Annotated in this window: 48 protein-coding genes and 1 pseudogene (1 of these 49 only partly in view); 35 read left to right on the top strand and 14 right to left on the bottom strand. The window is 36.6% G+C overall.

Annotated elements, in window-relative coordinates; all coding sequences use genetic code 11:
- The 11 genes and pseudogenes from J2Y40_RS22770 to J2Y40_RS22720 form a co-directional block, all read left to right on the top strand.
- A pseudogene (locus tag J2Y40_RS22770) lies at nt 1-804 on the top strand (hypothetical protein); the annotation flags it as partial.
- 5 nt (nt 805-809) lie between these two features.
- Nucleotides 810-4,328, top strand: coding sequence for a DUF6443 domain-containing protein (locus J2Y40_RS22765; RefSeq protein ID WP_310001585.1), 3,519 nt, complete (start codon nt 810-812; stop codon nt 4,326-4,328).
- A gap of 8 nt (nt 4,329-4,336) precedes the next feature.
- Nucleotides 4,337-5,044, top strand: a complete 708-nt coding sequence (locus J2Y40_RS22760) for a hypothetical protein (RefSeq protein ID WP_310001583.1) — start codon at nt 4,337-4,339, stop codon at nt 5,042-5,044.
- Between the two features lie 428 nt (nt 5,045-5,472).
- Nucleotides 5,473-5,784 carry a hypothetical protein gene (locus tag J2Y40_RS22755; protein WP_310001581.1) on the top strand — a complete coding sequence of 104 codons (312 nt, stop codon included), beginning with the start codon at nt 5,473-5,475 and terminating at the stop codon, nt 5,782-5,784.
- Between the two features lie 323 nt (nt 5,785-6,107).
- Nucleotides 6,108-6,266 (top strand): hypothetical protein, encoded by a 159-nt coding sequence (locus J2Y40_RS22750; protein ID WP_310001579.1) that lies wholly within the window; start codon nt 6,108-6,110, stop codon nt 6,264-6,266.
- A gap of 4 nt (nt 6,267-6,270) precedes the next feature.
- The gene (locus tag J2Y40_RS22745; protein WP_310001577.1) at nt 6,271-6,921 is read left to right on the top strand and encodes a hypothetical protein; all 651 of its coding nucleotides are present in this window, start codon (nt 6,271-6,273) and stop codon (nt 6,919-6,921) included.
- Nucleotides 6,922-7,448: 527 nt separating this feature from the next.
- Nucleotides 7,449-7,616, top strand: coding sequence for a hypothetical protein (locus J2Y40_RS22740; RefSeq protein WP_310001575.1), 168 nt, complete (start codon nt 7,449-7,451; stop codon nt 7,614-7,616).
- 598 nt (nt 7,617-8,214) lie between these two features.
- Entirely contained in the window at nt 8,215-9,438 is a 1,224-nt protein-coding gene (locus J2Y40_RS22735) for a hypothetical protein (protein ID WP_310001573.1), read from the top strand.
- 965 nt (nt 9,439-10,403) lie between these two features.
- Complete coding sequence (locus tag J2Y40_RS22730) at nt 10,404-12,155, top strand: tetratricopeptide repeat protein (RefSeq protein WP_153391502.1); 1,752 nt, start codon at nt 10,404-10,406, stop codon at nt 12,153-12,155.
- A gap of 180 nt (nt 12,156-12,335) precedes the next feature.
- Entirely contained in the window at nt 12,336-13,205 is an 870-nt protein-coding gene (locus J2Y40_RS22725; RefSeq protein ID WP_153391504.1) for a LytTR family DNA-binding domain-containing protein, read from the top strand.
- Between the two features lie 113 nt (nt 13,206-13,318).
- Nucleotides 13,319-14,515 carry an intradiol ring-cleavage dioxygenase gene (locus J2Y40_RS22720; protein ID WP_153391506.1) on the top strand — a complete coding sequence of 399 codons (1,197 nt, stop codon included), beginning with the start codon at nt 13,319-13,321 and terminating at the stop codon, nt 14,513-14,515.
- A 64-nt stretch (nt 14,516-14,579) separates the two neighbouring features.
- Here the strand turns inward: J2Y40_RS22720 and J2Y40_RS22715 are convergent, their stop codons facing one another.
- On the bottom strand, nt 14,580-16,331 hold the full coding sequence (locus J2Y40_RS22715) for a T9SS-dependent choice-of-anchor J family protein (RefSeq protein ID WP_153391508.1): 1,752 nt from the start codon (nt 16,329-16,331) through the stop codon (nt 14,580-14,582).
- A gap of 324 nt (nt 16,332-16,655) precedes the next feature.
- A complete protein-coding gene (locus tag J2Y40_RS22710; protein WP_153391510.1) occupies nt 16,656-17,276 on the bottom strand; it encodes a DUF1062 domain-containing protein in 621 nt (206 codons plus the stop codon).
- A 489-nt stretch (nt 17,277-17,765) separates the two neighbouring features.
- Between J2Y40_RS22710 and J2Y40_RS22705 the strand changes: the two genes are divergently transcribed.
- From J2Y40_RS22705 to J2Y40_RS22695, 3 genes are all read left to right on the top strand, one after another.
- Nucleotides 17,766-19,493 (top strand): HAMP domain-containing sensor histidine kinase, encoded by a 1,728-nt coding sequence (locus J2Y40_RS22705; protein WP_310001566.1) that lies wholly within the window; start codon nt 17,766-17,768, stop codon nt 19,491-19,493.
- Nucleotides 19,477-20,130: a response regulator transcription factor gene (locus J2Y40_RS22700; protein ID WP_185151917.1), complete on the top strand. Its 654-nt coding sequence runs from the start codon at nt 19,477-19,479 to the stop codon at nt 20,128-20,130. Before J2Y40_RS22705 ends, J2Y40_RS22700 begins: the two co-directional genes overlap by 17 nt.
- Nucleotides 20,131-20,876: 746 nt before the next feature.
- Complete coding sequence (locus tag J2Y40_RS22695) at nt 20,877-21,152, top strand: hypothetical protein (RefSeq protein WP_310001563.1); 276 nt, start codon at nt 20,877-20,879, stop codon at nt 21,150-21,152.
- A gap of 42 nt (nt 21,153-21,194) precedes the next feature.
- Here J2Y40_RS22695 and J2Y40_RS22690 read toward each other — a convergent pair whose 3' ends face one another.
- The 3 genes from J2Y40_RS22690 to J2Y40_RS22680 are packed head-to-tail and all read right to left on the bottom strand — an operon-like array spanning nt 21,195 to nt 23,817.
- Nucleotides 21,195-22,007 (bottom strand): AraC family transcriptional regulator, encoded by an 813-nt coding sequence (locus J2Y40_RS22690; protein WP_310001561.1) that lies wholly within the window; start codon nt 22,005-22,007, stop codon nt 21,195-21,197.
- A gap of 58 nt (nt 22,008-22,065) precedes the next feature.
- The gene (locus J2Y40_RS22685) at nt 22,066-22,794 is read right to left on the bottom strand and encodes an SDR family oxidoreductase (RefSeq protein ID WP_310001560.1); all 729 of its coding nucleotides are present in this window, start codon (nt 22,792-22,794) and stop codon (nt 22,066-22,068) included.
- 27 nt (nt 22,795-22,821) lie between these two features.
- Nucleotides 22,822-23,817, bottom strand: coding sequence for an SDR family NAD(P)-dependent oxidoreductase (locus tag J2Y40_RS22680; protein WP_310001559.1), 996 nt, complete (start codon nt 23,815-23,817; stop codon nt 22,822-22,824).
- A 212-nt stretch (nt 23,818-24,029) separates the two neighbouring features.
- On the opposite strand from J2Y40_RS22680, the gene J2Y40_RS22675 reads away from it, so the two are divergent.
- The 3 genes from J2Y40_RS22675 to J2Y40_RS22665 all read left to right on the top strand — a co-directional run bounded on the left by J2Y40_RS22675 (nt 24,030) and on the right by J2Y40_RS22665 (nt 25,660).
- Complete coding sequence (locus J2Y40_RS22675; protein ID WP_153391522.1) at nt 24,030-24,284, top strand: hypothetical protein; 255 nt, start codon at nt 24,030-24,032, stop codon at nt 24,282-24,284.
- Between the two features lie 18 nt (nt 24,285-24,302).
- Nucleotides 24,303-25,058: a helix-turn-helix transcriptional regulator gene (locus J2Y40_RS22670; protein ID WP_310001558.1), complete on the top strand. Its 756-nt coding sequence runs from the start codon at nt 24,303-24,305 to the stop codon at nt 25,056-25,058.
- Between the two features lie 65 nt (nt 25,059-25,123).
- Nucleotides 25,124-25,660, top strand: a complete 537-nt coding sequence (locus J2Y40_RS22665) for a dihydrofolate reductase family protein (RefSeq protein WP_153391525.1) — start codon at nt 25,124-25,126, stop codon at nt 25,658-25,660.
- Between the two features lie 109 nt (nt 25,661-25,769).
- Here J2Y40_RS22665 and J2Y40_RS22660 read toward each other — a convergent pair whose 3' ends face one another.
- The 3 genes from J2Y40_RS22660 to J2Y40_RS22650 all read right to left on the bottom strand — a co-directional run bounded on the left by J2Y40_RS22660 (nt 25,770) and on the right by J2Y40_RS22650 (nt 27,471).
- Nucleotides 25,770-26,171: a DoxX family protein gene (locus tag J2Y40_RS22660; protein WP_153391527.1), complete on the bottom strand. Its 402-nt coding sequence runs from the start codon at nt 26,169-26,171 to the stop codon at nt 25,770-25,772.
- Between the two features lie 12 nt (nt 26,172-26,183).
- On the bottom strand, nt 26,184-26,804 hold the full coding sequence (locus tag J2Y40_RS22655) for a hypothetical protein (RefSeq protein WP_231128602.1): 621 nt from the start codon (nt 26,802-26,804) through the stop codon (nt 26,184-26,186).
- A 67-nt stretch (nt 26,805-26,871) separates the two neighbouring features.
- Entirely contained in the window at nt 26,872-27,471 is a 600-nt protein-coding gene (locus tag J2Y40_RS22650; protein WP_153391529.1) for a Crp/Fnr family transcriptional regulator, read from the bottom strand.
- A gap of 436 nt (nt 27,472-27,907) precedes the next feature.
- Between J2Y40_RS22650 and J2Y40_RS22645 the strand changes: the two genes are divergently transcribed.
- The 16 genes from J2Y40_RS22645 to J2Y40_RS22575 all read left to right on the top strand — a co-directional run bounded on the left by J2Y40_RS22645 (nt 27,908) and on the right by J2Y40_RS22575 (nt 46,135).
- Nucleotides 27,908-29,338: a hypothetical protein gene (locus J2Y40_RS22645; RefSeq protein WP_153391531.1), complete on the top strand. Its 1,431-nt coding sequence runs from the start codon at nt 27,908-27,910 to the stop codon at nt 29,336-29,338.
- A 261-nt stretch (nt 29,339-29,599) separates the two neighbouring features.
- Nucleotides 29,600-29,869, top strand: a complete 270-nt coding sequence (locus J2Y40_RS22640) for a hypothetical protein (protein ID WP_153391533.1) — start codon at nt 29,600-29,602, stop codon at nt 29,867-29,869.
- 52 nt (nt 29,870-29,921) lie between these two features.
- Complete coding sequence (locus J2Y40_RS22635; protein ID WP_153391535.1) at nt 29,922-33,791, top strand: hypothetical protein; 3,870 nt, start codon at nt 29,922-29,924, stop codon at nt 33,789-33,791.
- An 18-nt stretch (nt 33,792-33,809) separates the two neighbouring features.
- Entirely contained in the window at nt 33,810-34,340 is a 531-nt protein-coding gene (locus J2Y40_RS22630) for a hypothetical protein (RefSeq protein ID WP_153391537.1), read from the top strand.
- A 144-nt stretch (nt 34,341-34,484) separates the two neighbouring features.
- Entirely contained in the window at nt 34,485-34,910 is a 426-nt protein-coding gene (locus J2Y40_RS22625; protein WP_153391539.1) for a transposase, read from the top strand.
- A 5-nt stretch (nt 34,911-34,915) separates the two neighbouring features.
- Nucleotides 34,916-35,245: a helix-turn-helix domain-containing protein gene (locus tag J2Y40_RS22620; protein ID WP_153391541.1), complete on the top strand. Its 330-nt coding sequence runs from the start codon at nt 34,916-34,918 to the stop codon at nt 35,243-35,245.
- 101 nt (nt 35,246-35,346) lie between these two features.
- Nucleotides 35,347-36,207, top strand: coding sequence for a DUF4240 domain-containing protein (locus tag J2Y40_RS22615; protein ID WP_153391543.1), 861 nt, complete (start codon nt 35,347-35,349; stop codon nt 36,205-36,207).
- A gap of 8 nt (nt 36,208-36,215) precedes the next feature.
- The gene (locus tag J2Y40_RS22610) at nt 36,216-36,704 is read left to right on the top strand and encodes a hypothetical protein (RefSeq protein WP_153391545.1); all 489 of its coding nucleotides are present in this window, start codon (nt 36,216-36,218) and stop codon (nt 36,702-36,704) included.
- 115 nt (nt 36,705-36,819) lie between these two features.
- Entirely contained in the window at nt 36,820-37,986 is a 1,167-nt protein-coding gene (locus J2Y40_RS22605; RefSeq protein ID WP_153391547.1) for a cytochrome-c peroxidase, read from the top strand.
- Nucleotides 37,987-38,246: 260 nt separating this feature from the next.
- On the top strand, nt 38,247-39,035 hold the full coding sequence (locus J2Y40_RS22600) for an SDR family oxidoreductase (RefSeq protein WP_153391549.1): 789 nt from the start codon (nt 38,247-38,249) through the stop codon (nt 39,033-39,035).
- Between the two features lie 67 nt (nt 39,036-39,102).
- Nucleotides 39,103-39,660 carry a helix-turn-helix domain-containing protein gene (locus J2Y40_RS22595; RefSeq protein WP_310001557.1) on the top strand — a complete coding sequence of 186 codons (558 nt, stop codon included), beginning with the start codon at nt 39,103-39,105 and terminating at the stop codon, nt 39,658-39,660.
- Nucleotides 39,661-39,930: 270 nt separating this feature from the next.
- A complete protein-coding gene (locus J2Y40_RS22590; RefSeq protein ID WP_153391551.1) occupies nt 39,931-43,416 on the top strand; it encodes a DUF2723 domain-containing protein in 3,486 nt (1,161 codons plus the stop codon).
- A 202-nt stretch (nt 43,417-43,618) separates the two neighbouring features.
- Nucleotides 43,619-44,533 carry a bestrophin family protein gene (locus J2Y40_RS22585; RefSeq protein ID WP_153391553.1) on the top strand — a complete coding sequence of 305 codons (915 nt, stop codon included), beginning with the start codon at nt 43,619-43,621 and terminating at the stop codon, nt 44,531-44,533.
- Nucleotides 44,534-44,561: 28 nt separating this feature from the next.
- Nucleotides 44,562-45,107, top strand: coding sequence for a DUF488 family protein (locus tag J2Y40_RS22580; protein ID WP_153391555.1), 546 nt, complete (start codon nt 44,562-44,564; stop codon nt 45,105-45,107).
- A 54-nt stretch (nt 45,108-45,161) separates the two neighbouring features.
- On the top strand, nt 45,162-45,329 hold the full coding sequence (locus J2Y40_RS24040) for a DUF2945 domain-containing protein (protein ID WP_409017736.1): 168 nt from the start codon (nt 45,162-45,164) through the stop codon (nt 45,327-45,329).
- 26 nt (nt 45,330-45,355) lie between these two features.
- Nucleotides 45,356-46,135: a hypothetical protein gene (locus tag J2Y40_RS22575; protein WP_310001554.1), complete on the top strand. Its 780-nt coding sequence runs from the start codon at nt 45,356-45,358 to the stop codon at nt 46,133-46,135.
- A gap of 162 nt (nt 46,136-46,297) precedes the next feature.
- On the opposite strand, the gene J2Y40_RS22570 is transcribed toward J2Y40_RS22575, so the two are convergent.
- Entirely contained in the window at nt 46,298-46,777 is a 480-nt protein-coding gene (locus J2Y40_RS22570) for a GNAT family N-acetyltransferase (RefSeq protein ID WP_310001552.1), read from the bottom strand.
- A 475-nt stretch (nt 46,778-47,252) separates the two neighbouring features.
- On the opposite strand from J2Y40_RS22570, the gene J2Y40_RS22565 reads away from it, so the two are divergent.
- On the top strand, nt 47,253-47,837 hold the full coding sequence (locus J2Y40_RS22565) for a T6SS immunity protein Tdi1 domain-containing protein (protein WP_153391560.1): 585 nt from the start codon (nt 47,253-47,255) through the stop codon (nt 47,835-47,837).
- Nucleotides 47,838-47,967: 130 nt separating this feature from the next.
- Here the strand turns inward: J2Y40_RS22565 and J2Y40_RS22560 are convergent, their stop codons facing one another.
- The 5 genes from J2Y40_RS22560 to J2Y40_RS22540 form a co-directional block, all read right to left on the bottom strand.
- Nucleotides 47,968-48,339, bottom strand: coding sequence for a VOC family protein (locus tag J2Y40_RS22560; RefSeq protein WP_153391562.1), 372 nt, complete (start codon nt 48,337-48,339; stop codon nt 47,968-47,970).
- Nucleotides 48,340-48,475: 136 nt separating this feature from the next.
- Nucleotides 48,476-48,613 (bottom strand): DinB family protein, encoded by a 138-nt coding sequence (locus tag J2Y40_RS22555; protein ID WP_310001548.1) that lies wholly within the window; start codon nt 48,611-48,613, stop codon nt 48,476-48,478.
- A 15-nt stretch (nt 48,614-48,628) separates the two neighbouring features.
- On the bottom strand, nt 48,629-48,991 hold the full coding sequence (locus J2Y40_RS22550) for a DinB family protein (protein WP_231128603.1): 363 nt from the start codon (nt 48,989-48,991) through the stop codon (nt 48,629-48,631).
- Nucleotides 48,992-49,047: 56 nt separating this feature from the next.
- Nucleotides 49,048-50,226 carry an NAD(P)/FAD-dependent oxidoreductase gene (locus J2Y40_RS22545; RefSeq protein WP_310001546.1) on the bottom strand — a complete coding sequence of 393 codons (1,179 nt, stop codon included), beginning with the start codon at nt 50,224-50,226 and terminating at the stop codon, nt 49,048-49,050.
- 25 nt (nt 50,227-50,251) lie between these two features.
- Nucleotides 50,252-51,007 carry an AraC family transcriptional regulator gene (locus J2Y40_RS22540; protein WP_310001544.1) on the bottom strand — a complete coding sequence of 252 codons (756 nt, stop codon included), beginning with the start codon at nt 51,005-51,007 and terminating at the stop codon, nt 50,252-50,254.
- A 177-nt stretch (nt 51,008-51,184) separates the two neighbouring features.
- On the opposite strand from J2Y40_RS22540, the gene J2Y40_RS22535 reads away from it, so the two are divergent.
- Nucleotides 51,185-51,530, top strand: partial view of a hypothetical protein gene (locus J2Y40_RS22535; RefSeq protein ID WP_310001542.1) — the start only. It continues 797 nt past the right edge of the window; the window shows 346 of its 1,143 coding nt (coding positions 1-346); its start codon is at nt 51,185-51,187; its stop codon lies off the right edge, out of view.

The raw sequence follows: 51,530 nt of genomic DNA, 5'->3' as shown, positions 1-51,530 counted from the left end.
AAGAAACAGTCTAAAACCACGGAATACTTCCAGAACAATAAAGTGATAGAAACGATAACGGATTATACGTACTCTGATACGGATATCAATAAGCCTATCAATCTGAAGAACGCTACAACAACGTCTTCTGACGGTACCACCCAGCAAACTTCCTATCAGTATGCTCACGATAAGGGAAGCCAGCTGATGATTGATAAAAATATGATTGATATTCCGCTGGAAACGCAGGTTACCCAGACGATTGGAAATATCACCAAGACATTGTCTAAGACAGAAACGATCTATCCTTCATCTTTACCACACGCTGTAGCCGGAAACCTTGTTCTGCCATTGTCTCTCCAGTCTTACGATACACAGAATCCGTCAGCAGCACGCACAGAGGTTACCTATGACCGATACGACAGCAAAGGAAATATCTTGCAATACACAACCAAAGACGGAGTTCCTGTAAGTGTTGTCTGGGGCTATAACAAAACGCTGCCTATTATTAAAATTGAAGGGGTTACTTACAGCCAGATTGAAAATATGATTTCAACGTATATAGCCGATTCTGATGCAGATGCATTGGATCCTACTAAAGAACCATTGCTGCTTATCGGTTATCAAAGGCTTCGGAAAGATTTATCTCTGGCTGGAAAACTCATTACTACTTACAGCTATGATCCGCTGATTGGAGTAACCAGCATTACCCCGCCATCAGGAATCCTTGAGAAATATGTTTATGATTCTGCTAACAGACTTCAAAAAGTAGAGGATGTTAACGGCAAAATCATCAAAGAATACCAATACCACTATAAAAATTAATAACGATGAAAAAATACATAATCCCGATAGGTACCCTGCTGGTCTCAGGCTTAGCCCAGGCTCAGCTTACCGATACAGAAAATTACGTGCAGTCCAAGACATACCTTGATTATAACGGAGCAGGCGAGCCTTCCAAAACCGTAGAAACCGTCCAGTATATTGACGGTCTCGGAAGGCCCAAGCAAGTAGTTAATGTAAAAGCCTCTCCCCTGGGAAGAGACGTGGTTACCCATATTACCTACGATGAGTTTGGCAGACAGGTTAAAGATTACCTTCCCGTTCCCCAGGGAGGAACTTTAAACGGAGCTATCATTGCTGATCCATTGGTCTATGCGACAAGCACACCTTACGGAGCTGAGAAAATCTATGCAGAGAAAGTGTTTGAAAATTCACCTTTAGACCGGATTTTGAAACAGAAACAGGTAGGAACTGCATGGACTGATAAGCCAGTTAAATTCGATTATGATGCCAATAGTAATGAAGACTATGTAAGGAAATACCAAACCACCACAACATGGACAGACGGGAGAACCCAGACCTCCGTTCAGCTTACACAGTATTTTGGTCCTTCACAGCTCTATAAAAACACCGTTACCGATGAAGATGGCAATAAAACCATAGAATTTAAGAACGGAAAAGGTCAGGTCATTTTGGTGAGAAAGGTATTAAATGCCTCAGAGAATGCAGATACCTATTATGTGTATAACGAATATGACCAGCTGGCTTTTGTGATTCCTCCTTTAGCGTCTGCCCCAACCGTAGAGCCGGCCACAATGGAAAACCTTTATTACCAATACCGTTATGATGGCAAAAACCGTCTGGTAGAAAAGAAGCTTCCGGGAAAAGGCTGGGAATACATGGTGTATGATAAAGCAGATCGTCTGGTTCTCACCCAGGATGCTAATTTAGAGCAGAAAAACGAATGGCTGCTCACGAAATATGATTCCTATGGCCGGGTTGCTTATACTGCGATCATTGCAGGAGGAAGCAGGAGCAGTATGCAGGCTCAGGCAGACCCTAATTTAATTGTAGAAAAGAGACATTCCGGAGGATTTACCCAGGATGGGATGAATGTTCAGTATACGAATGATTATTTTAATGTTCTTAAAAAAGTTCTGAGTGTCAACTATTATGATACTTATCCCCAGTACAGCTTTAATCCTTCTTTTCCATCATCCATTGAAGGAGAAACTGTTCTGACTGATACCCCTTCCTTAGATGGAAGAAGTACCACAGGACTTCCGGTGATGATTCTGGTAAAGAACATCGAAGATGATAACTGGACCAAAAGCTATTCCTATTATGATAACAAAGGAAGAGTTATTGGAACTCACTCTATCAATCATTTAGGAGGTTACACCCACAGTGAATCCAAACTGGATTTCGCAGGAACCGTTCAGAAATCTGTAACAAGGCATAAAAGGTTAAGCACCGATACCGAAAGAGTGATTACAGAAAATTTCACGTACGATCATCAGAACAGGCTGCTCGTTCATAAGCATCAGATAGACAATAATCCTGAAGAGATTCTGGCCCAGAACAGCTACAATGAGCTTTCCCAGCTGGATGTTAAGAAGGTTGGAGGGACCAATGTCGGATCACCATTACAGACGATTAACTATCTGTATAACATCAGGGGATGGATGACCCAAATCAATGATCCTACGAATCTGGGCAATGATCTGTTTGGTTATAAGATCAACTATAACCAGGTAGAAGGACAGCAGACCCCGAACAATGATTACAGCAGCTTACAGGTAAAGCCTAAATTCAACGGTAACATTGCAGAAGTATCCTGGAAAACATTAACCGAAGAAAACGAGCCGTTAAAACGCTATGGCTATACCTATGATGGATTAAACCGTCTTTCAGCAGGTTTTTACCAGAAACAGGGTAACGAAACCGCCAAAGAATATTTTGAAATTCCTGAATATGATATGAACGGAAACATTACGAGGCTGAAAAGATCAGGCGCATTGCAGGCAGGAAATACAGCAGCTGTTGTGATTGATGATTTAAGATATGATTATACAGGCAATAAGCTGACTAAGGTGACCGATGCTCAGCAGAATCCATCAGGGTATCCATATCTTGCCTATCCCGGGACAATTGGATATGATAATGATAATGATAATGATAATGGCAGCGGCAATGGGAATATGACCAGTCACCCGGATAAAGGCATTTCTTCAATTCAATATAATTATTTAAATTTACCGAAACAGATTACCCAAAACTCAAATCTCACTCAATATACCTATAGGGCAGATGGAGTAAAAGTAAAGAAGCTCTTTAAGAACCTGGAAACCTATTATTTGGATGGCTTTCAGTATAAATCTACGTTTGGTATAGAATCATGGAATGGAGAAGGAACTTACCATCCCAGCCCCAATGAAGTTCCAGTCTTAAAGCTCAGGATCATCCCTACCTCGGAAGGATATTATGATGCTCTTTTGGACCGTTATGTCTACAATTTCACCGATCATCTAGGAAATGTAAGGTTAAGCTACACAGATAAAAGCGGAGATGGAATTATCCAGCCAAGAAGATACAATGCAGCTAATTGTACAGGCTGGTTTTGTATAGATGACTGGAGACCTGGAGAAATTGTAGAGGTAAATAGTTATTATCCTTTTGGATTGCTGCATGATTACACAGCAACAACACAGAATGCTTATCAATACAAGTACAACGGCAAAGAGCTACAGGAGACAGGAATGTATGATTATGGTGCGAGGATGTATATGCCGGATTTGGGAAGATGGGGTGTTGTGGATCCGCTGGCGGAAACATCTAGAAGATGGAGCCCTTATACCTATGCCTATAATAATCCGATAAGATTTATTGATCCGGATGGGAGAAAGGGAAAAGATTGGTATCAAAATAATATGACACAAAATATTCACTGGCGTGATGGTAGTGATGAAATTGAAGGTCAAACCAACTTAACGGCTATAAACAACACAAAGGTACTTGGTATTGAAAATGGACAGACTGTTCAGGAATATAATTTAAATTCTGATGGATCATTTACAGTAGATGGAGAGTTGTTCAATAATGGGGAATCGGCGACAACCTTGATAGGTACAACAATTACGAGTAAGCCTGGTTTTGACCTTGGTAAATGGTTATCACATTTAGGAGACGAAGGAGGTAATTATTATACTAACCTAGGAGGAGCGGCACCATTAAATTATGAAAACCCATTTTTTAGAGGTGATATAGATAAAATAGTGAGTTTAGATGGTTTTATGGGAGGAATGGTTAATAGTTTAAGTAGAGGGAACGATCATACAGACAAGGTAAACTTTATGGTAGATTTCATGTCATTAATTGACTTGGGGGTGTCTGCAATAACTGGAAAAAGTAAAAATGACACTGTTTATTTAAGAGATTATACCTTTAACAAAGAAGGAATTCAAGACACTTTGTATCAAACACCTGTAAAGAAGGGTGAAACTTGGAACAATGCTTGGGAAAGAGTTTATAAGACAGCAGATTCAACAAAACGATCTAAATATTAAAAATGAATATGAATAAGTATATTGTAGTATACGTATTTTTGTTTTTGTTTTTTTCATGTAAAAAGCAAAAAAAGGAAAGTTATAGTGATTTAAACTCAACTCAGTATTTTTCAACTGCAACTGATTTAAAAAACTTAACGAATATTGGCAAACATAAAATAAATGATTCCATATATAAAATAATTGGAAAATTTAACGCTTATGATATAGTGGGATATGTGAAACCTAATAACAAAAGGACTGGATGGTGGGAAGCAAAAGACCGTAAGACTAACGAATTAATAGCAAGACTTGAATATCGAATCATCGATAATAAAGAATTTGTTAACCAATTTGTCTTATATCAAAAGGGAAAAATAGATACGTTAAATAGCAAATTTTATAGTTTAAAAAAAACGATAAATTCTATAAAGTATAAATTTTACACGCCAGATCAGCTAAAAGCTGTTCGATCTGAAGGAAAGTTATATTATGGCTATTTTTCTAATGAGGAAGGTAAAAAACATTTAGAATGCAAGTGCACGAAAATTAAGAATTCTTTTGATTGTGAATTTTTGATTCCAATAAATATGAATAAAGAGACAATTATTCGGGGCAATTTTTGGCAAATGTTTCAATTAGAGAATGGAGATATTGGTCAGAACGATATTTATGTATTAGATACCATAAATCAAAAACTTTCAACTTCAACCGTAGAACTTTTAAAGTCAAAATAATAACAAGCCACTCAATGAGTGGCCTGTTGTCTTTTAACGAGGAATTTTGTTCATAGGCTTGCAAAACAGCTATAATCATTAATGTTAAGGTACAATCTGAGGATAAAAATGCTATTAAGTAATTTAAGTTGGAAATATTGATCAAAATTGTCATACAGGAAACAACTATGATGAAATTTCAAATCCTTATGCCAAAGCAAAAATTGATAGTGTAATAAAGGCTAAAAAAAGATAATATGAGAAGCTTGAGTTTTCCGGTTGTGATAACTATTTTATTGTTCCCGTCTTGTAAAAAAGACAAGGAGAACTATATGGAAATAACCAAAACGAATAAAGCAACAACAAAAACAACTTATGAAAAAGGAAATGTTTAGTAATTGAAATTAATAAAAAATAAAAAAATGCATATATTGTTAACCATTTATTTGATGATAACTTTAATCGTAGACGCTTATGTAGTGCGGAATTATATGATTAATATCTCAAATGAAACAAATTTTGAAAATATCACATTACTAATTTTAAGCATATTAGACATTTACTTTACCGTTTTGCTTTTTAAATGGAATAAATGGGGTTTATATGGACTTGGTATTTCCTCATTATTTATGTTTGTTTATAATCTTATTAATGGATCTGGCTTTTTATTATCCCTACTTGGGTTATTTGGTTTTGTTATAATATGTGCTTTATTGTTTTTAAGAAAAGAAGGTAAAAGTGGTTACGAAAATCTACAATAAAATCCAACAATTTATAATTATGAATAATCAAGAACTTATAGAAAAAAGTATTTAGAATCTACAAAAGGGATAAGAAAAGAATGGTTTTTAGTGAAATACCTCTCTGGTATACTTATGTTATAAATCTACCCTTAGATTTACAGATCACTTATCTAACTGTTATATTGGAAAATTAGGTTTTTAATTGAGGGTTTCACCAATATTTTTCGAACTCTTATGACCAATTTACAAACGTAACAATCGAATCCTTAATTGAAATTGGAGTCTTCACAGTAATTGTACAGTGAACTAGTTTAAATGATATTGAATTCCGAAACGCTTTAATGAAAAAGTCTCTTAAGAAATTATACGACGAAGATGTTTTAGAGGAACCTCTTAAAGAATTAGATGATATTTATTATGATGTCGTAGACGAAGATATTGTAGAGCTTTTGGCGGAATATCTCAGAAGAGTTCGGATGATTTTTGAAACCGATTACTAAAAATATGATAACATACAAAGGAATTCAAATAAATGTAGTGGACAATCTTTATATTGAGACAAAAGAATTAGTTTCTTATATTTCTAAAGAGATTAGAGTTGCCATTGGTAATAATCAGTCTGAAGATTATATAGAAGTTATTAAATATATTGTTGATTATATTGTTGATAGTAAGCCAGTTGTGTCTGAAAATCAAAATATTGGTTACTATTCCTGGCTTTTACAATTTAGACTGGGTGAAAATGAATGTTATGATCTGTATGAAGCTAATCTAGACGGTAGTGGATTTAATAAAGGTTGTGATGTAGCAATTGAAGTTGTTAGACAACAATGCGAAATGTGTGGGCAATTGAATCTTATTCCCCGTTTCCCGACATTCAATCAGTTGATTGTTATATCGGATGGTGTTTACGAAGGAAAAGATATTGAGGGAATTCGATATGGTGACTTACCACAAAATCAATGTGGATGGTATCTAATAACAGATGATTATAATGATGATATTAAGACCTTAAAATTGGTGCATTTTTATCATGTGGCTTTTTCACGTCCTGATATTTTGAAATATTTAGCCATACCTTTTGGCTATAGATTTCTGATGCAGGAAGATAATATTGTTATCTCAAAAGATGATGATGTAATTGATACTGTATAAGCAAAAATTAATAAGAGGTAATCTTTTCATAAAACTATCTCTTGTTTTCCCATCCAAAATTATTGCTAATGTATAAACTTATTGAACCTGAAATAACAGCTAGTCTTGGAGACAATGCTGAAATGGATCATTCTTTTTTTCGCCTCTAATAAAAAATCTTCATTATCAGTTTGATGGATGGCTAGGCGACGATATTCTAGAATCTTTTCCATGTTATATCATGACAGAATCATGACAGAAATCTATAGCTGCTGAAAATCTGGGGGGATTAGTTTTGCGGAAGTTCTGATTTCCAAATCAGAAACTTTTTTGGATCTTTATCCTACCAGAGAACTTCCAAATTTCTATTGGGCAAATATACATGGCATTGCTTTTAAAGATGATTTTTTTCTTACAGAGAAAAATATTTTGGCAATTTCAGATAAGGCATATTCTGTATTAGCGAAGCATAATATAAGTAATGCTGACACTGAAAATTTATAACAATTTTTCAGTGATTATTATTTTAAAAAATTTGATTTTCTGATATGAAGCCAGAAACATTAGTAAAAATTCTTGATAGAGATGTAATAGAAGGAAATTTAGATCTATACAAAGATTTATTAGATACAACGCCAGAGGCAAAATATCCAGTGTGGAAAGGTATTTTGCCTATATATATTAACTTCTCTAAAGAAGAAAAAAAAATTTTCTAAACTTTTTAAGGATTGTTGAAATCAACACACTGTCTCACATCCTAGGGATCTTAGACGGGGTTAATTCTGCCGATGGAATCGAAGAAGATTTTATCCTCACTACTGAAAGCAGTGAGGATAGGATAAATGAAAATTTACAAGATCTATTTTTAGAATTGATAGAAGATAAGTAAGAATATAATAACAAATCATCATTTAAGAGGCTGTCTAAAATTGGATGGCCTCTGCTCTTTTTGAAATCTGACTGATAGCATTGATCTTAATCTTTGTAAGTCATTAATCTAACTATATTAATCTTAAACTAATAGAGAAAATTTAGAGAAAATTTGTAAGAGACAATTATAATACGTCAAGTTTTGTCGCTACGCAGGTATAAATTTGTAAAATAATCAAAGAAAACAAAAAGGATTGTTTCAATAAATCTTTTCAAAGTAAAAAGAAGTTGGCGCCATTAATTTAATTTTTTTTGATAAAACAAACAATGAAACTCTTACATGAAAATGCAGATAATTTCGAGCTTGGCAATTATCTGCCCAACCAAAACAAGCTAAACATAACCAAAATATTATATAACATTAAATCAATTTTCTAATTATTTATGAGAAAAAAAATTAACCTTATTATAGCAATGAGCATTGTTACAACCTCGTTGTTATATTCATGTACTTCTGAACTTGAAACAGAAAACCAGCGGGAAAACTCAAAAGAAAACTCAGCCCAATTAGCCTCGAAAGAATCAGCTTGTGAGCTTTTTAGTTCTGCCGTTGAAAGTACAATTATTCCAGGCGTAAAAGCAGTAAATCTTGAAAATGGAATTTCAACAACATGCCATAATAATATATTAATTTTTCCAACTTTACAAGATTATGAAAATTCAATCTTAAAACTTGACCAAATGATTGATGCCCATAACGATGATTTTGACCAACAAACTGCCAGCATGACTGATGTTGAAGCAGATGATTATGCAGATGAAGTCGGATTTAATGAGGATCTGCCATTGCTGAAATTTGAAGAAGAGCTGGGCTTTTGCTCTTTAAGGCAACATATCGAAACTATAGAAGATGAGTGGTTGAGTCAACAAGGTGACGGGCCATGGAACTTGGATTTTAATCCCGATAGTCACTATATTGATGATGAAACGGAAAGAGCATTATTGAGTGTGGGATCTGAGTTTATTATAGGCAATTGTAAAAGCGGTTATACTTATTATAAAAAATTTGATTGGGGGACTGTTGAAATTGAAATTAATGATTTAAGCTCACTTTCCACAGTTATAGCTGCTCTAAATAATATCGTTAGCCCTACAAATATCAATGGAGCTACCTTGGCCCAAGTTACTGAATTAATAAACGCATCTGATACTCCTAATAAAGTAAGCATTAAAGATATTGGTGCGGTAGTAGGTGTAATTGGCCAACAACCTGGCAGCGAATGTAAGGATAACAATAAAGAAAAAGACGAACACATATTTAGTGGAGACAGGAGGATCATATGGAAGCATAAATATGGTAGATTGTTAAATGGAGGCGGTAATGTAGTAATAAGAGCGAAATCTATTACGAAGTCTTACAGAAAGAAGAAAAGTAAATGGAAAAAATACAGGGCGACAATCAGCGCAGGTTTCAGTGGATCGGCATTTGTTATTTGCTCAACTGCTGAATCATTGGACTCTAATACTACTAAAAAGAGAAAGAGGGTAAAACTGATGAAGTATACTGACGATGTTGCTGGAAATAATCAGCAAAAAAGGCTCAAACCAAATGGGTTATTCAGTACACACAAACAAGAAGGAAATTCTTTTCAGAATGACGTCTATTAACATTTACAAAAACATTGGGGAAAATCCCCAATGTTTTATTCATTTTATTATGGGTAATGATCTATTCACAGAGCTGAATTAAAATATTTAGCGGCTGTGCCAAATTCGTGGCAATGTTCATATTGTGAAATATTAATATTTTGATACTCAAAAATATAAGGGGCATAGTTCGAATCCCTCACTCTCTGCAAGGTTTAAATAAAAAAACAAAGAACTAAACGGTTTGAAGTTTTCAACATCTGAGCTACCTGAAGGAAACTATTTTGTTGTAATTAATTACGTTTTTTGGGTAGTTTTTATTATTCTGATTAGACTGTAGGAAACAGTTTTATATCATTTTTAGTTTAGAAAAGCTGCAGCAAAATATAACTGTGGCTGCTAAAATTCTCTTATTTTGTTATATTCTGATTTGTTACAAAATGAATATATTAAATCTGGCAGCAGATAAAAATTTACTTGAACCAAATTTAAGTTCAAAAAAGTATATCTATCCAAAATTCCTCAGATGTAATTCACTGGATATTGTATCATTATCTGGAATTGAATGTATGAAAATGGCTTAAACAGAAGAGTTCAGAATTACTGTATATAAGTAACATTACCTCTATTTGGAGATGTTTTTGGAATGGAATTCCTTGATCCGGAAAATATAGGTGAACTGGGATCTGATTTACAGAACCTCTGGTTATTATATAATTCCGTTTTTGTCATTAATTGCCAAAGTTTTGTGATTTCCCAATTTTCTGCAATAAAGTCTTTTTCAGTGATGTTTTATCGTTCAACGCTTTAAGTATAAGATCGGAACCATGGTAATCAATTGATTAACTGGTATAATTGCATGTGAAAAAAAAGATTGGGATTTTATGATATTGATAACCATATGATTAAAAAAATACGAATGTTAATATTTTATAATATAAGAAATAATGGAGTATCTTTTGCGTTAAATTTGTATAAAACCCTATATGTGCAAAGTCTATTTATTAGCTGTTAAATTAATTTCATTATTTGTCTTATTGGTTATCCTGTTATGCTCTTGTACTTCTTCTGTAGAAAAGGGTAACGATTATCTTTATAAATTTAATGACGAGTCCTTTGCAATGATTAATCAGCCTGAAAAAATCAATGCATTAAAAAAGAGAGAGCTGGAAAAGTATAAGAAAACCGGTGATCGTCTTTATCTGATAAGCAGTGAATATTGTGGCCTATTTACCCATCATGACAAATTTCCCGATACGGAACAAGTTTTCTTGATTTATAAAATTCTGAACCTGAATAATGATCAATATGATTATATAACGATTACCTGTAACTTTAACCTGGCTTATCAGTTTTTGAATATTTCCCCTGCCCAATCCATGGAATTTCTGGATAGAGCCATAGAAATAGATGAAAAAATAGGTAAAATGTACTTATTACCAGATATGTACCACCTGAAAGGCAAATTATATTATGACAGAAAAGATTATAATAAGGCGCTTCTTTATTACAATAAAGCTATGGAATGCTACATCAAAAGAAGGAAAAAGGGTTATATCCTTTATATTGCCTCTATGTACAGCAATCTGGGCACAGTGTATGAAAAGCAAAAAAATATTGATCTGGCCATTGAAAACGCTCAAAAAGCAATTAGTATTTTAAATGAGAAGAAAAAATTAACTTCAGAGGAACAGTATTATCTTCAGTATTTTAAGGGCCCTCTTGCTATTTATCTTACAGAGAAAAAAGATTATGAGCAGGCAGAAAAGTTACTCCTTACAGCACTGGAGCATTACAAAAAAATAGATTTTTATGATGATTCAATCAGTGCTATTCAAAAACTGATTGATATCTACAAAAAATCAGGAGAAAAAGGTAAGTATGCATCAATAATTAATTCTCTGATTGAAATAGAGCCCAAAGCCAACACGCTTCCGTTCAAAATTACAGCTAATAAAATGCTTCAGGACTATTATTCGGAAATAAATGATCTTCAGAATTTAAAATTGGTATCCAAAAACCTGACGGCTTTAGAACATCAGCATGATACCGATTCTAAAGAAAAGTTACAAAAAGTATCTGATTCTTTGTATAATTATGTATTACAAAAGATAGATGAGGAATATGATCGTAAAATGGCCGAAAACAAAAAAAGAAACTGGGCTCTTCTGGCTCTGGCATTATTTACAGTTTTATTTCTGATTTGGCTCATCACGTACACCAAAAAGAAAAATAAAAGAGAAAAGGAACTTCTGGAGCATCAAAAGCTCATCCTGGAGGAAAATAAAAGATTATTGGAAAAGGATGTACAGCTGCATAAAGAAAAAAATAAAAACCTCAACTTAAATCTTAATCTGAAAATAGAAACCGAAAAAGCTCTTCTCGAGAATCTGAAAAAGATAAGAAAAACCAAAAAGACTGATGTAGAGCAGAATTTGAAAGAATTACAATTCAAAATTAATAACCTGATCCAGATCGATAAGAAAAACTATGACTTCATTAATGAAAGTTCATTGGAAAATAAGCTCTTTACGGAGAAACTCTCTCATCAGTTTCCTAGTCTTACAGAGCAGGAGCTTAAATTATGTGTTTATTTTAAGCTCAATCTTTCATCAAAAGAAGTCTCTTTGCTTGAAGGAATTACTTCGGGAAGTGTGAGGGTATATAAAACGAAAATCAAATCAAAAATGGGATTAGAACGAGAGGAAGGATTAAATGAATTTCTAAACACGATATGAGTTATGTTGAATAAAATATAGTAAAACAAAATTAATTCAGTGTATTAGTTATTTTGTTGAAAATCATATTTTAAGATGGGACATGTTAAAAAGATAGCTGTCCTGTTTTTATTTTTTTTGTATTTTTATTGAAAGGAAAAATGTCTTTTTTAGCCATGAAATGTTTTATTCAATCCTATTATGAGTAAAAATATTATAACAGTTCCGTCTATACACGAGGTGCTTCAGGATAATAAAAAACGGAAATCTATTTTTGCCGGATGCATTGCTGTGTTCATGATGGCTAATGTGCTTTTGGATTATTTATATACACTTTTTCAAAAGAGTACATTTTATATTTCAGAATCTTTTTTATTCAGTGCTTCTTACTGGATTTTGTTTTTTCCTTTGTGGGCCTTACTCTCTGCCGGGCTGAAAAAAATGAATAGTGTCGCATTGAAGTTGGCCGTAACGCTTGCAGTCATTACATTTCATCTGCTTCTTTATCCCGCATTAGTCTGGTTTTTATCCGAAATATGGTATGATCATACATTTCCTTATCAACAGACGTTCAACTTTGCATTGTCGGCTTATTTTATCAAAACAGTACTTGTGTATGGCTTTTCATTGGTGGCATGGATGCTGTTGAGTAAAAATATAAACCAGCCACAAGCAGATGAAGAAACCTGTCAACAAAACTTTATCCGTTCAATTATCGTTACAGATCATAATCATCAAAAACTGGCCTTGGCTATCAGTGATATTTTGTATTTTTCAGCTAACTCACCCTATATTAACATACATCATCTTTCAAAAAAATATCTGTTGACAAGCACTTTAAGATCGTTAGAAACACAATTGGACCCTACACAGTTTGTCCGAATCCATAAATCAAGTATTATCAATATTCAAAAAGCTGTTTCCTACAAATCCCGGTTAAACGGAGATTACGATGTTACTCTCTCAGATGGTGCGGTTTTACGCATCAGCCGTAATTATGCATCAGATTTTAAAATGAAATTTGGAACGATTCATGGGGAGAATAAAACATTCCCATCAGTTATCAACTGAACAAAAATCAGAAATATAAATACCCCTCAGGTTACGGTAAAATTACCTCATTTCACGATATTCTATTTGTAAGAGAATGAATTACAGGATTTCTTTGCTGAAAATTCTGTACAATGAAAAATCTGATGATCTGCAAAACAATTTTTCTTCTGTTGTTGTTTATTGCCTGCGATGGACAAACCAATAATACTATAAAGAAAAATAATAAAACGGTGGGAGGTAGCTGTGATGGCTGCGAACTGATGTACATAGGTATGCCGGAAAAAATATCTTCCATAGAAACCAGTCCCGGCTGGGATGAAACCGGGCAAAAATTAGTAGTTACCGGAACTGTTTTTCAGCTGGATGGGAAAACCCCTGCGCCTGATGTTATTATATATTATTGGCAGACAGATCATACAGGTCATTACACGCTTACAAATGATATGGATGAGAGAACAAAACGTCACGGTCATATCAGGGGTTGGGTAAAGACTGATGCAGAGGGAAAATATACAATTAAGACGATCCGTCCTGCCCCTTATCCTGATGACGTTCTGCCTGCCCATATTCATTTATCCATTAAAGAGCCTGATGTGAAGAATGAATATTATACAGATGAAATTAATTTTGATGATGACAAACTGCTTATTCCCTACAAAAAGAAACATCCTCTTGAAAATCGCGGAGGGAGCGGTGTTGTAAGAATTCTTTTAAAAAACAATGTGCAGATAGCTGAACACGATATCGTACTTGGATTGAATATTCCGGACTATCCCAAAAAATTGAAAACATCAAAAAGATCGGGTTTGAATATTGGTGAAGATCAGCCTTCATTTATTCCTTTTCATGCATACGGTTTGGATAAGGGAACACAAACCTGTCCTGTATGCAAATATGGACGCTATCACGGTATTTTATATTTTGTAGGAAATCAACCGGACCGGAATGAAATAAAAAACTGGCTGTGGTTTTTGGAACAGGAAAGCGAAAAGAGAAAAAAGCATCTGAAGGTTTATTTTATATATGGAGATGAAAAAAACTATAATAAGCAGTCCAGGCAGGCAGAATTGGAAAAGCTGGGAATGGAGCTGCACATTAAAAATATGGCTTTAACTTTTGTTCCTTCATTTACGGACAAAACAACTGAAGCTTATCTGAACAAAATAAATCCTGAGGTTAAAAATACTTTTATCATCTACAAACACAGGAGTATTGTTGATAAATACATTGATCTGCAACCAACATCTGAAAATTTTAAAAAACTTTCCGATGCGCTCAACAATACACAGGGCGACTACTTTGATCTTCCGGAAACGGAATATGAATAATTTAGGTAAATGAAAAATGGCCGGAAAAAGCTCCGGCCATTCTGTAAAATTCACTGTTTTTATTTTACTTTTTAATTCCCTTTATGGTTTGTTTGGTTCCGTCTGTCATTTCTACAGTTAAGAAATAAACTCCGGAGTTAAGATCTGAAAGACTCAACTGGGCGGCTGGTTTTTCTATTGTTTTAAGTACTCTTCCTGAGGCATCAGAAACTGTTACATTTTTCACTTTTTCTATCTGAGAAATCATAACGATATCAGTGAACGGATTAGGAGAGATTTGTACTGTATTTTGCTTTGTTTTCACTTCGCTGGTTGCCAGATTTCCTGCTACCACTTTCAGGTCATCTATTCCAAGATACCATGGAGCTCCTGTAGACGAAACATCTAGGGCAAAGTAATAAACACCTGTAGTAGGAGGGGTAAACGTTACAGAATATGGAACATAGGTGGTGGTTCCTATATCAGGAGTGATAAATGTTCCCAAATCAGTTGCTCCGGTTATCGCCTGTTGTGTATTTACTCTTACATTTCCTGTATATCCAATATAGCTGCTCGTTGTACCTCCTGTATTATAGTTGAAGGCAAATGTATAAGTCGTACCACCTGTCATATTGAAACCCGGTGTCCATAACTGGCTTGCAGTGGTGTTACCGTATGGTATTCTCATATAATTAGGCGCTGATTTTGGAGTGTTGTAGGAAGTGGAGTTGGAGGATACCCATGCTTTGGTTCCGGTAACATTCAGCCAGCATGTTGGTACAGGTCCAACGCTTGTCATACTGTCGAAATTCTCAGTCCATGGAAGGTTAATAGCTCCGCAAAGGGTTGAGAAAGTAAATGGTTTCCATAGCCCTTTAACTCCGCCGCAATTGGATCTCACCCATAAATAATAGGTTGTGACAGCATTCAACCCCGGAATATTTACCGTTGTTACTCCTGCACCTACAGAACCCATAGGAGAAGGATTTTCCGTTGGAGGAGTAGAGTTTGTAGAATAATAATAGTCGTAACCGTCAGAAGGTGCTGAAGTCGGTGCATTCCAGCTGATTTGGGCAGATTGTGAAGTTGGTACCGCTGTAATGTTGGTTGGTGACTGACACGCCGGAACAAAACTAGAGGATACAGCAAAGATATTAGGGATTCCGGTTCCTCCTGTTTTAGCAATCGTAATGCTTTGAATGATTTTACTCTGATTCGCTGCATCCAGTACCAGCTCTTTCTGATACAATCTTGGATTGGTCCCGCCTGCAGGATCTGTGGCATTGTCTGTAAGACTTACTCTTCCTATTCCCTGAATAGCAAAGCCTGTTGCTCCATACCAATCCGATAAAGCAATTCCCGTAAAGACTTGGTTAGAGCCGTCTGAGAAATTAACAGTAGCCGATACCGTAGATGTTCCGCTTCCGCTTGTTGCAAGAAGGTAGAGCTTTAATGCAGCGGAAGGTGTTGCCAGGGTAAGTGTTCCCGAATCATTAGTTGCAGCAAGACGCAATGAATTGTTTGCATCCAGAGACGCCAGCTGATACGATAATCCCGGAGTAGCAGCTACAACAGAATTGATCACTCCATTTACCGGAATTCCGAAATTAATAGGAGTGCTTGAAGAAGTAAGCTGAAAGTTTCTGGCTACAAATGCATAGCTCACCCCATCCACATCTGAAGTAGTGGTGGTACTGGCAGCTCCGATGCCGTTGGCAATAACATCAGCTGTAAATCCTGATTGAATCTGCAGACTTTGATAATCCTGTGCGGAAAGCGCAGTGCATGAAAAAGCCATGACCCCTACGGATAGGGCAGTGAGTAGTTTTCTTCTCATATTTTAACGTTTTAAAAGATTTTCATTATGGTTGTTTAGTTTCATGTTACCATTTTTTATCAAAAAATTCACATGAATCTTTTTCAAATATAGATTGTTTGATTATAAAGATATAATTGTATTTTGTCATTTTATTAATAAAAAAATAACATAATAAAATATTTTGATTCAATAAAATTCAATATACGTTATAGTATTCTGAATATTTAAAATGTGTACTGAGAGAAATTAATGCTGCATTCTGATTTAAAATAGTAAAAAACAAAACCTCCAGATTCTTGATCTGAAGGTTTTTCAAAATGGCCTATAATCGTCGGAATATATTTATATTCGTTTGTTATAGTAATAAATACTTTTCAGTTTTTCCCGGTTTATCCGGATGATATCTCCGTTTTTAGTTTTGTGTTTCTTCTGCAGAGGTTTTCCGTGAACAGAAATCGCCTCTGTTTCAATGAGCCGGTTTAATTGGGAGGAGGAAATAGCCAGCCCAATCCGGATAACAGAAGAAAATCTGAGGTTAAACTCAAAAGGATACCGGATGGTAAAGGTTACTGTTTCACAGTCTTCATTTATAATATCTTCTAAAGTAATGGAGTTGTGCAACACATCATATTTTACACTCTCCAGGTCAGCTTCGGTATTGTTTTTTCGTCTCATTTCTTGAGAAAAAGCGTATTCCCAGGCTGTTTCCGGGTCATTGGCCATAAATTTTTTATACAACTCCATGTTAATTGATTCTGCTCTGATACGTGAAAAGATGGTCATATTATACGTGTTGCTGCATTTTATGCATCTGTAGATGAGCCAGATATCAATATTTTTTTTCTGGGCGTTTATTCTGAATTTTTCACTGCAGTAAAATTTTGTGCTGTCGCAATGGCTGCATCTTTTTTTGAGAAGGGGAGTGTTCCTTGCTTTAATCTCCCATATATGTTCTGTACTCATTATAACGGTCTAGCTTAGTATTCTTTGATAATTTTGACCCATTATTCACTGTATACTGTTTTTGCAGAATTGCAGCAGCTAAAACATGAATAGCAGATGCCACCGCCTTTGACAGTACAATAAATAATAGAATGAAATGAAATAAAGCCCGGACAGAATTACCCGGACAAAAGAATGATCAGCTGCAGTAAATGAAGCTGATACTAAGCGGTAATAATAAGTTTAAGAGTGGTCCTCAAAATAGGTTGTTTTACTTTTACAAGGTGAAAATAGTCAATTTACCTGAAACTTTAAAGGCTTATTGATGATTTTATTATGGTCAGGAAGCTTTTTTCATGGCTTTATCGGATATTTACTGCTATAACAAGACAAAAATTACTTTAACTTTGTCAATTGAATGATATATGCCGGATACTGAACCTGGTACCAATGGCAGAATCATTTAAAAACTAATACTGAGTGACTTAAAATTTAGCGGATAAAACAATTATGAAATATAAGTTCTTAAATTTTAAATTGAGGAAAATTGTTCATTATTCATTGATTCTGTGTATTTTACTGATACAGGTTATTATAGCGGTATTTTTTTACACCGAATCTGTCAATGGAAAAAAACTGAAGTTTATTAAAGACCAGCTGGAGGACAGCAGGGCATTGGGAGGTCTGACTGATAACTCAAGAAGAGACTTTATGGATGCACAGAAGTACTTCCAGAAATATATGGCAACCCAGGACGATAAAGACCTGAAACTCTATTTTGAAGCACTTAAAAAGCTGAAGAATAATTTTGATAAAATTAATCAGTATGAAAACATCAATCCAAGGTTGAAAACTAATCTGGCACGGCGGAAAAAAGATACAATGGAAGTTGTAAAGCTTAAAACCTTAATAGATTCCGTATACCAGTCTTCTAAGAATCCACCGGCTAAAATTGAAGATAAGCAATATGAACCTAAGAAATATAAAAATAACTTCGAAAACCTGAGTATAGAAACCAAAACCTATTCTGATACTGTTAAAAAGAAAGGCTTTATGGGAAGGTTGAAAGATGCCATAACGGGGAAAGTTGAGGTGAAAAAAGAAAGCACAGTAATTACCCTTACCAATAATAAAACCGTTGATCTGCCCGGGCTGAAATCAGAAATGGATAGTACCATGAAGTCAATGGATAAGCATTATGCAGGTGAAGTACAGAAAATTAAGCTGTATGCAGTTAAAAGCCAGAAGGATAATATGCATTTTTACACCAATTTCGGGAAACTGCTGATATACAGCAACGGTCTGATTGACGTATATGATAATGCCATTAAGGATTTTAAGTCTGAACTGGAAAAAGAATACAATGAGCAGAGCTCGGCCAATAATAAGATCAGAAAGTATCTGGTATTGGGATTAATGGTGTTGATGTTCATTGTATCCATCCTGATTATGTATTTTACAAGAGTTGCATTTATCTATGAAAGAAAACTTAACGCGGCCAATGATGAAATTAAAAGAAACCTTAATTTCAAAAACAGGATACTGGGAATGCTCAGTCATGACTTGAGATCACCACTGAAGATTATTAATATTTTTATTGATAAGATCTACAGAACAACAAAAGATGATACGATAAAAGATTATCTCCAGTCCATTAAATTTACCAATAGCACCCTGTTGCTACAGTCTAACCAGATTCTGGAATACACCAAAAATCAGGATGCAGATAAGAAGCTCATCAACACGGTCTTTGATCTTAAAAATGAAATCAATTCTATTGTAAAGGTTATTACACCTTACATAGAAACCCGAAATAATAAATTTGTTGTAACAGACAGGATTCCTGAAAATCTGACCGTGTATTCAGATAATATAAAGATCAATCAGGTATTTATGAATATTCTTGGAAACGCCAATAAGTTTACAGAAAACGGACAGATTGATCTTTCCCTGATTACAGAACCGGCAGGTGAAAATAAAATTTCTCTGATCACTACGGTAACCGATACGGGAGTCGGGATATCAGAAACAGATGTTAAGAAAATTTTTGAACCGTATTATCAGGGAATTGTGTCTGATGAAATTGACAACCTTGGAGCCGGTTTAGGATTAAGTTTATGCAAGGAAATCGTAGAGCTTTTTAATGGTGAAATATCTGTGACAAGCAAGCTTTATAAAGGAACAACCATAACATTCAGAATGAATTTAAATATCAATAATAATGGAAATGCCAATTGAAAACAGGGAAATTAATTTCCTTTTAGCGGATGATCACAGCATTGTAAGGCAGGGAATGGAAATCGTTGTCAGTGATATTGCTCCTAACGCCAGAATTTATCATACCTCATCCTTGCAGCAAATTGTAGAGCTGATAAAAACCAAGGAGATAGAAATGGCCATTATTGATGCTCATTTTCCGGAAGGAAACAGCCTGCATAGCATATCACAAATGAAGACTGTAAATCCTGATATTAAAATTTTAATCTTTACAGGGCTTGAAGAAGATCTGTATGCACTTAAATTCATAAAAGCAGGAGCCAATGGCTATCTGAGTAAACTGAGTGAAGAAGAGGACGTAAGAGAAGCCGTTTCGAAATTTATACAGAACGGAGAGTACTTTTCTGAGACTTTACGAAACTTACTGGTTCAGTTTGTCTACAATCCGAGTCTCATCAATCCGCTAAGCAGTCTTACCAAAAGAGAACTGCAGATCGCTGAAATGTATGCAGAAGGATATGGAAATCTTGAAATATCCAATGATTTGGGCATCAAACAGAATACAGTGAGCACTATTAAAAAAAATATATTTGAAAAATTAAAAATAGAAAATCTGGTTGAGCTGATCGATCTCATCAAAACCCATCATAAAATATAGAATTTCATCTTCAATTTTTATCATCAGAACCGTTTTATCGATAAATATCTATGCTGTTATCGACAGGTATCGATGGAAATTATAGTGCATCCTGTTTTGTAATGTTGTTACTTTGTACCAAGAAAATTTACTAATAAAAACATTAAGTCAATCAAGATATATGTGAAATAGTAAATGATCGCTTGCTAATAGAATAATAAACACAAATTATATAAAGAGCACAAATGATGAAAACGCAAGTGATGAGATGAATAGATGTGTATGCTTGACCTTAGAGTCCGCTTCTTGAAAGCTATTATTAAAAAAACACAAATTAATATAAAGAAGTTTAATTGGTCTTTTTAGGTTAATACTACAGTTAAAAAGGGAGCAGCTGCTCCCTTTTTTATTTTTATAATTATCCCGGTTAGAAGGAAATACGACAATTTTTACGCTTCTGCTTCCTAAATCGATCAATCAAACCTATTACCTCATTTTATCCTTAGCTAGTGTAAATTTCTGTTTTTTCAAAGCTGTAAGTTTAGATAAGGTCTTTGTATTTCTAAGATAAACTAAGCGCCCTTGTTTATCTTAAAAACCCCCGGCGATTAATTATAAAAATGAGTTTTTCTCCAATTTTTACAGGTGGCTCCATTACTTTTAAATAGTTTTTAATCTTTCTTTGTACTTAATAATTTTTTACATTAGGATTTAATAGATCTATATATTTTGACAAAAAAACTTACAGTAATAGAGAGAATACGTTCATGAAAGATAATTATATATATGTTTTTATTGGAAAAAACTCCGGTTTCCCATCAGGAATTTTTACAACCTTGGAGAAAGCATTAGAATGGATAAAAAAGTATTCATTAAGTGGGATCTTAAATAAATATCCTGTAGATATAGGACTATATGATTGGGCCGTACAAAAAGATTTTTTCACAGTAGAAAATGAATATCAAAAAGGATCAGAATTTGTTCAACGGTTTACTTGTGCATCAATGGAGCATCTTCATTTTGAAAATGGGAAACAAAATTGAAATATCTCAGATGATTCCATGCTTAATTTTAGAATAAAATGATCAGGAACTTGCTTTCAGCATCGTGGGTGAGGTTCCATACTTCTTTTTAAATGCAAAAGAAAAGTGTGACAGGTCTTCAAAACCTACTTCAAGATAAACATCCTTAGGCTTTTTATGATGTTCCATTATCTGATAATAAGCCAGTTCAAGCCTTTTACTGATCAGCCATTTCTGTGGAGTGATATTAAAATGTTTTTTAAAATCACGGTTGAAGGTAGACAAACTCCGGCCCGTTAAATATCCCAGTTTCTCCAATGGCATATTGAACATAAAATTCCGTTCCATAAAATTAACCAGGTCAACTTTTCCCGGACTGTCAAAATTGGCAAGAACTCTGTCTACATCAGGGTTAATAGTTCTGAGGATCGTAATGGCTTCTGTAATTTTAAGGCTGGCTATATTTTCAGGGAAAGCTCCGTTCATATCAAAATAAGGAACCAATGAATTCAGAAAGCTGTCCAGCAGAGGGTGGTTATTAAAGCTGTAAATATGCTGGTTGGGAATTATCGTTTCCGGGAGATCAATTTTTTCATAGAAATGTTTCAGACGTTCCACAGAAAGATGCAGGACAACTGTTTTGTGGGGAAGCCCTCCTTTAGGGTAGTTGACAATAGTAGCCAGCTGATTTCTGGGGATCAGGAATATATCACCTGCACAAAAATTATAGGTCTTATCTGCCTGAATAATCCTGGTTTCGCCGGAAATAAACCATACCAGCATATGATCTTCAAACATAAGATCCGTTTTGAACAGCTTATCCTCATAGCAGGATAGCTTAATCTCTTTGGTCAGGTATTTTGAGATATGTTCCATGTTTAAATATAGCGAATTTTATCGGTTTTTATCTGTTTGGAAACTCCGGTATTCTCTGTCATACACTCTGCCCTCCATCGATCAGAAACTCCGATCCTGTGATAAATGAAGCATTATCACCCGCAAGATAGGTAACCAGCTTGGCTACCTCAGAAGGTTTACCGAATCTTTTCAGAGGAACAGATTCCAGCATGGCATTTTCCAGACTTTCGTTAAGGCCTATCTTCTGCATAATCTCTGTCGCTACCGGACCCGGACTTACAGCATTAACCCGGATACCCCGGTCTGCCAATTCCAGTGCAGCTATTTTCATCAGGGTATTTAATGCCGATTTACTGGAAGCATACACAGAGGCCATGCGAGGAGAGATATGCGCTGAGCTTGAAGACAGCAGAATAACGGATGCATTATCATTCAGTAGAGGAATAAAAGTACTTAAGGTAAAAAATGCGCCTTTGAAGTTGATATTCATCACTTCATCAAACAGTTCTTCAGAGGTAGATTCTATGGAAGCTGTTTTTGTAATCCCCGCGTTGATCAGCAGAATGTCTATTTTATCATAGCGCTGGGCAACTTCGGAAGCCAGAGCTTTTATATCTGTTATATTTGATTGATCGGCTATGATGCCGTCTGCGCCAAGTTTCGTGCAGGCAGCATCCAGAGCATCCTTTCTTCTTCCGGTGATGATAACAGAGGCTCCCTCACGGATGAATTCCTCTGCTGAGGCATATCCGATACCGCTGTTACCTCCCGTTACAACAGCAATTTTATTTTTTAATTGTTTCATTTCTTTATTTTTTAATGAGCTAGTTGATTAATCCGCATTGAAAGTAATTCCTGTAACTTCTTCGCTCCATGTCCAGAGGCGTTTTGCACTGTTTTCATCCAGAGAATAAGGTTTTACACCCTGAGTAACCGTATTTTCAAAGGAAAGCGGTGCAACGCCCACATCTTCGCAATACACTCCGCCGATGTTATTCAATAAAGGGCTCGTAGCGCACCATACCGTAGTGGCAGCCCCTTGAGGGATTGTTTTTAGGGAAGCCTGTACTTCTGGAAGCATATTTCCCCGATCATCAACAAATCCCATTTTTTGAAAAAGTTCCAAAGGAGCTTCTCTGCCGAGTTCAGTTCCTGCGATCGATCCTGGATGTAAAGAATAGGCTCTTACTTTATTCGATTGGGAGCGGGCATCCAGTTCAAGAGAAAAAAGATTAACGGCGGTTTTCGATTGTCCGTAGCCAAGAAGCGTTTCATATTCACGGGTAAGAAAATTAGGGTCTTCAAAATCAAAAGGAGCGAACTGGTGTCCCTGTGATGATACATTCACAATTCTTGCCCCGTCAGCACTTTTGAGAGCGGGCCACAGTCTTGCTGTTAACTGAAATTGAGCCAGATAATTGGTTGCCAATTGAGATTCAATACCGCGCACATCTTTACGGAAAGGAACCCACATGATCCCTGCATTGTTGATCAGCAGATGTAATGACCTTCCCGAAGCCAGAAATTTTTTCGCAAAATGATCTATGGATGCCGGATTCATCAGGTCCATGGGTTCAATTTCTACATTAGAAATCCCATAAAGATTCTCTCTCGCCTTTTCTACATTCCTGGCAGGAACAATAACAGTTGCTCCGGCAGCAGCCAGGGTTTTAACGGTTTCCAGACCTATTCCTGTATTTCCTCCGGTAACGATGGCTGTTGTACCTGAAAGATCAATTCCTTTAATAACATCTTCTGTTGTTGATTTTGCATTAAATCCTGAGTTGAGAGGCTTTTGCAGCACTCCCTGGTAATTGTTGGTTTCCATTGTTTTGTTATTTAAATGTTACATGACAAAGGTATCGCGGAATTTTCTGCAGCGTTTTGCTGTAAATGTCAATTTACTTTGTTGTAAATGTCATACTGGTAAAAATGAGATGATGGGTTTCCATAAAGATAATCGTGACGTTTTAAGTATATTTGAGTTTGAGAATTAAAATCATTGAAAATCATAAAGTAAGAATATTTAACTAAATTGATATGCCAATACCCGATAATATAAAAAGAGAACATGTGTTTCAGGCGATTATTACAATCGATAGAGAGGGAATCCCTCTCAAAAGAAAATCGATCTATTATAATTTACTTTATGCAGCAAAAGAATACCCGTGTAAACTTATAATTTCCTGGGCAAGTATTTTCATTGATGATGAAGAGTTGGATCCTGACCCAAACAACTTTACTACTTACCATGTTCAGGATTACCTTGAAAAATTAGGCTTTACTGTTTTTTAAGCCCTAGCTTTCAATATAGTGCTTACAGAAATCTCATACCGCCCCCAATACCCATTAAACAGCTTTGTGGATTATATCTGGATAGGGAAATCTCCTGATCTCAAGATGAGGTTTGTGCATCATGCAGCCTTATTTACCGAACTTATTTTCAGTTATGGGGACCATTATACGGTGGGAGGAGAAAATACTGAAAGAGTCACTGGCAGGGCAGGGCTTCAGATTATATCCGGATTAAAGCAACAACCGTTCGTAACTGAGACGGAAGGTATTTATGAATGCATTGGATTACTGTTAAAACCCTTCTGCTACGGAATGCTGATCCGTGAATTTGGAACCGGGACTATGGAAGCTATTTCCGAAATCTTATATGACTGTCTGTTTGATAATGAAAATCCGGATTTTGAAGAAGCCGAAAAATGTTTACTGAAAGTATTCGGCACTATGCAGCCCGATCCTGATCTCATGAAATTTGAAAAATATCTGGCTTCTGAGATGGGAGGAAAAGGAATGCTTAAAGACTTTAGTGAACTGCTGCCGATTTCCCAAAAAAGTTTCATTCAGAAATTCAGGAAATATTATTTTTTGACTCCCGGTGAATATCTGAACCTTTATAAAATGAACAGAGCGGTAAAGTTTCTTCAGAATAACCGGTCGGACAGATTAACTGATATTGGCCTTAATTCCGGATTTTATGACCAGTCCCATTTCATCAGAGTATTTAAAAAATTAAGCGGTCAGACCCCAAAAGAATTTTTAAAATCAGGAATAAGGTAAATTCTGTACAATTCTGAATCACATGCAGAAATTAATTTTGTACTGTAATTTTAAAATTGAATTCGATGGATCAGAAAAATAAGGTATTTATTGCCACAAGCCTGGATGGATATATTGCAGACCGAAACGGAGAAATAGGCTGGCTGCTTTCATTACCAAATCCCACCAATGATGATATGGGATATAAGGAGTTTAACTCCCATATTGACGCTCTTGTCATGGGCCGGAATACCTTCGAGGTGGTGTGTGGATTTGACGAATGGTATTATCAGAAACATGTTTTCGTACTGAGCAGCAGCATGACAGAAATTCCTGAAAAATTCAGGGATAAAGCTTCATTGGTTAAAGGAGACTTGAAAGATATTCTGGAAGGAATTCATGGAAAAGGCTATCACAATCTGTATATTGACGGAGGAAAAACCATTCAGGGATTTTTGAAAGAAGACCTGATTGATGAGATGACCATTACAGTGATCCCTTATCTGTTAGGTGCAGGTATTCCTTTATTTGGAGACCTTCCTGAAATGCTGGAATTTGAATGTACAGATACAAAAATCTTTCTGAATTCAATCGTTCAGAATCATTTTACCAGAAAGAGATAACATTTTTCTGTTGATAAAAAGAAGCTTATCTGTCAGGATTTTAAAACAAATACAATCCAGAAAAAGAGACTGATTGACAACCAGTCTCTTTTTCTGTTATTGATAGAAGTTAATCCCATTTATTCTTTGTTGAAACTGCAAATTTTCCGGCTCCGGTAAAAAAGAAACTTAAACCAATCAGAAGGTATATGGCTAATAATTCGAGGGCCCATCCTCCAAATTCATTAAGCTTAAATATACTGCCTGTCTGGGCAAGAATAATAGCCGTAAAACAGTTGCCTGCAAAAATTAATCCGGCCAGTCTTATCCTAAATCCTGCAATAATGAGTAAAGGGGCAATAAGCTCGCCTGCAAATACCCCATAGGCAAAGAATGGCGGAAGTCCCTGCTGTGCCATCATGTTTTCAATAAATCCAATTCCATGTACCAGTTTGCTGATTCCGTAAACCAGCATAGGAAATCCAACGGCTATTCTGCTGATCAGAATACCCAAATCAATGTTTTTGTTCATTTTTATGATTGTTTAAAAGTTATATTTTACAAATACCCCGATATTTTCCAACGTTTTTTTACCGTTGTTGAACTGGTCAAAATTGGAAGCGATACCATACATCATTTTATCCTGTTTCACTCCTAGTCTCAGGAATTGCAGTCCTCTCAGATAGCCACTGTCATCTAAGTTTCCGATGGCCAGCAGGCTGAAATATCCCTGAAGACCTTCTTTCAGGTTGGGGAAATATTCAAATGACAGCGACTGTTCCAGGGAAAATCCTTTCTGATAGGTTGCTCCGAGTGAATAAGAAAAGGAATAAAAAGACTGGATGATTTTATACTGTGCAGAAACCGTAAAGAAGGCTCCCGGATTCTTCACTCCGAATGCGGTATTGATACTTACTTTTTTAGTAAAACTGTAGGAAAGTGCATTTCTTATAAAAAATATATTGTCTTTGTCTTCCGTATATTCAGTGTCAAACAGGGTAAGATTGTTCAGTTTTAAATGATCACTCAGCTGATAATTTACATTGTGCATATAGGTGTAGGAACGGTGCCCCAGAACAAGATCGGAAGTGTAGGAAAGTTTCTGTGCATTCAACTTTGAGAAAGTGGCTGCCAGAATCATAACAACAGCATATTTAGCCTTCATAATTGTACTCGTTAAAAATTCTACGGGCAAAATTATCCAGGCTGAAACGGAAAAAACTTAAGAAAACTTAAGAAAGGTCAGACAGGTGTTTTTTTCTTAAATAACTTAAATATTCCACTGTAATTCCAAGGTAGGAAGCAATCATGTATTGGGGAAAACGCTGTTCAATATTGCGGTATGTTCTAATAAAACTGCGGTATTTGGTATAAGCATCTACCCGTGAATGTTCAAATGTCCTTTCCTGAAGCATCACATAAGCGTTCTGAATTTTCAGACGCCAGAATTCTGATAGAGCCGGAACCTCTTTATACAGCAGTTCCAGATTATTTCTGCTGATCTGTATAACGGTAGTTTCCTCATTGGCCTGAATAAACATTCTTGAAGGCTGTTCACTCAGATAGCTGTACAGATCATTAATCCACCAATTTTCGATGCCGAGCTGGGAGGTGTTTTCTTTCCCTTTTTCATCAATATGATACGCATACAAACTGCCTTTGGCAATAAAACGCATATGCTTTGAAACCTGTCCTTCACGAAGCAGATATTCCTTTTTACTGAGGTGTATAATTTCTAATTTGGGAATGATGGATTCAATATGTTTTTCTTCTAAAGCAACAATTTCCTTGAAATGCTGTATTACTTGTGAAATGGCCGTATCTGTATCCATGAAGGGGAGGTTTTGTAGAAAATACGCTGTTTGATGACAGGTATATAATGCTGTAAATGTACGCAAATATTGTGGTTCGTTGTATGATACAGAAGATGGACAAGTCTTTAATATATTATTTGTGTAAAATTTTCATTAAATATTTAATTTTTAGTAATTTTTTATTGGTTAACTAGTCGTATTTGTATAGAAAAAAATCTATAAATTTAAGTCGATATAATCTCTATTGAGTTTGTAAATACCGATTTTTATATGGTATTTTTGTCTTTTTTCTGTTTCCTTATTAATTGTACTGTTATTAAATATTTTCATGATAAATATTTTCAGCCCTAATTTTTTTCTTAATAACGCTATGTCTGGACATAAGAAAATCATTTTTCTGTTGCTTATTATTTTTCAATCTCAATTGTATTCTTCCCAAAACCGGGATGAATTGATGAAAATTGATAAGCTGCTCAGGCTTTCGGACAGTTGTGCGCAGGTAGATTTTGGTAATGCTTTGAAGTTTTCAAAAGAGGCTTTGGATATGTCGGAGAAAGCAGGTGATTCCGAAAGAAAGGCTTGGTCTTATTATTATATTGTGCGGTCTCTGGTTTTTTTCAGACGGTTTGAGGAATGTGCTCCCTATCTGGAAAAAGGGATGAAAGAAAAAGCGGTTCAGCAAAATAATATACTAAAAGCCTCTTTTTTAAGCCTGGAAGCTGGTTATTACAGCAGAATGTCTTTATTTGAACAGGCTTATCAGAATAATCTGGAAGTGCTGGATTTATTGAAGGGAAGAACTGATCTGGAGTCAGAACTGATTACTTCAAATATGTATATTGGCATTGCAGACTATTATACAGAATTGAAGGATTATAAAACAGCACATTTATATGCCAATAAATCTATTGCTGCTTCTGAAAAAATTCCCATGAATGAATATCTTTCTGCTAAAAGGATCTACAGAGGCAGGGCTTTTATTTATTTTTATAAAAGCTGGATCTATCTGCAGGAAAAAAGACCTGCTTTAGCTTATCCTTTTGTTCAGAAGGCTTATGACCAGGCAGTTCTTGAAAAATATCATTATCTGGCTCCATTCTATGAAACCTATGGAGATTACTATTTTCAGACCTATGATTATAACCATGCTATCGATTTCTATGTAAAAGCGGCAGAGAATAAAGAGAAATTCATGCAGAATTCAGCCTATGTAGATTCTAAAATAGCGGAGTCCTATAAAATGCTGGGCAACGGTGAAAAAGAAATTGATTATCTGAAAAAAGCAGAAGCTCAGCATAAGCTGGATTTGGAAGATGATAAAAGGATTGTTCAAAAAGAAGTGGACAGAATCCTGCTAAAGAAACAGAATGAAAAGTCGGATTTAATGAAAAGAAATATATTGATTATTCTGTTGGTAACAGCTGCTTTTATTGTATTGCTGGCAGTAGTTATAATACGTTATCAGAAGATCCGGAAGAAAAAAAGAGAAATTATTGGAGAGCAGAAGATCAGGCTTTCCGAAATAGAATCAGAAATAAAAGAAAGAGAAGAGAAAATTGAAAAGCTGCAACAAAAAGTCTCTGAATCATTCTCTGAACTCAGTGATCTTGTAAAAGGGAACTCTTCTCAATTTTGGGGCCGTTTTCAGGAAGTCTATCCTGATTTCTGTACAAAAATGCTGGAAATAAACCCAATGTTAAAAGCCTCTGAACTCACTTTTTGTGCTTATATCTATATGGGTTTTTCTACCAAAGAAATTGCAGAATATACTTTTAAAGCTTCCAAAACCATTGAAAATAACAGATATAATCTGAGAAAAAGGCTATGTCTCAGTCCGGAAGAAGACTTAATGGTCTGGATCAGAAAATACATAGATGGAGCTTAGCAAGTATTTTATTTTTATAACGAGAACCTGTAAAAGGTTCTTTTTTTATGCCTGTTTTTTCCGGGATAGAAAAATCCGGTAACGCTTCAGTAGGGAAAGGTATATAATTCTAACTTTTTATTGGGAAAATATTGATGTTTTTTAATTTTGTAAGACACTGATAGTCATTATTTTGTTTAAATAGAGGGCCTGATGAGGGCCTGTTTTTTTTATTTTTTTTGATGGGTTTCATTCATTTGCAGTTGATTTTACAACACATTGATGGCATCAGAAAAATACGATATAGCATTAATCATTTTATTACTTGTTATTTCAGTTTCGAAACTGAGAATAGTAATGGCGATGTTTTTATTAAGGCTGTCTGTTTTTCTTTTTTCAGATGCTGAGAAGTATTTTTTATCTGTAGGAAATTCAGGAGATCCAACGGATGATTTCTATTTAAAAAAATATACAAGACCTCCGCCTTTTCTGGCAATACACGATCATAAAGATATGAATTGGTTTATTTCTCCAAAAACACAGATTCCTTAGAAATAAACCGACGATTTGAAAATCAACAATCAATTTTAAAATATAAAAGCTGATGAATAAAAAAATTTTATTTCTCTTTTCACTACTGCTTGCAAGTATAGCCTACAGCCAATGCAGTGATAATATTTTTAACTGGGTACAGACCCAGAAAGATGATCCTAACCGGGGAGGCTTTGGATTTAATTACGGAAGTGATCCATATGTTTTATCTGACGATGATGCAGGAGGAACTACTATTGCTAAAGGATTTTTTGCTGCTCCATATACCGGAGTGAGTATAACTACCAATAAGCTGGAATTTGATATTGCATTTGACGATTATAATGACGGTTTAACAACTGAACTCTGGGTAAATGGCGTTAAATATATGAACATGGTCATTCCCCGGGATAATGATCCTACTCCTTATCATATTGCAGATTATAATGACAGAACGGTGTATGCCCCTGCAACCGCTTTTGGAGGTGCAATGATCAATGGCCAGCCTTCTGTACAGATCCGGGAGTCTAAACGGGATGCTCCGGCAACTCCTACAGGCTGGGTGAAAAATCATATTGTTTTAACTTTCCCATCTTCGCTCACTATAACTTCCGGAAGTATTGAAATAAGAAACTACTATCCTTATCTTACCGGGACCTCCAATGCCAGATCTCAAGGAGATTACAGATACTATATAAAATTGGCGGGCTGCGTCACAGATTCTGATAATGATGGCATTCCTGATGACGTAGATCTTGATGATGATAATGATGGAATACTGGATGCAGAAGAATCTCCGGAATGTTTTTACAACGTTTTTGAGGCTCATAGAATTGCTTCAGTCAGATCATCTTTCTATGGTTCCGGAACAAATCCTTCAGTTGGGAATGATATCGCATTATTATACAATGACAATACAGATGATGGAGCTGCTGCTTTTACTTTTGCAGCTGGCCAGACAATAACACCGGGTACACCGGTTTTTACAATAGAGTATCCTACATCAGTAGTATTAAGCTCTTTAACTGTTGTTCAAAGTAATTATGGCATGACGTCAACAACGATATACGGAAAATTGTATGGTTCAAACGATGGAGTCACTTACACGGTACTTACTGTAGGGAATGGCCTTAGTCTTGCTACCGGGCCCCGGTCATTTGCTATTTCCTCACAAATTCCATATAAGTATTACCAGATAAGATATATGGGTACAACAGCCGCCGGCAACTCTTCTAACGGAACAGTCGGAACAGCAAGGATTCATGAAATTACTTCGATAATATCAACCTCAGTTCCTTATAATGCTTCGGCTCATCCCAAACCTGGATCCTGCCATGCAGATGCTGACGGAGACGGTATTCCTAATCATTTAGATCTGGATTCTGATGGAGACGGCTGCTCTGATGCGTATGAAGGAGGTGCAGCCACCAATAAAAATGTTTCAGTAATTCCAGGGCCATACGGCAGTAATGGATTGGCAGATTCATTGGAAGCAAATTTAGATAATGGCGTAGTGAAATATACTTCTACCTATCATAAATATGCTCTTCTTGCTAATCAGAAATTATGTCTGGATACAGATAATGACGGTGTTCCGGATCCCATCGATATTGATGATGATAATGATGGAGTGCTGGATACAGATGAAGGAAACTTTTGTGGTAAACTTGACAGAAACATAAGGGTAGGTTATTTAAATCTGGGAGCAGGAAGCAGCGGATTGGCAACAGATCTCTTATATAATTTAAAGAATTTTGGAATCTATGGTACTTTTAATAAAGTAAGAGGAGTAACTTTAATTCCTTATGCCTCGGCAGCGGCAGTTACTGAAGCAGGTTTACTGGCAGATAATATTGATGTTTTCTTTGTAGGTTCTACAGCTGAAGATAATAATAACGCTACCGGTACTTCATCAACCAATAAAGTTCCGACGTCTGTAAATACAATATTGGTCAATTGGGCAAAAAACCATAATAAAGGAATTTTTGCAATACAGAATAATGCAATAGATTATGGATATAAAACAACACCTAATAATACAAATCCTAATACACCTTCAGGAACAATGGGTAAAAGTGTATATACAGACGGATATTGGCCCACACCTACACTATTGCAGTCAGGAAGTGTTCAGATGACTATAATGTCTGCCTCAAGAACATTCGATATTCTAATGACAGACGCTAATCTAAGACCCGTTGTAGTGGCAGATAGGGAATATAATTTAGTTATTTTTCCTGATGCCACCATATACAATGATAATTCCGGAATGACTACTCCGGCTAACAATGATCAAAAGGCTATCGCAGATACCTGGGCTTATATATTTGATAAATATTTGCATACTCAATGTACATTTCTTGACACGGATGGAGATGGAATACCCAATCATTTGGATTTAGATTCAGATGGGGACGGGTGCAGCGATGCGCTTGAAGCAGGAGCAACAGGAAATACATCCCCAAACTTTTCTTTTGCTGCCCAGGCCGGTACATCAACAGACATTAATAGCGATGGATTGGCAGATATTGTTGATGCAAATCTGAATAGTATACCTGATTTTTTGAGTTTTTATGATCCCAATGCACTGGACAGTACCATCAACCAGTGTAAAGACAGTGATGGCGATGGAATAGTAGACAGTATTGATCTTGATGATGATAATGACGGAATACTGGATACAGATGAAGGACTGAGCTGCAATTCATTGAACAGAAATTTAAGAATTGGCTATCTGGACACCACCTTAGGTAAATATGGTCTGATGATGAATATGCTGAATAATCCTTTGAACTTCAGTGAAACAGGGGTTTATAATAAATTTCCGGGAATCACTTTTGTTCCGTACGCTACGCAGGATGCCATTACTGAAGCCCAGTTATTGGCAGATAAAATAGATGTATTTTATACAGGATCTTCTGCCAATGAAACGCAGACTTCATCTGATAAATTATTGACAGCAACCAATAAACGTATTTTTTCATGGTCAGTAAACCATGATAAAGGAGTAATAGCTCTTCAGAATAATGCAACAGATTTTGGGTATATACTATCCAATGTAAGCACCAACCCTTCAATACCATATGGGCCTACAGGTGAAGCTGTATTTACCAATGGATATTGGCCGGTAACTACTTTTAATATGTCGGGCTCAGTACAAATGACAATTAATTCCACAGAGAGAAATTATATCTCTATTATGGCAGATGCAGCCGGGAAGGCCACATTTGTAAGAGACAGAGAAGCTAAAATAGTTTTAATACCGGATGCTACAATTTTTATAGACAATCAGTCTGTTGCTGCGATAGATACCAATGCTACATTAAAAGTGGCTGCAGATGTATGGGCCTTTGCCTTTGATACTTTTTTACAGGGAAAATGCTTTACTCAGGATACCGACGGAGATGGAATTCCGGATCATCTTGACCTTGATTCTGATAATGACGGATGCCTTGATGCCTTAGAAGGAGATCAGAATATAACCAATTCACAATTGATGGATGCGGGAGGAGCCCTAACGGTTGGGACAGGTTCTTCAGCTCTCAATAAGAATTTATGTAAGGATGGAACCTGTGTTGATCAGTATGGTATTCCTACAATAGTGGGAACAGCAGGACAGGGGATAGGGACCTCTCAGAACGGCTCAGTTCAGTCAGGGTGCGAAGGATTTTGTACAAAGCCAGGAAACTTTACAATGGCAGGTACTCCCACCAGACTCGGTATTACCAAACACAATAAATTGGGCGATTGGCCGGGAAGTATTCCAAACGGTTTCGTTGCTCTGGAATCTAATACGAAAGGACTGGTGATCACCAGAGTTCAGAATTCTTCTATGATCAGTGAACCTAAAGAAGGAATGATTGTTTATGACATTCAGGATAAATGTGTAAAACTGTACAATGGTACGATCTGGAAATGCATTGAAAGAAGTTGTAATGACTAATAATTAATATTGAATACAATGAAAAAAATAATATACAGCATCCTGTTTTGTTCGTTAGCTGTTTTTGCTTCAGGCCAGGTTGCCATAGGAAAAGAAAGCGTTAATGGTACAGCCACCATTTTAGATTTTAATAATACAGCCGGAAATACCAATGGCATTATACTTTCTGCCGTGAATAATCTTTCCGGGGCTTTATCTTCAGCTCCACCAGAGAATAATGGAACTTTTCTCTTTGATAAAAGCGATAAAAAGGTAAAAATGTATGAAAACGGAGTCTGGATTGAACTGAGCGATTCAGGAAACGATTCACAGATCATAACAAATACAAGTGCAGAATCCGGGGGTAACCAGGGCGTGATTATCGGGGCATCAACTAGCAATGCCAGGGGAGTATTGGTTCTGGAGGCACAAAGTAAAGCACTGATCCTTCCCCAGATCAATACCCCTCATACAGCAGTAAAAGGTCCTTATCCGGGAATGATGTGCTATGATACTGCGAGTAAATCATTGGCTGTATTTGACGGTTCCAGCTGGAATTACTGGAAATAGAAAGTCAGAATCTGGTATTTATTCAGATTGACCTTTTAATGAGGAAAGAGATATAATACCATACAATATAAAACACAAGTTATATATATAATTCCGTCCTGTCGGAGGCTGGCTTCCGGCAGGACTTTTAATATAAAAATACAGATGAATTTCAAAAATATCCATATAGGAAATATGATTCAGAATGCGGTTAAAGAAAGTGGTCTGGAGCTTTTCAGAATCTGTAATTTCTTTCAATGCACAGAGCAGGAAATAGAAGCAATGTATGGCTCGGAAAGTATAGATACCCATCTGCTGCTGAAATGGAGCAAGTTTCTGGAATATGATTTCTTCAGAACCTATTCCCAGCATCTTATTTTGTATTCACCACCTTCCCGGAAAATGAAAAAAGGAACAACAAAAGAAGTGACAGGCCTGCCGCAATTCCGGAAGACCATTTATACACAGGAAGTCATCGATTTTGTCCTTGAACAGATTCGTTCTGAAAATATGACCAGAAAAGAAGTCATGGAGCGCTATGCAATTCCTAAAACAACACTTTTCAAATGGATTGAAAAATATAACCGATAAAAACAATGAAAAAATACAGACAGCCCAACTTTAAGCAGATTTATACCGATATTCTCTTTAAAAAATATCCGGAAAAATATAACGCATGTGAAGGATTATTATTGAAAAAAGAGCTTCTGGCATTAGATGTAATGAAAATCAATACCCTTATTTTCGGAATATCTGAAAAGAACAGCCAGAGATACCGTTCCTATAAAGAATCTGATATCATTTGTATGCTTGAATATCAGAAAAAAAACAAACTGAACAATACCCAGCTGGCCGTCCATTTTAAGCTGAGCAGAAATACCGTAGCTAAATGGAAAAAAATCTTTCTGTATAACACAGAAGTATGAGAAAGAAAATAAAGGGGAAATACGCTTTCCCCTTTATTTTTTGTAGTTTAGTTTTTCTGAAAAATAGATTTTTCACCATTTGTCACATTTTACAAAGCTTTATGAAAAGAAACTTCATCAATCAGGAGGAACTCTCGGATAAATTCTGGAATATTGAATATACAGGAACTACACAAACGATAACATTCGGAAAAACCGGAACAAAAGGACGTGAAACCGTCAAAGAATTTGCTGATGAAAAAGAATGCACTCGGGAATCTGAAAAACTGATCAGCCAGAAAATAAAAAAAGGCTATACTGAAATTCAGGAAAACGATGAAATACCTCAGAAAAAAGAACTTTCGGAACAGGAGAAAGCAGATATTTATTTCTGGGAAGCCATCGAAAAATCAAATAAATACAAAAAAGCCCATTGGAGCGAATATGATATAGATGAGCATGTAGAAAACCTGACATCCTATCTCTCTAAATTCGGGAAAGAAAGATTGATTCTTTTCGAAAAAACACTTCAGGAAAAACTAAGTGTGCTCTACACTGCAGAAATTGCAGAACTTTCCTTTATCCTTGAAGGTAACTTTAGACTGGAAAACGGAACCTATGTTTTTGATGGTTATCTTTCCGATGACGGCTTCATCTATTTCCGATGCTGGCTGCTGTTGAAAGGAAAAGAATTCTTTGAAGATATTACAAAAGATATTCAGTCATTCGTAAACGGAAAATACAGCTTTGATATTGGTGATTGCTGGGGTGAAGAACTTCTGTATGTATCAGACCGGGCCTATTCTGAAAATCATGACAATAAAGACGAATCAGAAATAAGAGATACTGTAGATGAATTGTATCCCGGCAATCACTACGACAGTATGGACAGGAAGATGAACCGTGAGCCGAAAAGCGGAGCAGGTTTGCAGAAGATGTATCCGAAACTGGTAAAAGAGATTGGTGACCTGAGGAACTCATAAAGCCTGATATGACCATGTTTACCATACCGGAAGTTTCTGAAGCAGAAGCAGATATTCTGAAAGAAAAGAGAAATCCGCAGAACTTTCCAAAAACAATAACATTTCCTTTTTCTGAACAATATAAAAATCTAGTAACACCCATCAGAACCATTGAAATTGCCTCAGAAACGATCCTGTATAACGCTGTGGAAGCCGTTTCTGAAAACAAGGAATCTGAGTGGAAAGACTATTGGTGTTTTGCCGGAAACGGACAGGGCGACCGTTGGTTTTTGAATAAAGAGAATTCCATTTTTTTCTATGATCATGATGCGTCCGATGAACTTCTGCCCATGGAAATAAACTTTGGGCAGTGGCTTCAGATGGCTTATATAATCCACCAGCTGGATGACTGTTATGATGAATACGAAATTATTCCGCAACTCATAAAAGAGACTTTTTATAAAACATTGAACAATATCGGCCCCGGATTAGGAGAACGTTATCCGTTTACAGTATAAAAGAGTGTATGATGTTTAAAAACAGTTCAAAATAACCATCACAGAACGAATATCATTTCGTAATAATAAAAGTATTGGCGAAGAATAGTTATTTTTGCCAAAATCCTGTTTTATAATGAAGAATGCCATAAGCTGGATATTGATTGTATTTCTCACGGTTTCTCTTTTGCAGAACTGTTTAAATACCCGTGTTCAGAAAGAATTCCGGCAGAAGTCTTCATTTCTCGCGGAATTGAGGATATTATATTCCTCAGGAAACCCTTCAAAATGGCCAAAACCAATCCTTGATCCCGATGCGGCTCCTTATTTTACTGAAATAGGGCATTTACCGGAAGTCGGCTTTCCGGAAGACAATCCATACTCCGAAGATAAAGCATTGCTGGGCAAGACCCTTTTTTTTGATCCACGGCTTTCCCGGTCCAACCAGATTGCCTGCGCCTCATGCCATGATCCGGAACTGGGTTGGGGAGATAACAGAACTTTTTCTTTCGGACATGACCGGCAGCTGGGTATCCGGAATGCAATAACCATTATGAACTCCGCTTATGCCCAACCTTTATTCTGGGACGGAAGAGCGTCATCATTGGAAGAACAGTCCCATATGCCGATTCAGGATGAACGGGAAATGGGTGAGCATATTGATATTGCCGCAGGAAAAATTGCAAAAATCAATGGCTACGGAATATTGTTTGAAAAAGCTTTCGGTGATAAGACAGTAACCAAAGACCGTATAGCCAAAGCGATAGCCACTTTTGAAAGAACGGTTAAAAGCGGAACCGCAAAATTTGACCTTTTCATCAGTGGAAAAGCCGATGCCTACTCTGATGACGAACTTATGGGGCTGCATCTTTTCCGTACCAAGGCGCAGTGTATGAACTGCCACAACTCAGGATATTTCTCCAATAACAGGTTTGAAAATGTAGGAACCGCTCTGTTGGGGGAAACAGGAGAAGATTTGGGGCGTTATCTGGTGACTAAAAAGCCGGAAGATGCAGGGAAGTTTCGTGTGCCGGGTCTTCGTGAGACCGCAAGAACCGGACCCTGGATGCATAACGGTTCCATGACAAGCCTTACGGAAGTCATACAGTTCTACAGCAAAGGAAACCCGGAATATGCACAAAAACGCTCAACCATTCATGAAGGAGTTACTCTGAATTCTGAAAAATCAACTTTTGTAAGATTACTGGATCTTACTGATGAAGAAATCTCACAATTGGAAGCTTTTCTACGCACACTGACCACAAAAACAGAAAGAGTAGCACCTCCCGTTTTGCCAAAATAAAAAAGCTAGTTAAGCTAATCCGGAAATCAAAATAAATCCGGGATTAGATTGAGCCTTAATTCTACTATTTAGCCTATTAAAAATCATTGATTTTTCCTCTTAATCAATCTTAAAAGCTGAATCCCCTTAATGGTTTAAAAAACAACTGAAATTGATATATTCAGAATTGAAATCAACGATGGAAATAATTTACATCCTTCACCTTCAAGCTCCCGTCGTCAAAACTTTTCGTAACTTTATCCATATACAATCATTTCACTATGAATATCAGTCTTTCATCAAAAAATGCTTTAGTAGGAGCTGCCACCCAGGGAATTGGCGCCGGAATTGCCCTTGAGTTGGCCAAATGCGGAGCCAATGTTACCATCATGGCACGAAATGAAACCAAACTAAAGGATATTACAGCCTCACTTCCTGTTGTTAGTCCCGATCAGAAGCATCAGTATCTCGTTGCTGATTTTTCTGATTTTGAGAAATACAGAGAAATCATTGCCGGATATTTTCAGAATCATGCTGTAGATATTCTTGTGAACAATACCAATGGTCCGGAGCCGGGTTTTGCCTTAGAAAAAGAAACCAATGATTACCAGAAAGCATTTGACCTGCTTTTTAAAACGGTATGCGAAACAACACTATTGGCTTTACCTCATATGATCAGGCAGAAAAACGGACGGATCATCAATGTGTCTTCACTTTCCGTGAAAGCTCCTATTGGAAACTTAGCCCTTTCCAATTCTATCCGTTCAGCAGTGATCGCCTGGGCAAAAACCTTATCCAACGAAGTGGCACAGCACAACATTACCATCAATAATATTCTCACCGGCTATTTCGATACGGAAAGAATCCAAAACCTGATTCACCACGAAGCTCAGCAGACAGGACTTCCTGTTGAAGAAATTCTAAAAAACCGGGAAAATAAAATCCCGATGAAAAGACTGGGACAGCCGGAAGAATACGGACATCTGGCAGCTTTTCTTGCATCAGAATATGCGTCTTATCTTACCGGAGCCAGCATACCTTTAGACGGAGGACTGAACAATACCTATTAGAAAAAACAGCGAAATTTCTTTAAAATCCTGTACTTTCGCAAATGACATGAATTAAACTCATAACCGGATGAAAATGAACAACAGGGTTAAGATTCTGAGAGAACAGCAAAACCTTACCCAGACTGAGCTTGCCGAAAAATCTGGACTCTCTTTAAGAACTATTCAGAGAATTGAAGCCGGAAATATACCCAAAGGTTTTACCCTGAAAGCCATTGCGCAATCTTTGGAAGTGACGCCTGAAGACATTATTCCTGATACAGATGAAGAAACAAAAAAAGTGACAACAGATAGGGCAAAAATGATTAATTTATCCGCTTTATCAGGGTTGATTATACCATTCGGAGGAGTTATTTTCCCTTTGATTTTAACCTACAGAACGAAAGATCAGGAAAATAAAAAACTGGGAAAAGAGATTGCAGGAGTACAGATTATTCTGTCTGTTATTCTGTCTGTATTAATGATATTAAGTCCATTTGTTCAAAAAGGGTTGACGATGAGATTTCCTCTTTTTCTTCCCATTTTAATAAGTTTTATGGGTCTTAAATTATGGATTATATTCAAAAACGGAAACAGCCTGAATCAGAAAAATGCCCTTGATATTAAACTGAAAATTGATTTTTTGTAGCACTTATGGTAAGGAATAAATAGAATTTATGTTTTTTTCTAATGAATGATTTGCATTCCATTTTAATCAACTCTATGTAATATTCTGCAGCTCCCGGATGTCTTTAAAATAAGAAAACAGAAATTTACTTTCCGGGATAAAATGATAATCATTGATTTTGGAATTCTGTTAAATAAACGGCTGAAAAAATAAAATTACATTTTTGACTAAAACCATGTAATGATCTGTTACGGCTAGTTGTCTTAATAAGTATTGGAATTAAATATTTATATGAAAAACTGGTCTTTTAAAAAATGGAACACCATTTTAGGATGGGTGGTCTTTATCATTGCATTAATTACATATACCTCTACCATTGAGCATTCGCTCAGCTTTTGGGACTGCGGGGAATATATCTCTTCTGCGGTAAAACTTGAAGTAACGCATGCTCCCGGAGCGGCATTATTCCAGATTGTGGGGGCTGTGGCCAGCATTTTTGCGATGGGGAACGTAGAAAACTATGCTGTGGTCATCAACACCATGTCCGCGGTATTCAGTGCATTTACCATTCTTTTCCTGTTCTGGACCATTACCCATTTTGTAAGAAGATTGCTGAACAAAGATTTTGATGAAATAGCAAAACATCAGGAAATCTCCATTCTTTTTGCCGGAGCTATAGGAGCTTTGTGTTTTACTTTCTCGGATACATTCTGGTTTTCAGCAGTGGAGGGAGAGGTATATGCCATGGCGTCTATGTTTATTGCTTTATTGGTTTGGCTGATCACGAAATGGGAAAATGATTATCAGGCAGCCGACAATGAGCGGTGGATCATCCTTATTTTCTTTATTATTGGCCTTTCTGTAGGAGTTCATATGATGTGTATGCTGGCGATTCCTGCTGTTTGTCTGGTCTATTACGCCAGAAATTATACGTTTTCCTGGAAAAACTTCATCTGGGCGAATCTGATTACTCTGGGAATTCTGATTATTGTTTTCAAAATTATCTTCCCTTTGATCATGACGATGTTCGGAAATCTGGAAATCTTCTTTGTGAATGGGATGGGACTTCCTTTCCATTCAGGGACCATTGCCGCATTTATTTTAATGACAGCAGCATGTTATTTCCTGATTAAATATGCAAGGAAAGCAAAAAGAAAAGTTTACCAGGCCATTGTACTGTCAGTGGTTTATATGATCATCGGTTTCTCATGCTGGATGGTGATCCCCATCAGAGCAAACGCCAATCCTCCAATGAACCTTAACGATCCTGATACGGCGATCGGAATGCGGGATTATTACAACAGAGAGCAGTACGGAGATTGGCCGACAATTTATGGACAGAATTATACCGCTTTCCTTGATGCCAAAGGAATGGAGAAAAACGAAGACGGAAGCTATAAAATAGATAAAACCGGAGATATGTATGAAAAGGATGAAAAAACCGGAACCTACAGGAAAACGGGTGAGCGCTTCAATTACGTATTCAACAAATCTCATATCAGCTTTATGCCGAGGATGTTTAAAGAAGATAAAGAGATCATGGAAAACTATATCGCGTTATATGGGGCTCCGGATTTTACCTTCAACTATGACAATGAAGATGTTGCAGATAATCCTCAGGCCAAACAAATTTTTGATGAGCTGAGAGCCAAATATGAAGATAAAACCATCACGGCAGCAGATTATTTAAAAGTAAAACCCTATGATTTGATCAATGTACAGAGACCATCACTGGCTCAGAATCTTGATTATTTCATTTCCTTCCAGAACGGATATTACTTTGCCAGATACCTGATGTGGAATTTTGTAGGAAGACAAAATGATCTGCAGGGACACAAGGAAATCACCAACGGAAACTGGATCTCAGGAATTCCGTTTATTGACAATGCTTTAGTTGGAAATCAGGATAAAATGCCTGCGAAATTTAAAAATGAAAGCACGGTAAAATTCTTTTTTCTTCCGTTAATTTTAGGATTGATTGGTTTCTTTTTCCAGCTGAACAGAGACTTTGGAAGATTTTATGCCCTTCTTTCCCTGTTTATTCTGACAAGTGTAGGAATTGTTTTCTATACAGGGGTAAAACCGTTTGAAGTAAGGGAAAGAGATTATGCGATGGTAGGTTCGTTCTATGCTTTTGCCATCTGGATCGGATTGGGGGCTGGAGCTATTTTATGGTTTCTTCAATCTAAAATAAAATCCAACGGAGCCAATATTGTTTTAGGAGCTGTTTTATTAGGAATACCTTTCATGATGGGATTCCAGAATTACACGTCACATGACCGTAGTAAAAAAACGGCAGCTTATGATTCTGCATATTCCTTTCTCAGATCTTTACCAAAAAATGATATTATTTTTATTTACGGGGATAATGATACCTTTCCGGTATGGGCCATCCAGGAAACAGAAAGATTCAGGGATGATGTGAAAACCGTCAACTTTACCCTGCTGGCCACCCCATGGAATATTGATCAGGTAAGGAGAAGAACCTACAATGCAGCAGGAATTCCAACCCAGCTGACACATGATGAATACAGAGACGGAGTAAATGACCAGATTTATCTGATGAAAAAAGAAGACTGGGAAGGATTTTTCTCCATGCTGAAAGAGCAAGGGGCTCCGGATACGGAATTCCAGGCCTTCAGAAAATACCTTACACAGGACTCCATTACCCTGAAGGAAGCGATTGAATTTATCAGACTAAAATCTCCTGAAAAAGATGAGCTTCTGAAAATGTACTTCGGGGAAGAAAAATATGAAAAATATAATATCCTTCCGGTTAATAAGTTTATCCTTCCGGTAAACAAAGAAAATGCTGTAAAAGCAGGAATTATTACGCAGGCAGATCTTCCGGATACCGTGAATCAGATTATGATTTCCTACAAAGCCAATACACTTTATAAAAGCAATCTGATGATGCTTGATCTTTTGGCCACTTTTGATTGGAAACGTCCGATTAACTTCTCTTCAGGCGGAGTTTATGAAAGCGAAAATATTTTCTATCTCGATGAATACCTTCAGTTTGACGGGTTCAGCTACAGACTGGTTCCTATCCATACAAAACAGACACCGGATGGAGATTTAGGCAGAGTAGATGCAAATTCTCTTTACAACGTGGTGAAAAACTTTAAGTGGGGCAATTTTAAAGATCTTAGTATTTATTATGATGAATCGGCTACTTCAAACATCATGAGCTACAGAACATCGGCTAGTAGAGCTGCTTCGGCATTGGCTTTAAGCGGACAAAAAACTAAGGCAATTGAAATTCTTGATCTTGCTGCAAGAGAAATCCCGGCAGAAAAATACAATGATCCGCGGTCATTAAGCGCGATGGTCACTGGATATATCGTGGCCGGACAGGAACAGAAAGGTCTTCAGCTGGCGGAAATCCTTAAAAAAGGAATCTTTAAAGAATATGATTATTACCTAAGCTTAGATCCTGCTGATCAAAGGTATGTGAAAAGGCAGATGAGAACGAAACCAATGGAATATTCTCTTGTGGTTTCTGCGGTTACAGATGCTTACAAAAAGATCGGTCAGAACGAAAAAGCCTATGCTTATCTGGTAAAATCAATTGAACCTATCGATAAAAAGTTCAATGTTTTCATCAAAGAACTTCAGCAGATGGGGAAAGAAAAAGCGATGAAAGAATCTGAAAATGTACAGAAAATAACTCCTTTCTACCAGTATTTATTTGATGTGATGGAACCTTTCGATTCTACGTATTCCAAAGAAAAAGAAGAACAGATCACCAAAGCACTTATCAAAGCAACTCAGTAATTTTTCAATAAAAAGATCCTGTTTTTGCAGGAGAAGCAGAGCCTTCTGGTCAATGACCGGAAGGTTTTGTGATATCTGGTGGCCATTAATGTGATTTAAGACAGAAAATATGTCTTTAAATGAAGCCTTTTACAGCCATATTATTGAGTAAACCACCGGAAATCCGTATTATTGTAAGAGTTTAAGGTATACCCCTGAAATTATGATTATAAGAAAAAAAGAACACTGGTTCAGAATGCTTTTTGTATGGCATGGTTCGGTACTTCCAGGGCTGCTGCCCAGGCTGGGGCTTCTTTTTATTTTATCTTTGGTAGTGGTGTATTTCCACGGAACTATTTTAGATTTCAAAATACCGCTTAATCCGGCACCGCTTACTCTGTTTGGGTTTGTGCTGGCTCTTTTTCTGGGATTCCGGAACAATGCAAGCTATGAAAGATTCTGGGAAGGAAGGAAACTTTGGGGAGCTTTGCTCAATATCGCGAGAGCGCTGACACGTCAGGCACTCACATTAGGAAAAAAGGCAGATCCTGCTGCTGTTGAAGACTTTCTGAATTTACTCAGCTCCTTTTTATATGCCCTGAAGCATCAGCTGAGAGGTTCTGATCCTCATGAAGACCTGCAAAAGAGGCTTCATCCTGAACAACTGAAAATCGTTGAAAACGCAAAGTATAAACCTATCGTACTGATGAGGTTATTGGCAGAATGGGTAGAAAGGGCCAGGGAAGAAGGACGAATAGATTCTATCCAGCAGGGACGGTTTGATGAAAATTTAGACCGGTTGGCGGATGTTGTAGGCGGATGTGAGAGGATTTTGTCTACCCCTATCCCGTACAGTTATCGCGTGTTGCTTCACCGTACGGTTTATATTTATTGTTTTCTTTTGCCATTTGGTCTGGTAGACAGCTTAGGATGGTTTACTCCGCTTATCGTTGTATTTGTAGCCTATACTTTTGTTGCTTTTGAAGCCATTGCGGATGAGATTGAAGAACCTTTCGGAACCGAAGACAATGATCTTGCATTAAACAGTATGTGCGAAATGATCGAAAGTACCATACATGAACTGGCCGGAAAACATCTTGAAACCATATCCAGACCTGTAAATAATATTATCAACTAAATTGTGACGCTGTTGTCGCGTATTTCAGATGCAGTCTCAAAACCCTCATATCATTTATACCATAGGCCATTCTACCCGAAGCATGGAAGATTTCCTTGCCCTGCTGAAAGAATTCGGGATTGAGTTATTGGTGGATATAAGACGATTTCCGGGTTCAAAAAAGTATCCATGGTTTGATAAAGAAAACCTTGAAAAAGAGCTTCAGGAAAATGGCATCATTTATATTCATATGGAAAGCCTTGGCGGGAGACGAAAAGTACAGCCTGATTCACCAAATGACCGCTGGCGGAATGATTCTTTCAGAGGCTATGCGGACTATATGGAAACCGATGAGTTTAAAACTGCGGTCCGGAAATTAGAAGATACAGCATCAGAAAAAACTACAGCGTATATGTGTTCAGAAGCCGTTTGGTGGAGCTGCCATCGGTCTATGATTTCAGATTACCTGAAAGCCGCAGGATGGAAAGTCCACCACATTATGAATCACGGGAAAACAGAAGAACATCCTTATACTTCGGCCGCCCGTATTGTGGATGGACAGGTCTGCTATTCGGATGAAAATTTATTCAGTTAAACCATAAAAATACCAACCAGTGATAACGGAATTTAAAATTGGTGATCAAGTAAGCTGGAACTCAGAAGCCGGAATATTATTAAAGTACATACCAAAGACTTTGATTATAAAGGCTATACCCACCATGCCAGTCCGGAAGACCCTCAGTATGAGATAAAAAGTGATAAATCCGCTTATATTGCGGCCCATAAAGGCTCTGTATTTAAGAAAATCGACGACTAAACCTGAAAATCCATCAACATTAAATAATGAGAAAAAAAATACTTACATTAATCCTATTCGCTATTTTTTTGCAGTCCTGCTTCAAAAAAAAGGAAGAGAAAACAATTACACAAACAACCTCTGAAATCAAAGTTTCTGATACGATTCAAAAAAAAGAACCTTCAGTAAAAGATGTTCAATACAATATTGAGGTTGAAAAAATAGATTCAATACAGTTTTATTCAGCAGAAACAAAAGCGGGAAACCGGCAGGAGAAAATAACGAAAATCGAGAATTTTGATGAAGCCAGAAAATTACTGAAAGGCGTTGTAGAATTTTCTGAAAAAGATGAATACGGCGAAAATCAGGCTGTAAAAAAGATCCGCTTCAGAAACGGAAAAATATTTCAGAACGAAAATGATTTTGACGGAGAATTTTTTGTGGCCTATTTTCCGGGGGAAGATATACTACTGTGCGAAGGCGGCCACACAACTGATGTGAGCTTTAATCTGAAAAACGGTCTGCAAACGGAAGACACCGGAAACCCTGATATGATCGTAAATTCACCCGGCAAGGCATTCAGGCTGAATGGTCATTTCGGAGGGCAGGAATGCAGTTTCTATTTTATTCAGCGCAAAATCAACAATGAATATGTAAAGATTATACAGCTGGATAAAGAATTTGAAAAACAGACCAAAACCTGGCTCTGCATTATCGGAAAATCTTTCTGGGCAGACGAGAAAACACTTTATCTAACAGAAGGGAGCAACTATACAGAAAGTGGCGTTAAAAAACGGTATTTTAAAATCAGGATTATCGAGAAATAAAAGACTCAAAACTTTACAGGATCAATAAGCTTAGTCCTAAAATGCCGGAAGCTGGAAGGGGGAGGATGGAAGTTACTTTTAGCTATAGGTATTGATGACTGTCATACAATTTTAATGTTATCAAAAGAGTAAAAACAGATCAATAGTTATTCTTGATAACCTTCATAATCTCTTTTTCATGACAATAAGCGTTTCTTTTTTTCCAGGATGAGGAGAAACCTCCTTGAACCCCATTCTTTCGTATAGCTTATAAGCCTTGATATTTTTACAGGTTACTTCCAGAATAATTTCACGCGTACTAAATCTGTGAACAGCTTCCCCTATAACTGCACTGAGAAGTCCTGAACCTATATTTTTACCCTGAACTTCAGCCCTTACATACATCTGATAAATATGGCCTGTATTGTTTTTCTCCTCAATAAATACACAAATTCCGATAAGCTCATGATCCACAAATGCACCCATTACAAACCTTCCCGAAGTCTGGTTTTCTATATCAGTTTCCAGCCTGAGTTTTTCAGTTTTTAGCGCCTCCTGATAATCTGCACCAAATGATTCTGGAAAATGCTTCAGGCTTTCAAGTCTGATGGTTCTGTAGAGAGCGCTTTCTGTAGGTAAAAGGTTTCGGAACTTTATGGTCATGATAGAAACATTGTAGATTGAGTAAATATAGGGAGTTTTAAATTGAGAATTGATCCGCAGTAAAATGCTGGAAACCTTTTATGTAAAGTTTCGGCGGGCCTTTGGCCCGCCGAAACTCATATTATCAGCATAAAATACTAATCAATCCCATGTTGCCACACGAATCCTTTCGTGTGGCATTTTTATTTCAAAAAGTTTTTATCTTTATCAAAAACATAATTGATGAGTCGTAATTATAAGTTTTTTAGAAGATAATTTTAAACCACACAATACGATCGAACGGATCTTCAAAATAGCGATATAATTGGAGGATCTTGAGCAAATTGGTATATTGGCACACAACAATGGTCACAAAAAGAGGATCACGAAAAACAAACCACAATCTTAAGAGAACATGCAGAATTGCATTATAATAATACTCCAGAACCAAATAAGAATAAGTTAATGATGAATGTAACACTAAAAGTAGTTTAAAATGATACATGAGGATTTTATAGATAGATTGAATGAGCCTGAAAAGATTAGCACAATAGATATATCAACTTTAAAAATAGAATATGCGGCACAATTAGCCACTCTTATCGATAGTGATGTTCTTTTGGAATATCTTGAATATTATGGTGAATCAGTTTTCATGGAGGGATTATTTTCTTTTATAAATCCTCTTGATTATGAAACATTATTAAAAGAGTTTCCAAAATTAAAAAATCAATCTATTATGCCTTTTGCAAAAACGGCAATGGGTAATTTTTATTTAATTGGGGAACTTGATAATGAAAAGTGTATTGCTTTTTACAATATACAAACAGAAGAATATATATATGTAGATAATAAATTAAATCGATTTCTAGAAGGATACGCAGGAAGTAGGCTTTATATGGAAGATGAGTGGTATGGATACATAGAGCTACCTGCGCTTGATAAATACGGTCCGGTAGCAATTGATGAATGTTTAACGTTTATACCTGCCTTAGTTTTTGGTGGGGACGAAAATATAGAAAACATGCAAAAAGTAAAATTGAAAGAAAATTTACAAATATTAGCACAAGCTTTTAGTTGATATATTATCTGTGCTATAACAATAGATTCACCACAAATTAAGAGAGGGTTTTCTTAGCCATAGAAGATACCGGAAATAAAAAAAGAGGCTGACCTTTTTAGACAGCCTCTCATATTATCTGTATAAAATACTAATCAATCGGTTCCCAAAGCTGGATTTTATTACCCTCAAGATCTAAAATATGAATGAATTTTCCATAATCATAAGTGGCGATTTCATCCAGGATCGTTACATTTTCTTTTTTTAGCTCTTCCACCAGGGTTTCAAGATTTTCAACCCTGTAATTAATCATAAAGTCTTTTTCAGAAGGTTCAAAATACTTTGTATTTTCTGCGAAAGGGGCCCATTGGGTCAGTCCTTTTTTACCATCAGTCTGAAGCCATTCAAAACTGGTTCCGTAAGGGCTGGTTTCAAGGCCAAGGTGAGCTTTATACCATTCGTTCATGGCATTTGGATCTTTAGATTTGAAGAGGATACCTCCAATTCCGGTTACTTTTTTCATGTATTATTTTTTTATCGTTAGGGGTTGTATTCAGCAGAAGCCGAGACGGCCTTCAAATATAGGTAAAAACCGGAAACGCTGTATCGTTTTTTGATTTCAAAGGATTTTTCATGATGCCTATTCCTGGAATTCCTTATCAGTCTGCAGAGGTTGGTTTTACACTCATCTCCTGAACCTCTTCAGCAGAAAAACCATAGATCTGGGGTGTTTTCACATCCAGTAAATTGAGGTAAATATATAATTCGCCTCTGTGATGGATTTCATGTTCCGTCATAGCCCGCAGCCACTTTCATACCGATATTTCACTTCCGGCAGGGGTGAGGCATCTCCGGTTGAGGTCTTCATCAGAAAGCCCACTAAGAATTTCAATCATCTGCCGATGCATTTCATTAAAATATTTTACCGTCTCATCATAGCCGTCCGCCAGATCTTTACCGCAACCCTGATAGGAGCTTTTTCTTCCGGAAATAGTTTCTCCGTACATGTTCCGTTCAATAGCAGCAATATGTCTGATTTGATCTCCGATGGTAAATTTCCCGGGTTTATAGGAGAAATCAATATGTTCAGGAGGAACCACTTCGATGAGCTTTATCGTCCGGGCTCTTATTTTTTCATAATAGTCAATAAATGCTGCGGCAGATGTTATTTCCATGATCAGTTTTTTGAATGGTTAAATTATTGAAAAATAGAAAAATAGACAAAGGAATATTAATCGTTTTTGTTACCCTGATGCCCGTTAAAAAACGCAAGCATCGTTTCCAAAGCTACCTCTGAATGCATTCGTTCACCATTGTCAAGAGATTCCTGTATGGCTTCGGAAGCCCGTTTTCGCATTTGGTTTTCGTATAGAGCAATAGCTTCTTCGATTGAATGAGAGCTGCTGTCGGTAAGATACTTACTCAGTTCCAAGGCATCCAGCATTGCCATATTGGCTCCTTCTCCGGCAAATGGGGGCATTACATGGGCGGCATCACCTATCAACGTTAGATTAGGACGGGTTTTCCAACCTTCATCTAATGGCATATAATAGATTGGGCGGGGAATAAAGGGAGATTCGGCATTTTCAAAAAGTTCCGTCCAGCTGTCATCCCATTCAGAATACTCTTTTTTATACCAGTCCAGGATTTGTGTCTGATCAGAAAAATCAAGACCGCTGGTTGAAGCCCAGTTTTCATCCGCCCTGAAACTTGCATAAAATCCAAGGTTACCGTTTCCTTTCTGTCCAAGCAGTAAATTCTGATGGTTTCCGAAAGCCATGATCTTTCCGCCTTTAAGAAAATCAGTAATGACAGGAGCTGTTTTTTCCGCCTGGATAATATTCCCTTCAAGCATAGTAATTCCAGAATAAACGGGCTTAATATCTGTGAGATAGGGACGAACTTTAGAATTAGCACCATCTGCAGCAATAACAAGATCCGCATACGCTGATGAACCGTTTTTAAAATGCAGTATCCAGCCTTCACCCTGTCTTTCCATAGAAATAAAATGACTGTCCCAGACTACAGTTTCCGGTTGAAGGGATTTCAGCAGCATATTTCTCAATGGGCCACGGTCAATCTCTGGTCTGAAATGGGCATTTCCGAAATCTTCGTCCGGTTTGCTATCATGATCGCTGTAGAATACTTTGGCCTGGTGGTTAACAATCAGGGTTTTATCTGCTCCTGGACGGTAGTTTTCCTTAAACTCTTCCAGAAGGTCTGCCCCGCGTAGGGCCGCCATCCCCGAGTCCTCATGCATATCCAGAGGAGATCCCTGTACGCGGGCATTTTTGTCGAAATCTCTTTCGTATACCCTTACATCTGCATTTTTAAGCTGTAATAGTCTGGCCAGCGTAAGACCGCCGGGGCCACCACCGATAATGGCTATTGATTTATTTTTTATAAGCATCTCAATTGAATTTACAGATGCAAAGTTATTTTTGTTTTAAAACAGATAATAGTATAAATCGGTCGTCTTTATTTTTTGCCAATTCTTTGGGAATCACGCCGGAAAATTTTTTGATTTCCTTAATAAAATGGTTCTGATCCGTAAAATTGAGCTCCGGAAAAAGTTTTCCTTCTGCAATATGTTCCAGAGAAGCCCGGAAACGGAGAATTGTAGAATATGATTTTAAGGAGAGCCCAAACTGTTTACTGAAATAACGGTTGATCTGCCTGCTGCTCCACGAGACTTTTTCAGAAAGTTCCATGACATTAATTTCACCTTTTGAAGCATAAATGAGTTCAAACAAAAGACGCTTTTTTAAGTCTATGGTTTCGGGAGCTAATTCTTTGAGAACATTGGAAACGTGCTGGTAAAATGTTTCGAAGTCATTCATGATATCCTTTGTGAAGTTCCAGAAACCAATAGGAAGTTCTCTTGCTGTATTTAAAATATCAGCAATGGAAGTTTTCAGAATGTATTCGGCTCCTAGTGGCCGGAAACTGACTACAAATGCCAGGGTATGAGGAGGAATGATTCTCTGTTCGGGAGCAGTTTCCAGTCCGATCAGCATTATGTGAAAGGATTCCGGTCCGGATTGTAAAAAAAACAGGTCGATTCTTCCATCCGGAATAATCACAACTTCTTTAGGCTGATCTGATGGATTATGAAACATTCCTATGCTTTCAACAAAGACATCAAGAGACGGATCAGGGGAGAGGAATTTACAATAAAATTCATGGTTCATATCAGCCGGAATATATTTGATGATGAATTTACAAAAAATGCTTAACTAAAAGTCAGGGCGACCTAAGATTACTTTATTATGCTCCGGATTATAAAACATCTTTGTATTGTGAATAATATGGCTTTAAAATTTGGAGAATCCGCAAATAACTGATATTTTAGTCAAAAATGACTAACCATGAAGAAATGGATTTCGATGTTTATTATTGTATTAGGGTTCAATACAATAAGCGCTCAGGCTGTAAATATAGATAAAGAAAAGCTGCTTGAATATTATGAGAACCAACGGTATGCTGATGCCGCACGATATCTGGAAAGCCTTTATCCTCAAGATACACAGGATGTAAAAGCACTTACTCAGATGGCTTACTGCAATATGATGGCAGGAAAACTTCCGGAAGCAGAGAAAAACTACATGAAAGCCAATACGGCAGAACCCAACAATCTATCTATTCTGTTCAGCCTGGCTAATATCAACTCGCGTAGGGGAAATGCAGTGAAAGCTAAAACCTATCTAACGCAAA

This window comes from Chryseobacterium sp. 2987 (assembly GCF_031456375.1).
Classification (GTDB): domain Bacteria; phylum Bacteroidota; class Bacteroidia; order Flavobacteriales; family Weeksellaceae; genus Chryseobacterium; species Chryseobacterium vaccae.
The sequence above is the reverse complement of the archived record's forward strand: the minus strand, read 5'-3'. Positions and strand labels throughout refer to the sequence as shown.

Bases quoted from the DNA above. Each gene is read 5' to 3' on its own strand.
- J2Y40_RS22765 (WP_310001585.1), top strand. From the start codon at position 810: ATGAAAAAATACATAATCCCGATAGGTACCCTGCTGGTCTCAGGCTTA.
- J2Y40_RS22760 (WP_310001583.1), top strand. From the start codon at position 4,337: ATGAATAAGTATATTGTAGTATACGTATTTTTGTTTTTGTTTTTTTCA.
- J2Y40_RS22755 (WP_310001581.1), top strand. From the start codon at position 5,473: ATGATAACTTTAATCGTAGACGCTTATGTAGTGCGGAATTATATGATT.
- J2Y40_RS22750 (WP_310001579.1), top strand. From the start codon at position 6,108: ATGAAAAAGTCTCTTAAGAAATTATACGACGAAGATGTTTTAGAGGAA.
- J2Y40_RS22745 (WP_310001577.1), top strand. From the start codon at position 6,271: ATGATAACATACAAAGGAATTCAAATAAATGTAGTGGACAATCTTTAT.
- J2Y40_RS22740 (WP_310001575.1), top strand. From the start codon at position 7,449: ATGAAGCCAGAAACATTAGTAAAAATTCTTGATAGAGATGTAATAGAA.
- J2Y40_RS22735 (WP_310001573.1), top strand. From the start codon at position 8,215: ATGAGAAAAAAAATTAACCTTATTATAGCAATGAGCATTGTTACAACC.
- J2Y40_RS22730 (WP_153391502.1), top strand. From the start codon at position 10,404: ATGTGCAAAGTCTATTTATTAGCTGTTAAATTAATTTCATTATTTGTC.
- J2Y40_RS22725 (WP_153391504.1), top strand. From the start codon at position 12,336: ATGAGTAAAAATATTATAACAGTTCCGTCTATACACGAGGTGCTTCAG.
- J2Y40_RS22720 (WP_153391506.1), top strand. From the start codon at position 13,319: ATGAAAAATCTGATGATCTGCAAAACAATTTTTCTTCTGTTGTTGTTT.
- J2Y40_RS22715 (WP_153391508.1), bottom strand. From the start codon at position 16,331: ATGAGAAGAAAACTACTCACTGCCCTATCCGTAGGGGTCATGGCTTTT.
- J2Y40_RS22710 (WP_153391510.1), bottom strand. From the start codon at position 17,276: ATGAGTACAGAACATATATGGGAGATTAAAGCAAGGAACACTCCCCTT.
- J2Y40_RS22705 (WP_310001566.1), top strand. From the start codon at position 17,766: ATGAAATATAAGTTCTTAAATTTTAAATTGAGGAAAATTGTTCATTAT.
- J2Y40_RS22700 (WP_185151917.1), top strand. From the start codon at position 19,477: ATGGAAATGCCAATTGAAAACAGGGAAATTAATTTCCTTTTAGCGGAT.
- J2Y40_RS22695 (WP_310001563.1), top strand. From the start codon at position 20,877: ATGAAAGATAATTATATATATGTTTTTATTGGAAAAAACTCCGGTTTC.
- J2Y40_RS22690 (WP_310001561.1), bottom strand. From the start codon at position 22,007: ATGGAACATATCTCAAAATACCTGACCAAAGAGATTAAGCTATCCTGC.
- J2Y40_RS22685 (WP_310001560.1), bottom strand. From the start codon at position 22,794: ATGAAACAATTAAAAAATAAAATTGCTGTTGTAACGGGAGGTAACAGC.
- J2Y40_RS22680 (WP_310001559.1), bottom strand. From the start codon at position 23,817: ATGGAAACCAACAATTACCAGGGAGTGCTGCAAAAGCCTCTCAACTCA.
- J2Y40_RS22675 (WP_153391522.1), top strand. From the start codon at position 24,030: ATGCCAATACCCGATAATATAAAAAGAGAACATGTGTTTCAGGCGATT.
- J2Y40_RS22665 (WP_153391525.1), top strand. From the start codon at position 25,124: ATGGATCAGAAAAATAAGGTATTTATTGCCACAAGCCTGGATGGATAT.
- J2Y40_RS22660 (WP_153391527.1), bottom strand. From the start codon at position 26,171: ATGAACAAAAACATTGATTTGGGTATTCTGATCAGCAGAATAGCCGTT.
- J2Y40_RS22655 (WP_231128602.1), bottom strand. From the start codon at position 26,804: ATGAAGGCTAAATATGCTGTTGTTATGATTCTGGCAGCCACTTTCTCA.
- J2Y40_RS22650 (WP_153391529.1), bottom strand. From the start codon at position 27,471: ATGGATACAGATACGGCCATTTCACAAGTAATACAGCATTTCAAGGAA.
- J2Y40_RS22645 (WP_153391531.1), top strand. From the start codon at position 27,908: ATGAAAATTGATAAGCTGCTCAGGCTTTCGGACAGTTGTGCGCAGGTA.
- J2Y40_RS22640 (WP_153391533.1), top strand. From the start codon at position 29,600: ATGGCATCAGAAAAATACGATATAGCATTAATCATTTTATTACTTGTT.
- J2Y40_RS22635 (WP_153391535.1), top strand. From the start codon at position 29,922: ATGAATAAAAAAATTTTATTTCTCTTTTCACTACTGCTTGCAAGTATA.
- J2Y40_RS22630 (WP_153391537.1), top strand. From the start codon at position 33,810: ATGAAAAAAATAATATACAGCATCCTGTTTTGTTCGTTAGCTGTTTTT.
- J2Y40_RS22625 (WP_153391539.1), top strand. From the start codon at position 34,485: ATGAATTTCAAAAATATCCATATAGGAAATATGATTCAGAATGCGGTT.
- J2Y40_RS22620 (WP_153391541.1), top strand. From the start codon at position 34,916: ATGAAAAAATACAGACAGCCCAACTTTAAGCAGATTTATACCGATATT.
- J2Y40_RS22615 (WP_153391543.1), top strand. From the start codon at position 35,347: ATGAAAAGAAACTTCATCAATCAGGAGGAACTCTCGGATAAATTCTGG.
- J2Y40_RS22610 (WP_153391545.1), top strand. From the start codon at position 36,216: ATGACCATGTTTACCATACCGGAAGTTTCTGAAGCAGAAGCAGATATT.
- J2Y40_RS22605 (WP_153391547.1), top strand. From the start codon at position 36,820: ATGAAGAATGCCATAAGCTGGATATTGATTGTATTTCTCACGGTTTCT.
- J2Y40_RS22600 (WP_153391549.1), top strand. From the start codon at position 38,247: ATGAATATCAGTCTTTCATCAAAAAATGCTTTAGTAGGAGCTGCCACC.
- J2Y40_RS22595 (WP_310001557.1), top strand. From the start codon at position 39,103: ATGAAAATGAACAACAGGGTTAAGATTCTGAGAGAACAGCAAAACCTT.
- J2Y40_RS22590 (WP_153391551.1), top strand. From the start codon at position 39,931: ATGAAAAACTGGTCTTTTAAAAAATGGAACACCATTTTAGGATGGGTG.
- J2Y40_RS22585 (WP_153391553.1), top strand. From the start codon at position 43,619: ATGATTATAAGAAAAAAAGAACACTGGTTCAGAATGCTTTTTGTATGG.
- J2Y40_RS22580 (WP_153391555.1), top strand. From the start codon at position 44,562: ATGCAGTCTCAAAACCCTCATATCATTTATACCATAGGCCATTCTACC.
- J2Y40_RS22575 (WP_310001554.1), top strand. From the start codon at position 45,356: ATGAGAAAAAAAATACTTACATTAATCCTATTCGCTATTTTTTTGCAG.
- J2Y40_RS22570 (WP_310001552.1), bottom strand. From the start codon at position 46,777: ATGACCATAAAGTTCCGAAACCTTTTACCTACAGAAAGCGCTCTCTAC.
- J2Y40_RS22565 (WP_153391560.1), top strand. From the start codon at position 47,253: ATGATACATGAGGATTTTATAGATAGATTGAATGAGCCTGAAAAGATT.
- J2Y40_RS22560 (WP_153391562.1), bottom strand. From the start codon at position 48,339: ATGAAAAAAGTAACCGGAATTGGAGGTATCCTCTTCAAATCTAAAGAT.
- J2Y40_RS22555 (WP_310001548.1), bottom strand. From the start codon at position 48,613: ATGACGGAACATGAAATCCATCACAGAGGCGAATTATATATTTACCTC.
- J2Y40_RS22550 (WP_231128603.1), bottom strand. From the start codon at position 48,991: ATGGAAATAACATCTGCCGCAGCATTTATTGACTATTATGAAAAAATA.
- J2Y40_RS22545 (WP_310001546.1), bottom strand. From the start codon at position 50,226: ATGCTTATAAAAAATAAATCAATAGCCATTATCGGTGGTGGCCCCGGC.
- J2Y40_RS22540 (WP_310001544.1), bottom strand. From the start codon at position 51,007: ATGAACCATGAATTTTATTGTAAATTCCTCTCCCCTGATCCGTCTCTT.